This window comes from Chitinophagales bacterium (assembly GCA_019638515.1).
Taxonomy (GTDB): domain Bacteria; phylum Bacteroidota; class Bacteroidia; order Chitinophagales; family LD1; genus UBA7692.
Genome location: JAHBTS010000002.1, coordinates 519044 through 576714, shown reverse-complemented (window position 1 = coordinate 576714; position 57671 = coordinate 519044). Strand labels below are relative to the sequence as shown.

The window sequence follows — 57671 nt, the reverse complement described above, 5'->3', positions numbered from 1 at the left end:
GTATTGTAAACGAAGCAAAAGAACTATACGAGCGCGGCTACCGCGAAGTAACCCTGCTGGGGCAAAACGTAAACTCCTATAGATTTAGCGAAGACGAAAAACTGGTAGGAAAAAAATTGGTAGATGCCAAGTACGATGAGCGCGTAGTAAATTTTGCCAAGCTATTGGAATTGGTAGCTCAATTAGCACCGGACTTACGTATTCGCTACAGCACTTCGCACCCAAAAGATATGACAGATGATGTGTTGCACGTAATGGCAAAATATCCAAACATCTGCAAATACATTCACCTTCCGGTGCAAAGTGGCAGCAGTCGCGTATTAGATGCCATGAATAGAACCTACGATAGGAGTTGGTATTTAAACCGCATTGCCGCCATTCGCAATATACTGCCCGATGCCGCTATTTCAACCGATATTATAGCAGGTTTTTGCAGCGAAACCGAAGATGAACACCAAGAAACACTCAGCCTAATGGATGAAGTGAAATACGAAATGGCATATATGTTCTTTTACAGCGAGCGCCCGGGCACCGTGGCAGCCAAAAAATTTAAAGACGATATTCCTGAAGATGTTAAAAAACGAAGGTTGCAGGAAATTGTAGATATGCAAATGAAGCATTCGCTTATTCGAAATCAACAAGATGTTGGCAAAACCTACGAAGTGCTGGCAGAAGGGGTCTCGCACCGCAGTAGCGAGCACTTGTTTGGAAGAAATACGCAAAACAAAGTAGTGATATTTCCCAAAGGCAATATTCAAATTGGCACATACGTGCAAGTAAAAGTTACCGAATGCACAGCCGCCACGCTTAAAGGCGAAGTTGTTTCATAGTTTAATAAATCAAACCTACAGCAAATAAATGAGCAGCGAAGTTTACAAGCGCCCAAGCTGGGACGAATACTTTATGGAAGTAATGGATGCCATTAGCAAACGGGCAACCTGTGGCAGAGGGCGGAGCGGATGCGTAATTGCCAAAGAAAACCAATTGTTGGTTACAGGCTACGTAGGCTCTCCGGTAGGGCTGCCGCATTGCGATGAAGTAGGTCACCAAATGAAAAAAGTAGTACACGAAGATGGCAACACTACCGAGCATTGCGTGCGCACCGTACATGCCGAGCAAAATGCCATTTGCCAAGCTGCCAAAAGAGGTGTTTCTTTAGAAGGCTCTACACTATATTGCCGTATGACACCGTGCCGCACTTGCGCCATGCTCATAATCAACTGCGGAATAAAAAGAGTGGTTTGCCAACGGAAATACCACGCAGGTGGCGAGAGCGAAGCCATGTTTTTAGAGGCAGGAATAAAACTGGAATATTTTCACGAAGAAGTGCAGCAATACGAGAAGTAACTCAAGAAAAATAACGTGTACGCACATTTTATGCACAATAAAAAAGAAATTTTCATCCCACTTGTTTTATTGCCCTGCATACATGTATTTTCGCCCAGTCAAAAAAACTATTTTAAAAATCAAAAAACAATCAAACATGAAAAAAAGAATCACAGCCGTAATGTTGGCGAGTGGATTTTTTGCACTTGCGCTGGTAAGCTGCGGTGAAAAATTTACTCCGCTTTCTGAAGAGCAAATATCTGCACAAGTAGATTCTGCTTACAACGCTACTGCCGAAAGCAAAAAGGCAGAATTAAAAGCAGCTTGCGAAACCGATAAAGCAGCTAAAGTAGCAGCGAAACTTGCCGAATTGCAAAGCGCAGTACCTCAAGCACAATAATTTTTTAAGACCATTAAATTCAAGGAAGTAACAATGAAAAAGATATTCATGGTATTTGCAGCAAGTGCTACAGTAGCAGTTGCGTTGAACAGTTGCAATAATGCAGCAGAGGTTGCCAAGCAAACCGAAGAGCAAAATGCTAAAATCCAAAGTTTGGTAGATGAAAAATTTAAAGCATTAGAAGCTGAAGTAGCTGCTGAGTGCGATACAGAAGTAGCAGCTTTGGCACAAGCTCAGTTCGATTCTTTAGCAGCAGCAGCCACTCCGGTGAAAGGCGTGAAACCTGCAGCTAAAAAGCCGGTAGCAAAACCTACTCCAAAGAAAGAAGAGCCTAAAAAACCAGAAACTAAGTCTGATAAAATGGGCGGAACTTCTGCTCCAAGCAACGGAGGCGATAAATCCTCTAAAATGGGTGGCACTACCACTACTACTCCTGCAAATAATAAAGCATCAAAAATGGGTGGAAACTAATATAGGAATATACCTAAAAAGAAAAGGGTGCCGATTGGCACCCTTTTTTATTTTCTAACTATTTATTGGAATTATAGTGTCCAAGTTCCAGAATAGCTATCGGTAACTGTGTTGCCATTTCCGTCTTTACCGGTAATGGTGAAAGTAACTGCTACAGAAGTACCAGAAACTGTACCAGAACCTTCTATATTATAGCCATCGTTATCTGGATCTTGCTTTGCAATTGTAAATGTAGAGCCATCTACAGTTGCTTTTATATTAGAATTGTAGAAGCCGTTTGCAATTTTAGTAATAGCAACTTGCTGTACATCGCTGCTTACAGAAATAATAGTAGTAGAGTAACTGTATGCTGTGCCATTGTTTTTCTTTTCGCTTACCGATACGTTATTAGAAAGGAATTTAGCGCGAACTTCTGTTTTGCAGTCTGTACCTTCGTAACCCGGATCGCAAGTTTTAGTACAAGAATTGGTGAATAAAAGTGTAGCTGCTGTTGCTACCATCAAAAACGGTCTGAATAGTTTACTCATGGTTTTTTAAATTTTTGTTTGTTTATGAATGGTGCAAATGTACTTGAAAGGTTCAAAATTCAAAATATTGGGTGTGTGGAAAAAAACAAATGGATAGATTGCGTATATGCCTAAATGTAGTACATTTGTTTTTACATTCATTAACTAAAAATCCGAATTATGAAAAAATTATTATTTGGCTTTGGAGCAGTTGCTCTTTTGAGCGTAGGTATGTCTTCTTGCGCTAAGAAAGACTACACTTGCCAATGCACTACCACCGGGCAAGTGGCGAGAGTGATAATTCCAAATGCAACTAAAGAACAAGCAGAAACAATTTGTAAAGCAAATGAAACCTACCAACAGGGGCAAACTGCAGTATATACTTGCAAGTTAGACTAACTTTGAAGTAGCACATAAAAAAAGCCGCATGCAAGTGCGGCTTTTTTTATGCTTGTAGGTTTATGTATTATTTATTGCCTAACTGCAAGCGGCAAATATCTAAATCGCGTTTTGCCTGATCTAAATCACGTGTAAGTTTTTCAATATCGGCCTTGTAAGATTCTACATCTTTAGAGGCTCCACCCAAATCGCGCAGTTGCTTTTTCGATTTTTGAAGTTCTAAACAAAGCGCAATGATGTTGCTGTAAAATCCTCGTTTGGCAGTAGTATCGCTCAGGTTTTTTCCCATATCTACCAACGTGGAGCTAACAAACTGGTCGAAGTACACTACGTTTTCGCCAGGGGTGTTTATCTTATCGAGCAGTTGTTTTACGGTGTCTAGCTTTTGGTAAAATCCCACATCGGCACCCAATTGTGTTTCGTACTTTTCGTTTTGGGTACGCAATATTTCATTTTCTACATAAGGTACTTTGTAGTTAATAAAAACTGCTGCAATTGCCAATGCAATTACACCTAAAAATAGGGCTAAAAATTTCCAAAATGAACGTGCTCTTTCGTTTTTGTTTAATGCTTCCATGAGTTTTTTTTATGCTGTGCTAATCTGCAAGAAAACTTCTTTTTACTTTAGGTTTTACTTCGCTGCTTGTGTTTCCGGCAACGGGTTCTTCTTTCACAAATATGTTGGTTTCTTTCTTTTTTCCAATGTAGTCGAGCTTTGCCAATTTAGAAAATACAATAGAAAGTGTTTTGGCAAAATCGGTAATTTTTATGAGGCTGTTGTTTATATCGCTATGGTTGTAGGGTAGCTGCAGCAATTCTGCAACGGCACTATCGAATTGGCCTTGGGTTAAATCGCACCATTCGGTAATGTAGTTAACCATTTCTTCTTTTCCTGTGCTGCTGCGCGATTCTAAGAAACTGTAAATTACTCTTGCAAAACTGGAGTTGAGTTCATAAATAAAAAATGGCGAGCGGTATGGCATTTCCCATTTTAGGGCAGCAAAGCGATAATTGATAAACTGCTGCATTCTTTCAGATAAACCGAGCATAAGCAATGCCAAGTCGTTTTGCTGATTTTTTTGATGTACTTTTTGAATAATGCTTAAAGTGAGTTGCTCTATTTGCGCAAAAAATTTAAGTGTTTCGTCTAAAACATCGGCAAGGTCTGGATATGCCAATGCTGCGGTACATGGTGGAATAAATCCTGCATCTTCTTCGGCTTTTCCGTTTTTAATTACAATCTTAGAAACAGGCAGCAATACAGGGGCACTTTGGTGGGTAGATAGTATATCTTCGTGTACCAACTGTATGCTCAATGCGGTTGAAACAAATGGTTGGCGTGCGGGCATTTCTGCGGGATTGGGTACGCCATAAGGCGTTGGGTGAAAAGCATCGGCAACTATTACCACATAGTAATTGGCTGCTTTGGAAGCGGCTTCAATTTCTTTGCTAATACTTATTTGTTCTTTTAGCGGAAACTCGGGTGCAATATCAATGAGTGTTCCATTGGCGGTTACTGCATGGCAATAATTTACTGCAACATTGAGTGTGCCGTTGGTTTCTATGCTTACAGTGCTTTGGAGTGCCGTTGGCTTGCCGGCTTCGGGTAATAGCAATCCAAAGTTGATGGGTGAAACATTGCGGCTCGAAGCATCGCGTACTAAATCAATGGTGGCTAATTGGTCTTGGATAAAGTGCGTGCGGTTCACTTTCATTCCATCTATCCAATGTACAAAACGATGTTCTGTTTGTTTACTCATTTTCGGTTGTAGGTTTTAACTGTTCGTACACTCTAGTGCAAATTACAATATCGTCTTCTTTTAAAGTATTTTCCTGTATGGTTTGGTGTGGGTCTATAAATCGGTTTGGCTTCCACCAAGGATTTTTTACGTAAAATACCCAGCCGCTAGGTTGGCGGTGCGGGTCTAAATATTCGATAATGCTTTCGGGGTGGCGCTCGTTGTAATCGTTTATGAAAAAGAAAAAGAGTTGCCCAAACCCAAGCCGCTGCGGTGCTTTGGCTCTAAAGTTGGTGTACGAAGCATCTTTCATTCTTTTTTGAAATTGGAAGGCTAATACAATAGGCTGTGTCATATCAATATCGTCTGCATCGGGCATTTCATCTTCTACCGGATAAAACCAACGCTTGTAAATAAGCATAGGAATCATCATGGCAAAATCAAACAACTTCATAAACAAAAACGGAATTAGAAACGGAAGGGCTGCAAAGGTGAAAAGCAACCGATATGCTGGTGGTGCAGTAAACTGTATTACTAATGTAAATACCAATGCTGCCACCACAAACTGGCTGAGCGAAAAGAATAATTCTTTTTTAAATCCGGTGCGGCTGCTCCAAGGCTGGTGGAGGTAAATGCCAAGCGTGTGCCCTAAGCCTAAAAACAGAAACAAAAACTGTGCAATTGAAAATGCAAGGCGTGGTGTTTCTGCTACTAAAAAGCCTACGGTGCCCCACAACGCACTTATGAGTGCCACTAAAAGTGTGTGCACAATTAGGTGCTTCTTATATTTTGAAAGTTCATTTTTGCCAAAGTAAAAAAACAAGGCTCCGAAGGCAGCGCCCGCAGCCATAAATACAACATTCACAATAGCCGGTTTCCAATCTAACATATTCTGGTATAAGAAACGTAAAGTTAAGAGATACAAATAAAACCCAAACGGCAATTTTCGTTTTTTTCTCCTAAAGCGAAAGTTTTTTCGTCTTCGTTAGGAATAATTTCTTCTTCGATATCGGCTTCTACAGGTACAAAATAGCTGTGGAGCAGTTGCAGTGTTTGGTGTAGTGTGCCTTTTTGTAAGTAATCTGAAAGTGAAAATTTTTCGAGTGGCCCAATGGTAAAAGTAAGTGTGGGAAATGCAGATGGAGTGCTGTTTCCAATAACGGTGTTTTGCCCCAAAAATGAACTGTTTAATGTAAAAGGTTCTGCCACTTTTATGGCATTTTTGGGTAAGTACGATTTTTGTATGCGTACTTTTTCGCCTAAAATTATTTCGTAGCAGGCTTCGGTTAATTGTAAATTCCCGATAATTTTTTCGAGCATAGGCAATAGGTAAACCAGCAGGTTTAGTCCTTTTACATTGTGCGAATATTTTAAACCCCAAAAAGCAAAAAGCAAGTTACCTGCATCTTGTTTTTGCATGCTTTCGAGTATGCTCACTTCTTTATCTTCTAGCCCTAAACGCGAAAGAAAAACCTCGTGCTCCACGGGTAAAAAAAACTTACGCGAGTCGTCTTCTATCACTTTATTGTGGCGCGCTTGTTTTACCCATTCATCTACTTTGGTTTGGCGGCTAATGGAGTCGGTTTGCTGGTGAAAGAGGCCCTCGGGGAGGTAATCATATAGTCCGTTTCGGTTGAGTTCTACCGAAAGGAAATCTTCAATTTTAGAAGATTCATCGAAATAAACATGAGCAATATCTTTGCCGTTTGGGCGGTTAAAGGTGCTTTTGTTGCGCGTGATAAAGTGTTCGGAATTAAAGCCATTTCGCTCTAATACCGCAAAAATACTCTCGGCTTTTATATCGCCTTCAATTGCATCAAAATGATTTAGAATTTCTTCAAAATCCATTTACAGGTTTTGTTTCCGAAAGTAAAATTTTATTGGTTAGCCCCAAGGAAAACTTTTAAAAGTCATCTAATACTTTAAGCATATTTCCTTGTTGATATAGGTAAACGGTATTGGGCTTTTTGTTTTTGAAATTGATATAGGCAACATTGTCTTTTATGGTAGCGCTAAAATCGGCAGTTTCAAAGTTCTCGGCTCCTTGCCCATTGCGCCACCACCAACTGCCATCTTGTGTAAAGTACATTTTTAGTTCGTGCTCCGATATTTTTTCGATAGCCACACCTGCCAATGTGTTTGCCATATTAAACTTTAAAACTTCTACACACTTATCGGCAATATTTTTTCCGGTTCTAAGTTGTAAAGTGGCGGCAAAAGGTACCTCGCTCCGGCAGCGAAACATATAGGCTCCTTTATAGTTATCGGCAGCGGCAAGCAATACATAATTTTTGTTGGCAGCAGGTGTAAGCGATTGGTGGATGTGGGTAAGAATATTTTCGGCTGTGTGCCAACTTGCTAAAATCTGTTGCAGTCCGTTTAGTTGGAGTATAAACAAAACGGTGGCGGCAAGTAATCCGGCTTCTTTAAAAAAATACCATAGCAGGCTCACCCATAACAGGTAAAAGAAGGCAGAGGCTGCATAGCCAAGCCTATCGCCATGTATGGGCATCCAATCTAAAAAGTATAAGTTGAGTACCGGAGCAATAAGTAGGGCAAAAAAGGATGCAAGGCACACCAATAAACTGTGGAATGGCGATAGCTTTTTAAAAAATAGAAATATGGCTGCTGCACTGTATATAAAAAGTGAAGCATACGCTACGCTGCCCTTTTCGAGTAAGTGATAGAGCCATAGTTTATAGTCTTGTTTCCATAGCTGCGATAGAAATGCAAACTTAAACAGGTATTTATTAAAGGTACTTGCCAGCAGTACAGGATTAAAATTAAAATGCGTTTTAGCACCGTAGTGCCCCAGCCACATGCCCATTACCAATTGGTTGAGTAAAAGGTAAGCACCAATGGCAATTAAACTAGGAAGTACCAATACAGCTATGGGTTTTATGCTTGTAATACGCTGTTGTTGGTAATACATTTTCCAGCCTAGTATGCCAATTAAGAAGGGAAAGAACATAGCAATTTCATGCGTAAGCAGTGCTGTAATTAAAGTTAAAAAGTAGTATGCTATGTATTTGCGCTGCAAGGTTTTAAAGTAGCAAACGGCTGTTTGCAGCAGTAGTAGAATTTGGTTGGTTGCCAGTAAATAAATAAGCCCCACTTTCCATATCACCGTTTCGGTTGTGTAAGGCGATACTACAAAAAGCAAGGCGGCAATAAATGCAACTGTACCAATTGTAGGGAAATGGGTTTTGTCTATCAAAAGCTTTCCCAAAAGGTATATTTGAAAGGCAGCAGTGGCGTGTAAAAAGGTATATAAAATAAAATAGGGGAGTAGGTTGGTTTTAAACAGCGATATTACGATAAGGCTTACCAAATCGAAAAAATAGCGCACAGCAAGATCGTTGAAATTAACTGTAAATCCTTTCCAGCCCAATTGGGAAATAGTGTTGTACCATTCTACGCAATCGAATACCAAGCCGCTATTCCAAGCTCCAGAAAAAGCTAATAAACTCAGCAGCCACAGTACAACCCAAGTACCCCAAAAGTTAATGAATTTCACGGGTGCAAACCTGCATAAAATTTTGTTTTTACACAGTGTAGTTTATCGGTGTATGTATGGTGATGGGTATGCTTTGGTAACTTACAATAGCATTATTTGGTGCGATTTAAAAATAAGCTCGGGAGCAATATCGGGCAAGCAAACACCCAGCATAAAACCTCCGCCACCTGCACCGCAAATTTTTAAGTAAAAATGCTTGTTCTTTAAACCTTCGCGCCAAAGAGTGTGTAAGTTTTCGGGAATAAAATCGGGTAGTAAATTTATTTGGTGTTGCGATAAAATGCCAAATGATTTAAACAAGGTTGCCGAATCGTTTTTCATAAAAGAATCTATACACAGATTTACGTTGGGTACTAAGCATGTTTCAACCTGCTTGTTGAAGGCAGGATGCTCGATTTTTTTTAGAAACAAGTTTACGTAAGTAGCTGTATTGCGTGGTTTTCCTGTATTCAGCAAGAAAAATTTTAGGGGAATTTTTGAAAAATTGGGTACGGTTGCTTGTATAGTTTTATCTTTTGTAATGTAAACCGGTGTGTTTAAGAAACTCACCAAGGCATCTAATCCGGAACTTTTGCCGTGAAAATAGCTTTCTATATCTGCCAAAATTTCTTTGGTGGCACTAAAGTTGCTTCGGTTTATATCGGCACCATAATTGTGCAAAATGCCGGCAGCCAATGCACCGGAACTGCCCAACCCATAGCCTTGCGGAATGGTGGAATCGAAGTATAGCCCATTTTCAATATCGCTTAGCAGGCGGTTGGTATCTATGTGTTTAGATAGCTTAGGATGAAAAATAATATAGTTGGCGAGTAGCTCCAGCGATTGGTTGGATGCTGCGGTTTTGCCTACCAGTTGGTCTGTGGTTTTAAAGAAGCCTTCAAACAAATTGGTGGGAATGGCTAAGCCTGCCGAACCTTTGTTTACGGTGTGCTCGCCAAACAACAATAGTTTGGCAGGAAAGAAACGGTGAAACGAATCGGATTTCTTCTTTGGCATACAAATTTGAGCTGCAAGCATACGCTATAAAGTCTTTTCAGCCGAATTTATTTTGGGCTTTTAAGGTGTTTGCAAAGTAATATAGCGTTTGCTGTTTGTCAAATATAGGTGTTAGTATTTTGTTTCTTTTAGTTCTTCCCATTGTTGGTTGTTCATGGCATCGTCTAAGTTGGGATTATAGTCGTATTGGTTGGTGCTTATGTATTCTCCGTTGTTGTTCATCCAGTATTGATTATAGCCGCTTTGCACTTTATAGGTTTGCCCAGTGGCAGTGTTGGTTACTTTGGTTTTTTCTGTAATGGCATCAATAAATTGTTCGTGTTGGCGGTCGCTGCTGGCGTTGCGTTCGCGCCAACCGTTCATAATGGCATCGTTTATGGCATTGCTTTTATTTACAAAGGCACGCTGCTGCGCTTCGAATGCTGCTTGGTTCTGTGCCATGCGTTGATTGTGTGCTGCCCAACTTTGCCCTGCTTTTTGTGCTTCGCGTTGGTTGTATGCCGCAATGGGTTCTAAAGCATAACGCACATTTGCTAAGCTAAAGATTAGTTGTTTTTTGGCTGATTCGAAGTGGGTGGTTTTGGCTGTTAAACCCGATAGCCAATAGCTCCAGTTTTGCATTTGTGCACTGGTGCTTACCATTAGGTGCATGAGTAAGAAGTATGGCGTGCCATTGTCTTTTTTCCACTCGGTGCCTATTGCCATAACTTCATTTTGGCATGGCACGGCTTTGTAGAGTTGGTCGTTGTACCATTTATCGGCTTTGGTAATTTCCGGTACTTCGTAGTGCTTTACAAAACTATAGCCGTTGCGCATGCACCAAGGCACAATATCTTGTTGTATAAGTTGCTCCACACCGGGCATGGGGCGCATGGGTTGTCCGGCTTGGTAATAGCTTTGTTGTAATTGGGGTTCTGTAACGTATGTAAAGTTTTGAGGCGGGTAATCAATTATGCTAATTTGATTTGGTCCTGTAATGGAAGGTTCACCTTGTGCGTGTTTGGTGTGTATTTGCCATGTTTCGGGAAAAGGCATTTCAGCAACGGTATTTCCGGATTGGTCGCGAAAGGAAAACATCTTTAGCTTTTGCCAGTTTTGCTGATTGCTTGGAGTGCTATTTTCTTTGTATTCTTTACTACTGGTATTGTTTGCCAAACTATTTTGAGAAGAGCTATTGCCGCTGTGTTGGTTGCAGGCAGCGAGTGCTAAAATGGGCAGTAGAATTTTTAATCGCATCATGAGTAATTTGATTAGAGAAACGGAAGAATATAACGAAGGTAATACTACCGAGTTCATTCTCCTAAAATAGATAATTTGCTTGCTCGATACTTTAAAAGAGGCAATTACAGTAAAACACGGTGAAGCGGAATTTGTGTACGTTTGTTGCGCAATACAAACAGCACATGAAAATTGGAATTATACGCGAAGAAAAAAGCCCCAAAGATAACCGAGTGCCGCTTACGCCATCGCAATGCCGCATGCTGATGGAAGAGCATCCCGAATTGTGGATTGCCGTGCAACCCAGCGACCATCGCTGCTATACCAACGATGAGTACCGCTGGCAGGGTGTGCCCGTGCGCGAAGATTTAAGTGGATGCGATTATTTATTGGGTGTAAAAGAGATTCCGGTAGAATATATTTTGCCCGATAAAACATACCTTATTTTTTCGCACACTATTAAGAAACAGCCGCATAACAAGAAGTTGCTACAAGCCTTTATGAAGCAGCAATCTTCGCTTATAGATTACGAGTGTTTAAAGGATACTAAAGGTAAGCGTATTATAGCTTTTGGCCGCTGGGCCGGCATAGTGGGTGCTTACCATGCTTTGCGCATGGTAGGGTTGCGCTCGGGCGCTTTTACCATTAGGCAAATGAGTGAATGCCATAATTTTGCCGAAGCTCAAAAGGAACTTTCTAAAATGAAGTTGCCGCCTATAAATATTGTACTTACAGGCACAGGACGCGTAAGCGAAGGTGCCGCATTTTTATTGGAGCTTAGCGGTATAAAAAAAGTGGAACCTTCGGATTTGCTGCGAAGGGAGTTTAATGAGCCGGTGTATGCTCAGTTAGAAAGTAAACACCTTTTTTACCGCGATGGTTTGGATGAGTTTAACTCCGAAGACTATCATAAAAACCCGGAACTTTACCATAGCGCTTTTTATCCTTTTACAAAAGTTACCGACTTATTCATAAATGGCATTTATTGGGATAAACGCATTCCTGTGTTTTTTAGTAAAGAACAAATGAACGCAGCCGATTTTCGTATTGCTCAAATAGCCGATATTACTTGCGATATTGCGCCCGATGCTTCTGTGCCCAGCACATTGAGAGCTTCTACCATTGCAGAGCCGTACTACGGCTACCAGCCCGGCACCGCTAGCATTGCACCGCCATTTACAAAAGAAGTGATAGATGTTATGGCAATAGATAATTTACCGAATGAATTGCCGCGCGATGCTTCAGAAGATTTTGGCAATATGCTCATTAGCAGAATTATACCTAAGATTTTACAAGGAAACCATCCGGTAATTCACCATGCAACTATTGTGAATAAGGGAAAACTGAATGAGCCGTTTTTGTATCTTAAAGATTATGCCGACATGAATTAACAACACAGCCCCCAATTTTTTTCAAAATAGGTTCAAAGAAATGGTAGTGGAGGATGTTGGGAGGCTTTAGGGTTACAAACTTTTGCCTCTCAATAAACTCAAACTACGCTGTATATTTTCTAAGATACATCAATTGCGTAATCATCAATTCTAGCGAAGTGCTCTCTGTGTTTTTTTGTAAGGGCAATATTCAATTTATAGCGTATTACTACTTTTTTAAAATATGCTCCTATGGCTAATATTTTTTAAAAAAAATCTATTTTTACAAGAAATGAAAATATTGATGATGAAACTAACAAATTTACTATTAACCCTATTGGTAACCCAGGCAGTTTTTGCAACATGCAGAGTAGATACTGTAAACCAATACACCTTTATAACCGGAACCAATATAAAAGAACAATCCGGCAGGCAGATAAACAGCTATGATGCAAACAACAACCGAACTCAAGAGCTTTATCAAAAGTGGAACAGCAGTAGCAGCAGTTGGGTGAATGATTATAAATATGATTACAGCTATGATGGGAACAACAACCAAACTCAACTTCTTTATCAAACGTGGAATACTGGCAGCGGCAGTTGGGTGAATAGTAGTAAAAGAAATTACAGCTATGATGGGAACAGCAACCAAACACAATATATTTATCAAACGTGGAGCAGCAGCACTTGGGTGAATTATAATAAATATGATTACAGTTATGATGGGAACAACAACAAAACTCAAGAGGTTCAACAATCATGGAATACTGGCAGCAGCAGTTGGGTAAATGAGTCTAAATCTGATTACAGCTACAATGGAAACAACAACCTAATACAATATATTTATCAAACGTGGAACAGCGGCAGTTGGGTGAACCAAACTAAACTTAGTTACAGCTATGATGGGAACAACAACCAAATCCAATATATTACTCAAGCGTGGAACAGCGGCAGCAACACTTGGAAGAACAATAGTAAAGAAGATTACAGTTATGATGGGAACAACAACCGAATCCAATATATTTTGCAAACGTGGAACAGTGGCAGCAGCACTTGGGTGAATAGTAGTAAAAGAAATTACAGCTATGATGGGAACAACAACCGAACACAAGAGATTTATCAAGCATGGAACAGCAGCACCTGGGTGAATAGTAGTAAAAGAGATTACAGCTATGATGGGAACAACAAGCAAACTCAAGCGATTTATCAAACATGGAATAGTGGCAGCAGCAGTTGGGTAAATAATAGTAAAACAGATTTCAGTTATGATGCGAACAACAACCGAACTCAAGAGATTTCTCAAACATGGAATAGCGGCAGCAGCACTTGGGTGAATAGTAGTAAATATGATTACAGCTACAATGGAAACAACAAGCTAACACAAGAGATTTCTCAAACATGGAATAGTGGCAACAGCAGTTGGGTGAATAATTCAAAAAATACCTATGAGTATAATACACAGAGTGATTTAACTGCTAGCGATAGTTATTCCGATTGGAATGATGTAAGTTCATACTATGCTACTCACACTCGTAAAGAGTATAGCTGCACACAAATAACTTCAGGCATAAACGATATGGAAGCATTGGCATTTAAGCTTTATCCAAATCCGGTAGTAGATAACCGGTTTACTATACATGCAACGCAAAACGGTACATATTTTTTACACGATATGCAAGGCAGAACCATACAGCAAGGCACTTTAGTAATTGGAGAAAACAGCATTGCCACACCAAGCCTGCAAGCAGGTATCTATTTTGTAAACATCAACAGCAAAAGTTTTAAGCTGGTAGTAGAATAAAAAAAATACAAAGCAATTACATAAAACACCAACAACCGCTGTAAGAGAAAAGGTTTTCTAACAGCGGTTGTTTTTATTGGGTAATATCTGCCACATATTCAAAATCTACATAGAAAATAGGTTTAGTGCTTTTTACGCAGCCTCTCAATAAGTTTATTGCTCACATAGTGTAAGTGCAGCAGACAGATTCTTATACTCGGATAGATATAAATTAACAATTGAATGTGGAGGTTTTTCTAACAAAAGTTTTATTTGCATTAAGTTATTGCGATGAAAAAAATCAGTTACGCTATTTTGGGTTTATTATTTACGGTTCTTTTAAGCAACTGTAAGAAAGATAGAAGTTCTAATTGGGATACAGAACTGCTGGTGCCCATTGCTTCTTCGAGCCTTTCTATTGAAAATATTGTAAAGGATACCACACTGGTAAAAAAGCAAAGCGATAACTCGCTGTTGCTAACTTACAATAAACAGATTTACGAATTTAGTTTGGCAAAGCAAATAATAAACATTCCCGATACGTTTATCGGCACCACCTTCCGTTTAGATTCGCTGCGCCTGCCCAACCAATTGATTTTTTACAAAACCACATTGGGGCAAATGGCTAATCAGTTGAAAGCAAGCCCCGATGCCACTTCGCAGGCATTTGGCAATTTTATTATTAACTCGCATCAGCAGTATAGAATAATTCCGCCCATCAATGGCTTATCGGCCCCGCCTACCGTTTTTGATGCTTCGCTTATGTTTGATAATGCCAAACTAAAAACCGGTTCCATAGACATGATTGTAAGAAACTTTTACCCAATACCCATTTCGAGTGCCACTATAGAAGTAAAGGATTTAAAAACCAATACAGTAGTGCTTACCGAATATATTCCATACGTGGGTGCTAAAGACAGTATCTTTAAAACCATTGATATTTCGGGAAAATCTATGAGCAACAGCCTTTCGTTTGAATTGAAAGATTTGAATTCTCCCGGCAGTAACGGACAGCAAGTGTATATTGATACTACCGATTATTTAGAAGCCTATTTAAGAATGTACGATTTGCGTATAGAAGAAGCCACTGCCGTGTTTCCAACGCAAGATGTGGTTGCGCTTACCGAAGAAATTACCCAGAAAATGGGCGATCGCAGGCTTACTTACATTGATTGCCGCACAGGAAAACTTAAAATTTATGTAACCAGCACTGTACAAGAGCAATTGTATTTGGAATACACACTAGAAGGCGCTTTTGATAAATATGGAAAACCACTGAAAGAGTTTACAACCGTGCCACCAGCTCCTCCTGGGGGCTCTTCTACCATAGATAAAGAGTTTGATATTTCAGGATATTCAATTGATTTGAGTGGTAAAAATGGCGATAAGTTCAATACTTATACACAAACCATTAAAGCCAGAATAGACTCATCGGGCGAGCTTAGAACACTTTCCTTAAAAGACAGCCTTATTATTCGCTACGATTTAAAAAATATTGCACCTAACTACATAAAAGGTTACGCAGGGCGCGATACAATTATTGCCAACGATAGCACCGAGTTCGATTTCTTTAGTTCATTGTTTAAAAGCGGAACCATACAGTTGAAAGACGTAGATTTAAAACTAACGCTGGATAACGGAATGGGAATAGATGGAGAAGTAAAAATAAACAACCTTTCGGCATACAGCCCTATCAATGGTTCAAAAACCTTAACCGGCTCTGCCTTAGCTGCTCCGTTTAATGTGGGCAGGGCAACCGATTTTCCTTTTAAATCTACTGTTTCTACTTTTAGCATCAATAGCGGCAATTCCAATATCACCGATGTAATTGGCATATTGCCTAAGCGCCTTCATTACAATATGGAAGTGAAAACAAATCCGCAGGGCAACACCGGATTTTATCGCGATTTTGCATACTTAGAAAGTGCATTGAAAGTAAATTTGAATGCATCTATTCCACTTTCGTTTATTGCCAATAACCTTACTTTGTTAGATACAATTGATTTCGATTTAAGTAATACCAACTTAAAAGTAAATGGCATTACCGATGGCGTTATCAATATCATTACCCAAAACAAATACCCGATAGAAGCTAGCGTGAAGATTGTGGTAACCGATGAAAATTATGTAGTCGTAGATACGCTCATCACCAATATGCACGTGAGTGCAGCACCTACCGATGGCAACTGCAAGGCAACACAAGCCCAGCGCAATAAAACATCGGTGGAGGTAAATCAGGCAAGGTTAGATAATATAAAAAGAGGAAAGAAAGCCATTATACTTGCGGCATTTAATACCCCGCAAAACAATGCAGCTTGTAATGGGCAACCACTTCAAATTTACAGCGATTACAAGTTAGATGTTACTTTCACCGCCCGTTTTAATTACTCAGTAAGCACTAAAATAGAATAGACTCTCGTGAATAAATTTTGTTTTGTAGCCTTTGCCCTATTTGTTTTGTCGGCAAAAAGCCAAGATGGTGTTATGGTAGATTTAAAGCCCGATTCGGTTGCAGAATTACCAAAAACCAATCCATACTTATTAAACTATACACAGCCTGCCGATTTTTTAAATCCATTTTCATCGAATTGGGATTACGAAAAAACACCCAACAGATTTGAAATTACAGGAGGAATGGAAGGAAATTCCAATGGCTTGAACCAACTATTTGCTTGGAATCTATTAACCAACAGTGGATTTAGCAATAACCAAAAAGATAAAATTCGCAGCGGATTAAAATCAGAAAACGGCTATGACGATAATACCACTGCCGGTATCCGCTATAAATACTATTCTAAAAAGTTTGATGGCTTTTTTACCGCAGGTTACCACTTTAGAACCATGCGTGTAGGCTATTTTAAAAAAGAAGTGTTTGAATTGCTGATGTATGGCAATGCCATGTTTGAAAACAAAACCGTTGATATATCCGAAACTCGCTTTCAAAACACACTTTTTAATCAGTTTTCCTTAGGTTTTTTGAAGAATATTAAGCGCCCGTCTTATACAATTACTTTCGGTTTAAATGCTTCGTTTTTACATGGAATGAATAACCAATCGCTGTATGTAAATAGCGGTAAAGTATTTACTGCCGAAGATGGTGAGTATATAGATTTGGTGTATAATTTACGTTTCGACCAAAACCGAGGTGGCAATAAAAGAGAACGCGAAAAAGCCGATGTTGGCATTACAGGCGATTTCTTCTTACGCATGAACGTGCGCGATAAAGTTGCATTCACATTCAGTATAGTAGATATTGGAACAATAAATTGGAGAACACAACCGCTCAATTACTATGGCGGGCGCGATTCTATTCGCTTTAAAGGAATAGAGTTTGCAGATATTACCAACCTTACGAGTACCAATCTCGGCAATGTAAAAGTAGATAGTATTTTAAAGAGTTTTTTACCCGATAAGCACAGCGATAAATATCAAAGTTTCTTGCCCTTTACACTCAACTTTACAGTTTCTAAACCATTTTGGAAAAATAAAATTGTAGTAAACGCAGGCATACAATACAAACCATTGAATAAATATTATGTATATGGATTTCTTAAAACCAACTATTTCATAAAACCCGATTTAGTTACAAGCCTTACTTTGGGTTATGGAGGTTATTCCAAATTTAATATAGGTATAGAAGCAGTAAAGCATTGGAAACATTTTGATATTGCCGTGGGTACCAATAACTTAATAGGCACAGTGGCACCACTTGCTTACACAGGCACCAGCGCTTACATTCGCTTAGGCGTTAATTTTTAAAATAAATACTACCATGATAAGAAATGATTATACTATAGAAGAAGTTTCAGCCATTTACCATACACCTTTAATGGAATTGATGTATCGCGCATCGCAAGTACATCGCGAATATCAAGCTACGGGCGAAGTACAAGTGTGCACTTTGCTTTCGGTAAAAACAGGCGGCTGCTCCGAAGATTGTGCTTACTGCCCGCAAGCTGCCCGCTACGATACAGGAGTAGAATCTCACCGACTCATGAAGTTTGAAGAGGTGGTTGAAAAGGCATTAGAAGCTAAAAATGCAGGCAGTACCCGCTTTTGTATGGGAGCCGCATGGCGCAATGTACGCGATAATTCCGATTTCGATAAAGTATTAGATATGGTGAGGGGTGTAAACACACTCGGCATGGAAGTATGTTGCACGCTTGGCATGCTCACCGAAGAGCAAGCACAGAAATTGAAAGATGCCGGCCTTTATGCTTACAACCACAATTTAGATACCAGCGAAGAATACTATGGCGAAGTTATTTCTACCCGCACATACAGCGATCGCCTCGCTACATTAAACAACGTAGAGAAAGCAGGATTGAGCGTATGCTGTGGCGGCATTATTGGCTTGGGCGAAACCAACGAAGACCGCATAAAACTATTACACACACTTGCCACCCGCGAGCAGCATCCCGAAAGTGTTCCCGTAAATGCATTGGTAGCGGTAGAAGGCACACCGCTGCAAGGCAGTTCAAAAGTAAGTGTATGGGAAATGGTGCGCATGGTTGCTACGGCACGCATTCTTATGCCTAAAGCAATGGTGCGGTTAAGTGCCGGGCGCAACGATATGACCACCGAACAGCAGGCACTTTGCTTTATGGCTGGCGCTAACTCTATTTTTGCTGGCGATAAATTACTAACCACCGCCAATCCGGGTGTGGATAGCGATAAGCGCATGTTTGAAATTTTAGGACTAACCCAACGCGAGTCGTTTAAAGTAGAAAAAGAAGAGTTGGTATAATAAAAATGGGCGCGTAGCGTATCGCTTGCATATACTGGGTTTAATGTAATACCTTGTTTTTTTCGATAGGTGGCAGCGGTTGCCATTATCGAAGTACTTAGTTATTTTTCAATCTAAATATTTTATATGACCGAAGCTCAAGTATTAGCTGATACACTCGATAAAACAAGGGATCTTACCCGCTTCTATCTATCCAATTTAAAGGAAGTAAATCCCGAAGAACCCATTGTGGTAAATGGCGAAAACATAAATAGCCTTTATTGGATATGCGCCCATTTATTGTGGGCAGAAAACAATTTGGCAATTAGAATGTGCGGAGGAGAAAGTGTAGCACCCGAGTGGGCAGAAAACTTTGCCATTAAAAGCTCTGGAATACTGCCTGCCGATAAGCCCGATTTTAAAACCCTATTGCAAGAAATGAAAAGAGTGCACGAAGCCGCACTACAATATATACGCACACTTACCACCGAGCAACTAAATGAAGAAAATACAGCACAATTCCATTTTGGCGATGGCAATACTTCTAAGCGCTTAATGATTCAACATTGTATTCGCCACGAAGGAACACACCTCGGGCAGTTAAGTTTAATAGCCAGAATTTTAGGTAAAAAATTGATATAGTATGAACCCAACAATATGCCTGCTTTTAGCTGCAGCTTTATTGAATGCTTGTAACATGAAGAAAGAATACACACCCGAGCAAATTAAGGAAACATCGGCAGCCGTGAATGCTTTTTTAGATAAGAAATTTGATGAAGCAGTTGCTCGAAACCCTGAATTTGCAACCAACCTAGGCTTAAAAACAGGCTATGGCGAATGGAGCGATCGCAGCGATGCATTTTGGGATAATGAAGTAGCCATTATGCGCTCCAATATTGATTCGCTTAGTAAGTTCGATACGGCTGCATTAGATGCTTCTACAAAGCTAAGTGTGCAACTCTATAAAGAAGATTACAAATTGGCAGAAGAAGGTTTAAAGTGGCGTTTGCATGGTTACTGGATAAGCCAAATGAGTGGTGAGCACAATGATTTGCCTGCATTTTTAATAAACCAACATTCCATAGAAAGCAGCGAAGATGCACAAGCCTATATCAGCCGCCTCTCCAAAATAGAAGCTGTGTTAAACCAAGTAGTAAGCCAATTAAAAGTTCGTGAGGCCAATGGTGTTATTCCCCCACATTTTACTTTCAGTTACGTAACGGCCGATATTCAGGCATTTGTAGAAACCATCAACAAAGACCTGCCACACAATATTCTTTATGCAGATTTTAAAGAAAAACTTGCCAAAACAAACATAGATGCCGAGCAGCAAAAGGCACTACTACAGCAAGCAGCAAACGTACTTACCACTTCAGTAAAGAAAGGATACGAAAATATGCTTGCATACTGGCTTTCGATAGAGCCAAAGGCTAAAACCAATGGCAATAAAGGCGTTTGGAATTTGCCCGATGGCTTGGCATACTATAACTTCTGCCTAAAAAATACTACCACTACCAATTACACTGCCGAAGAGGTTTACCAAATTGGATTAAAAGAAGTGGCACGTATTCAAAACGAAATGCGAGCCATTATGAAGAACGTAAATTTCGGCAACGATTCGTTGCAGGCATTCTTTACATTCGTGCGCACTGCACCGCAGTTTAAATATGCCAACACTGCACAAGGGCGAAAGGAACTTTTAGACGAAAGCAACAGTTACTTAAACACTATAAAGGAAGTATATCTTAAACAGATGTTTGAGCATATTCCTAAAGCACCATTGGTGGTGCAGGAAGTAGAGGCATTTAGGCAAAAAAGTGCAGGTGGTGCATTTTACGAAAACCCATCTTTAGATGGTTCGCGCCCGGGTCGCTTTTATGTGAATACTTACAACATGAACGATGAACCACGCTACCAAATGGAAGCACTGTGCTACCACGAAGGCGTACCGGGACATCACATGCAAATTGCATTGGCGCAAGAGTTGCAGAATATTCCAAAGTTTAGGAAAATGGGCGGCAACACCGCTTATATAGAAGGTTGGGCGCTCTATGCAGAATTAGTGCCAAAAGAAATGGGTTTATACCAAGACCCGTATAGCGATTTCGGACGTTTAAGCATGGAGTTGTTCCGCGCAGCGCGCTTAGTGGTAGATGTGGGCATACACACCAAGCAATGGACGCGCGAGCAAGCTATTGCCTATTTTGTAGCCAACACAGCTAATGCGCAGGGAGATATTGAAAAAGAAATAGAGCGTTATTTTTTATGGCCGGGGCAAGCTACCGGCTATAAAATTGGAATGCTAAAAATCCTAGAACTGCGCGAGAAAGCAAAAACAGCATTGGGCAATAAGTTCAGTATCAAAAAATTTCATGATGTGGTATTGATGAACGGTGCTGTGCCAATGAATGTATTGGAAAACTTGGTAGATGCTATGATTGCAGCCGAAAGCAACCATAAAAAGTAAACACTGCTTATTATGCTTGATAGCGAGAATTAGAAAAGTGCTCGCTTACAATTCGCTCCACGAGTTCGGTAGTAAGGGGTTTGGGTAAAAATTCAATTATCTCGGGATATGTTTTTGAACGCTCAATATCATCGGGATAAATAGAAGAACTCAGCATGAAAATTTTGGTGTGTTCCCGTAGTGGAATAGGAAAGTTCCTGAAATGCGTAAGGAAATCCCAACCATCGGCACCGGGTAAATTTATATCAAGCAAAATTAAATCGGGAAAGTTGGCATTTACTTCTACTGCATGGTGAAGCGTGTTTAGTGCTTCGTTCACCAAATAAAAGGAATATACTGTTTGCGGTTTAATGCCGCAGTCTTCTAAAACCAACTTGCAAAGGTAGTTGTTAGCTTTATCGTCATCAATAATAAAAACTTGCTCCATAGCCATTCTATTTAGTTTATAGAAGAATTGTTTGCAATAAACACCGTAAACTTTGTGCCGTGGTTTATTTTACTTTCTACTTCCACCCAACCGCCTAATGCTTCTGCCTGCACTTTCACCAAATACAAGCCAATGCCTTTTCCTTCTACATGTGTGTGGAATCGTTTGTATAAGCCAAAGATATTGTCTTTATACTTATCGGCATCAAAGCCAATACCGTTGTCGCGCACCGAAAGGCAAACGTATTTATCAACTTGTTTACATTCAATTTCAATACTGCATTTTCTATCGGGATGCCTGTATTTTAGTGCATTAGAAACAAGGTTATATAAAATACTGTTGAGGTAGCTTTTTACGGTGTTGAATTCTTTTATACTGTTGAAGTTGGTAGAAATATCGGCTCCAACTTGCTGTATTTGGGTATTGATGGTTTTTATTACGGTTGAAAAAACATCTTGCAGGTTTACTAATTGGCGCTCTTCGTTAATGCCGGAGCGGAGTTGCAGAATCTGGCTTAAATCTTTAATTACAGTATCTAAGCCTTCGGCACTTTCCAATATGTTTTCTAAGATTTGGTCGTTGCGCTGGCTGGCAATTCCATTGCGGTACAATTTCGATAGACCAATTAAGTTTGCCACCGGAGAGCGCAAGTTGTGCGATACAATATAGTTGAACTGTTGTAGTTCTTTGTTTTGCTGCAGCAAGTCTTTTATGAGTTTTTTACGCTCCGATTCTTGTTGCCTCAATTGCGAGATGTCGTGTGCTGTTCCTACAAGTTTTATGGGTTTCCCTTCGGTGTTTCTAACAATATAAACTGTGGCTTCTATATGTAAAATTTCTCCGGTTTTAGAAAGGATACGGTATTCGCTTTGGTAGCTTATATCGCCATCTTTCATGGCAATTTCTGCTGTTTGCAAAATGTTATTGAAATCTTTTGGATGTATGCTTTGTTTAAAGTCTTCAAAATACACTTTATCCTTTTTTTCTATACCGAGTATTTCAATCATCATATCGCTGCAAACGGCATACTCGGTATTTAAATTCCATACCCAACTTCCTATTCTCCCAATTCTTTGAGCTTCTTCTAATTGGCGTTGTTTTTCTTCTAATTCTTTGGTGCGCTCGGCTACTTTTTGTTCTAGTAAACGGTTAAGGTGTTCTTGTTCTTTTTCGGTAGAAATACGGTCGGTAATATTTCGGTTAATGGCTCTGAAGCCAACAATATTCCCATCTTTATTGCGAATTACTTTTCCTCTGGCTTCTACTACAATAAGAGTTCCGTCTTTTCGTAAAACGTGGTGGGTTACGGGTGGGTAAGTATCGCTGTTGTGCGTGTGTTTTATAGCATGCCTAATTACATAGCTGGCTTCGTTGGGCGGCATAAATTCCGAAATTTTTCTACCCAATACATCTTCTTTGTTATAGCCTAAACTGTCTTTTATACTGGGGCTTACATATACAATGGTGCCGTCTTTTGATAACTCAAAAAAGTAATCTACAGCCACATCGGTCATATCGCGAAAGCGATTTTCGCTTAGCTCCAATGCCATTTGAGCATTTTCTAAATCGGTAACATCGGTAAAGGCTACTATAATACCTATAATTTCGTTGTTCTCATTTCTGTAGGGTGCCATTCGCTTCATGTAATGTTTACCCTTGGAGGTGGTAATTTTACCTTTGTAACCAATATTCTTTTCTAAAATCTTATTGGCATACTCGGTTACATCGCACTCTGTAAAATAACCTTGAACTTCGCTTATTTTCTTACCAATATCTTTTTGCGAGATATTGTAGAGTTCTAAAATACCATTTGAAAAAAAACGAATTTCTAATTGGCAGTTCAGTAAAATTGCCGATTGGCCGGCAGTATTTAAAATGGCATTCAGTTCATTTTTTAGCGTAACTAAATGGTTGGGCGAAAAGGTGGTGTTATTTTCTTCAAAAAGAAACATAGCCTAAAGATAAGTTTTGCACCGAAAGGAAAAAAGTGTGCACGAAGAAAAAACTTATTTCACAAGCATTACCATACCTTTTCTTTCGATGTTTACACCATCGGAAGCAATGAATTTTATGAGGTATGCATAAGCGCCCATTTGCACGTCTTTACCATTTTGTGTGCCGTCCCAACCGATATCGGGGGAGTTGCTTTCAAAAATTTGCGCGCCCCAGCGATTCCAAATAGTCATGCTGTAATTCGATGGCGAGCCAAAAATAATGGTTGGTTTAAAGATATTATTTACGCCATTGGGAGCAAAGGCATTTGGTATATAAATTATAGGGCGGTGGTCTATACAAAATACATTAGAGAAACTGCTGAGCGTATCTTGGTAAAGCCCAGGAATATCTATTTGGTAAACGGCTTCTATACGATAGCAGAATTGACCTTTTTCACTTAAAAATGCTTGTAGCGAATCTGCTGTTTCGTTTATTCCGGCAGGTAGGGTTTTAATAAGTTGAAAGTTACCGGAGCCAAAGTTTCGGTATAGTCGCCAGTAAAGAATATTGGTAAATTTTGCGGCAAAATCATTCCAGTTGAGTCCGCTCACATAGTAATCTAATAGTTCGCCATTTAAGTTTACGGTTTGTACCGAATCGGTAGATGGATATTTATTGTTACAGCTATCTATAGCAATTACTCTATAAAAAATAGAATTGGTTTGCGGCAAAGAGGCTGAGTCTATGTAAGTTTCAAATTGCGTGAGTGGAGAAGGAACGTTGTATTGTTCCAGCAAGTTAAACTGCGCTCCGTTATTGCTGCCATCTACTTGGTAAAAAAGCAGTTCGGAAGTACTATCTACCAGCCAAGTAACCGATACGGTATTGTCAATATTTACGCTGGCATTTACCGGATAAAGGTAATTGGGGCTTTGTACAATGGATGGCACAAAGCAGGCATAGTTTGAGTGCGAAACTATATTGGTATCGCCAGCGTTTACGGCCACAATGCTTATGCAGAGCGAATCGCCATCGTTGAAGTTGCTGAAAGAAAAAACTTGTGCTGCGGTATCTGTAGTGCCCACCACTTCAAACGGTTGAAGATTTTTGCTTACTAAAATTCGGTATTCTTTAATTCCGGCATTCCAATTTTCGTAGCGTGTCCATTTTAAGTTTATGCTGCGTTCGCATTGCGATGTTGCATAAGTAAGCAACATGGTGCGTTGCGGTTTAATATTGAATGAGCTTATTTTATTACAACTGTCGGCAGCGGCTATGGTATAAGCAATAGAAGAAATGGTGGGATCTACCGAAGCATCTGTAGCACTAATGGTAGCCCTTCCTAAAATAGTATCGAAAGGTTGTGCATTGCCGTTGGGTAATGCATAATACAGTATGTATTGGTTGGTTTGTGGCGAAATACTTTGCTGCCAGTTAATTACAACTTGGTTGGAGGGGGTAACATCTACGCTTACAATTTCGGGTGTGGCAGGTGGGGCGTTTTCTATGGTATCGGATTGTAGTGTTTGAAATCCGGGGCAATCGTAGTCGGCCTCCATATAATAAAACCATTTATTGCCTTGGCTGAGTCTTCCGGCATCTATATAGTTAGTTTGGTTTTCGTTGGTAATGGTAGTTACCAGCGTGTAAGTGCCGTTGAAAGTACTTGCAGCATAAATTTTATAGCCGTTGAAAGTGCCTCCGCATGGGTTGCCGGAATTGCTCCAATGCAACATTACATTTGAGTTGAGGGCATCGTTGTTTACACATTGCAACTTAGGCGCAGGAATAGCTTGCGCCCATGCTAATTGAGCGCAAAATACAACACACCATGCTATCCATATATTTTTCATAAAGGCGCGCAAAATAAATGATTATATTAAATGGAAGGAGGTTGCAATGGTAACGTGAATTTTTTCAGTTATTGCACAATTACATCCAGCAGAATTTCCACATCGGTTTCTCCATCAGATATATTGCCTGTTTTGGGTGTATCGCCTAAGTGTTTTAATGTAATACCGAGTGTGCCGCTTTGTGTTGACCCGGCTGTCCATTTAGAGGTAATGCCCACAGCTTTTCCGTCTTTATCTTTGTCTAAATCGGTAATAGAAAGCATGGAAGTAGGAGAGGGCGTAAAGAAAAATTGGTGTGCAGTGGCTTCGGCTTTTACTTCTTCGGTAAGGTCTTCTGCCGGGTTTTGAGTTTCGTCCAGCAGTTCTAATTCGCAGGTATATACTTCACCGGCTTTTAGCTTCAGCGAGTCTTTGGTAACGGTTTCGTTCACATTTTTATAGGTGAAAACTTGTGTGCCAAATTGCAGCGATGTAAGTTTTATATATACGGTTGTGATGCCTTCTTGCCCTTGTGAGTTTTTAGGTTTGCAGGATTGAATAAACAGCAGTAACACTGCTGTGAAGATTGTAATGCTTAGTGTGCGGATATTCATGTTATTGTTTTTTTATGGTTTGAAAAGTAAATGGAATGTGAACGCGCAATGCTATGTTTAGTCCTTGCGCATCACTAAAGTATCGAAAACGATTGAGGTAATCGCGATAAGAAGTGTTAAGTAAGTTGGTTGCAGCAAGGTGAATAGCAATTGGCTGTGGCATACGGGTATTTATTTCAAACCCTGCCTCGGCATTCAATAGCCAGTAAGCGGGTGGTGGCGGAGCAAAGTCTTGGTTGGGAGGCGCCAGTAATTGTTTCATTACATATAGTACTGATGTACCTATGTAGAGATTTGCTATTTTTTTTGAAGGTGAAAAAGAATAGCGCAATCCATTTTCGAAGCGCTGTGGCGGCATCCAAATAAGTCCTTCGTGTGCACTGCGGTTCCAGGCGCGCAGGAGCGATATTTTACTATTGATTTGAAAACCTTTAAAGGGCTTTATCTCTAGATCAATATCGCCTCCGGTGAGCGAAACATTGGCTTGTGTGTATTCAAATACAGGAAAAGTGCCCCGAATAGTTTCAATGGTTTGCAGCGAAGGCTTTATGTAAATAAACTGCTGAATGAAGTTTTGGTAAAATGCGGCATGAAGATTTATCCATGCCGATGAAAGTTCAAATGCCGATGCCATATTGATTGAAATTTCGGGCGTTAGTTTTCGGTTGCCTTTATCGTATGATGCTGCTCCGTGGTGCACGCCTGCTGCAAAAAGTTCTACCATATTAGGTGCACGCCATGCAGATGCTACTTGTACATTCCATTTTATTTTTTCGGTAAAGTGGTATTCTGCACCAATGCTTCCGGAGGGTACTGCATAGTTGAAACTTGGCTGCTCTTTGGGTAAATAGGCTTGCTGCCAACGGTAGTCGAACCGCAGGCCGGCTTCTATTTCTAATTGGCGGTATTGCCAGCGCTCTATCCAAAAAATTCCACCATTAAAATTCCAAAATGGCGGTATGATATTGCTGTATTTTTGGTTGTTGGTTTGCGTGGAAAAATTAATACCCAGCATGCCTGCAAATTGCTTTATCCGCTTGTGTTCCCATACTACATCGGTTGTAATGGTTTGTATGCCAAGCTCTGCTCCGGGTTTGGTTTCTAAGGTTGCATTGGAGTTGTAAGCGCGGTGTTTGTCAAATTCTCTGCGTAGGTTGTGCTGGTAAGCAAAGAGTATTTTAAGCTCTCCAAGTTCCGAAGTGTTTATACGTGCAGTAGCTTTCAGTAAGTTATGTACAACATGCTGGCGCGGCACACCAATTCTAAAAGAGAAAGTAGCACTATCGGTTGGATTTCCGTTGGCAATGGCTCGTTGTAAATCTGTGAGATTCCCAAAGTGCGAAGACGATAAAATACCGATATCTGTTTGAAAGCGAGAGTAAAAAATTTCAATGCCATATTGTTTTTTATTCCAGCCCACGGTTGTAGAGAAATTGCCTTCTTCTACACCTGTATTGCTGAGCCAATAGCGTGCTGTTTTTGCATTTCCGCCTCTGCGGTAGGTGCCTTGTACGCGCCATGCCAATGCAGAAATTTTTTGGTGATTTCCTTCTATGGTGCCGCTTATGCTTTGCTCTGCATTATTGCTTTGCAATACATAATGCAGTTCGCCATTTATGGCTGCTTGATTGGGCAAGGAGTTGGGCTCTAGGAGTATAACTCCGCCAATGGCATCGCTGCCATAGCGCACGGTATTGGCTCCTTTAATGATGGTTATTTTTTGAGCCATAAAGGGGTCTATTTCCGGTGCGTGTTCGTTGCCCCATTGTTGGGCTTCTTGCCGTATTCCGTTGTTTAAAAGCAGCACGCGCACTCCCTGCAAGCCATGTACAATTGGTTTTGAAATATTGGAGCCTGTGTTGAGCGATGCTACGCCAGGAATATTCTTGAGTGTTTCGCCCAGCGATAAGCCCCGCAATTTTTCTAAGTTTTTAGATTGTAGTTTTGTGGTGCTTACGGTTACTTGCTGGTCGTTTCGATGTTGTTCAATTACCACTTCGTCTAGTGCAGCTTCGGTATGGTGCATGGTTAAAGCAAGCACGGTATCTTTTGTAATATAAACTTCATACAACTCCGGTTCGCAGCCTACATGCGATATGTGTAAAGTGTATTTGCCTACACATAAGTTTCTGAATGTGAATTTTCCGTATTCATCTGCTAAGGTTTCTTGTTTAGTTTCTACAATATGAAGAGCTGCAAAGTCTAATGCTTTGCTGCTGTGGGCATCGTGTATTTTTCCTTTTAGCTGCAAGCGGCAGGCCGGTTTTTGTGCTGCGGTAAATAAGCTTGCAAACAAGCACCCAATGAGTGCTGAGTAAATCTTGTGCATTAAAAATAATTACATAAAAAACTGCGAAGCAACTAGGCGCAATAAACGTTAGTTACTTCAATTAAAAAGAGGTGGCAAGTGCCTGAGAGTGCAGTTATATGGCGGGTGGACCACGTAGCAAAAAGTATAGAATCTCTTTTGCAGATGGTGGTAGCAATAATGTTGCGGAGCTATCGCAAAAAGTTATTGGAAGTAGGGTTTCAACTTGTGCTGCAATGGCTTTGGTGGCAAAGGGGAGTGTGATTTTACAAAGAAAACAAATGTTGTGTGCATGTGTTTCGTGTAAGTGGTTGTTGCAATGGTGATGCTGTTCCGGTGCGTGATGTAAAAATAAGTGATGAATATCTTTTATGGTGGTAGCGTAGCAAACAACTGCCAGCATCAACATAGAAAGAAATTTTAACAGCACATTGCGCATGGGAGCGCTAATGTAAAACTTCGTTTGATGTTGGTAACGACTTTAACTTTTAGTTTACAAAACTATTGGAAGTGCAATAGTTTATCGGCAATAACTCTATCGTTGCTAAGACGAGGTACTTTGTTTTGCCCGCCTAATTTGCCTATGCTTTTCATATAATCGTTGAAGGCACCGGTTTTAAGAATGGAAAGTTTTAACTGTTGTAGCATATTGCCTATGCGCAGGTCGTAGTAATACACATTTTTTTGCTGCAGTATTTCATCTGCCGTGCGGGCAAAGGCTTCTACATCGGTTGGCGGTGTTTGGAATTCTATAAGCCATTCGTGGTAGCTTAATTCGCCCGGTGGATTTACCATAGGTGCTACGGTAAACTCGGTAACAGAACCACCGTGTTTTTTTATGGCTTCGTTGAGTGCAAATTCTACTTCCTCGGCAATTACATGTTCACCAAAGGCAGAGGTGAAATGTTTTACTCTTCCGGTTACAATAATTCTATATGGATTGGTAGAAACAAATTTTACGGTGTCGCCAATATCGTAAGCCCAAAGTCCTGCATTGGAAGATAGAATAAGGGCATAGTTTACACCAACTTGCACATCTTGCAGCATAATGCGCGGTGCATTTGGTTTGCCATAATCTTCAGTTTTAATAAACTCAAAAAATATGCCTGCATTTACATTGAGTAGTAAACCTTCGTGTAGCTGCGAGTCTTGGAATGCAATAAAGCCTTCGCTTGCCGGGTAAGTTTCTATAGACGGTATTTTTTTGCCTATAAGTTGCTCTATACGTGCGCGGTAAGGTTCGTAGTTTACGCCTCCGTAAACGAAGAGTTCAAAGTTTGGAAAAATGTCTTTTACAAATGCTTTGCCGCTGTGTTGCAGCAGGGTTTCAAAATACATAACTACCCAAGGTGGAATACCGCTAATAAGGCTCATGTTTTCCTGCATGGTTTCTTTGGCAATGGCTTCTACTTTTGTTTCCCAATCTTCTATACAATTGGTGCGGTACGAAGGCATTCTATTTTTATTGAGCCATTGCGGCACATGGTGATATACAATACCACTGAGCCTGCCGGAATTTATTTTTCCGTGGGTATCTAACTCAGGACTGCCTTGCAGGAATATCATTTTTTTATCGAAGAAAGTTGCCTTTCCGGTTTCGTACACATAGCAAAATAAAGCGTTGCGTGCGGCTCGAATTTGCTCGTTTATGCTCGCTTGGGTGAGTGGGATGTATTTAGTGCCAGAAGTGGTGCCGCTGCTTTTGCAGAAATAAAGTGGTTTACCTTGCCAGAGTACGTTGTCTTGTCCTTCGGCAATTTGTTCAATGTAGTGTTTTATGCCTTCATAGTCGCGAACGGGAATGGCACGTGTGAAATCGCCATAAGTTCTAATGGAGCTAAAATGGTGGGCTTTCCCAAAGTTGGTGTTGGCCGCTTGCTGCAATAGATTATGCATAATTTCTCTTTGCAACTGCACTGCATTTTTTTGTTCTTTATACAATGTAGGTACAGTGAGCGAAGCTGCCAATTTTACTGCTAAAGCTTTTAAACCCATGTGGTAAATATGGAGATTCTTTAGTTAGGTATCTAACTTCCAGTGCTCATAAATAAATGGAATGGCGTGGTGTGCTGTAAGATCGTGCTGTACAGGAACAATGCTTACAAAATCGTTTGCCAATGCCCATTCATCGGTATCGTGCCCTTTATCGTGGTTTACGAATTTTCCGGTAAGCCAGTAGTAGTTTCTGCCAAATGGGTCTTTGCGTTCGAGGTATTCTTCTTCCCATTTTGCCACAGCTTGCCTGCAAATGCGCATTCCTTTTATGAGTTCGAGTGGTAGTTTGGGAATGTTTACGTTTAGGAGTGTAGATTTTGGAATGCCGTTTTCTAATACTTGCTTGGCAATGATGTAAGCAAAATGTTTGGCTGCGGTAAAATCTGCTTCTATGGCAAAGTCTGATAGCGAAAAGCCTATGGAAGGAATACTTTCTAAACTGGCTTCTACAGCTGCGCTCATGGTGCCGCTGTAGATAATATTGATGGAGGAATTTGAACCGTGGTTAATACCGCTTACACACAAATCGGGTTTGCGGTGGAGCACAACATTGTGTGCCAGTTTTACGCAATCTACGGGCGTGCCGGAGCAGGCAAAAGATTTTATTGAACCAAAATCTTGGGTTTCTACCAATCGCAATGGCTTATTTATAGTAATGGCGTGCCCCATTCCCGATTGTGGCGAATCTGGTGCTACCACTACTACATCGCCTAAAGGCAACATGGCTTCTACCAGCGCTCTTATGCCCGGTGCGGTAATGCCGTCATCGTTGGTTACGAGTATTAGCGGTTTATTGCTCATGGCTAATCATTTAGTTTTAATACGGCAATAAATGCTTCTTGCGGAACCTCTACCTTGCCGAATTGGCGCATTTTCTTTTTACCTTTTTTCTGCTTTTCTAAGAGTTTGCGTTTACGCGATATATCACCACCGTAGCATTTGGCGGTTACGTCTTTTCTAAGTGCCGAAATGCTTTCGCGGGCAATAATTTTTGAGCCAATTGCTGCTTGAATTGGTATCATGAATTGTTGGCGCGGGATAATATCTTTTAATTTTTCGCACATTTTTCTGCCAAAGTCTTCTGCTTTGGTGCGGTGAATCATGGAGCTGAAAGCATCTACTTGTTCGGCATTGAGGAGAATATCCATTTTTACTAAATCGCCTTCGCGGTAGCCAATTTGGTGATAATCGAAAGAAGCATAACCGCGCGATATGGATTTTAAACGGTCGTAAAAATCGAATACGATTTCGGCAAGTGGCATTTCAAAACTAAGTTCAACTCTTTCGGGAGTTAGGTAGTGTTGGTTGATGAGTATGCCTCTTTTATCCATACATAGGTTCATAATAGAACCAATGTATTCCGGTTTTGTAATTACTTGTGCTTTTATGTAAGGCTCTTCTATACGTGCTATGCGCGATACATCGGGCATATCGGCAGGGTTGTTAATTACAAACTCATCGCCATTAGTCATATAAGCATTGTAGCTTACTTGAGGCACGGTGGTAATAATGGTCATGTCGAATTCGCGCTCTAAGCGTTCTTGCACAATTTCTAAGTGCAATAGTCCCAAAAAGCCGCAACGGAAACCAAAGCCGAGAGCAATGGATGTTTCGGGTTCAAATACTAAAGAGGCATCGTTTAGTTGCAGTTTTTCTAAGGAGTCGCGCAGGTCTTCGTAATCATCGTTATCCATTGGGTAAATGCCTGCAAATACCATTGGTTTTACGTCTTCAAAGCCTTGAATGGCTTTTTGGGTTGGGTTATTGGTAAGCGTAATGGTATCGCCTACTTTAATTTCTTTGGCATTTTTTATGCCTGTAATTACGTAGCCAACATCTCCGGTTTTCACTTCGCTACGCGCTTCTAAATCCATGCGCAGTATGCCAACTTCATCGGCATTGTACATGGCACCGGTGTTTACGAATTTAATTTTATCGTTCTTTTTTAAACTGCCGTCTATAATTCTGTAATAAGCAATTACACCTCTAAATGAATTGAATACGCTATCGAAAATAAGTGCGCGTAGTGTCCCTTCTTGGTTTCCATTAGGAGCGGGTATTTTATCTAAAATGGCATCGAAAATTTTATCTACGCCCTCTCCGGTTCTGCCGCTGGCACGTATTATATCTTCGCGTTTGCAGCCAATGAGGTCTATAACTTGATCTTCTACCTCTTCGGGCATGGCTCCGGGCATATCAATTTTATTGATAACGGGGATAATGGTTAAGCCTTGATCTACTGCCAAATAAAGGTTAGAAATAGTTTGGGCTTGAATACCTTGCGAAGCATCTACCAGCAGCAGTGCGCCTTCGCAGGCGGCAAGCGAGCGCGATACTTCGTAGCTAAAATCTACGTGCCCTGGCGTGTCTATTAGATTTAGCACATAGTGTTCGCCATTGCGGTGAAAATCCATTTGGATGGCGTGGCTTTTAATGGTAATGCCGCGTTCTCGCTCCAAGTCCATATTGTCGAGTACGGTATCCATCATTTCGCGCTCGCTCACCGTTTTGGTGGTTTCGATTAAGCGATCGGCAAGTGTGCTCTTACCGTGGTCTATATGTGCTATTATGCAAAAATTTCTAATGTTGTTCATGTATTGGTTGTTGCTTGGAGTGTGTTACAAGTTGTGTGTTTAGGTTAGTTTTGCCAATGCTGCTTTCATTCGGTTGCAGCATTCGGTTAGCTTTTCTTCGCTGGTGGCATAGGAGAGGCGAATACAGTTTTTATCGCCAAAGGCTTCTCCACTTACCAATGCTACATTGGCTTCTTTCAATAAGAACATAGATAAGTCTTCGGGCGATTGGATGGTTTCGCCTTGGTACGATTTTCCGAAGTAAGCACTTATGTCTGGAAAGAAATAAAAGGCTCCATCGGGTAAATTGAGCTTTAAACCTTCTACATCTTTTAAAAGATTGAAGACTAGTTCTCTTCTAGAAGCAAAGGCTTTGAGCATATCGTAAGTTGGCTGCAATGTGCCGGAAGCTGCTGCCTCTGCTGCTTTTTGGGCTATGGAGCAGGTGGCAGATGTAAACTGTCCTTGCATTTTATCGCAGGCTTTGGCTATCCAAAGTGGTGCAGCAATGTAGCCGAGGCGCCAACCGGTCATGGCGTAGCCTTTACTGAATCCGTTTACTACTATTACGCGGTCTTTTATGCTTTCAAAAGTTGCAATGCTGGCATGAGGTTTTCCGGAGTAGTTTATGAATTCATAAATTTCATCGGAAAGAATATACACTTGCGGATGACGCTCCAAAACGGCTGCCAGTGCTGCCAATTCTTCTTGTGTATATACGGTGCCGGTGGGGTTGCAAGGCGAAGAGTATATAATCATTTTGGTGCGGGGAGTAATTGCCGCTTCTAATTGCTGGGGTGTAATTTTAAAATTGGTATCGATAGAAGTGGGCATTTCTACGGCAACGCCTTCGGCTAATTGAGTAATAGCGGCATAGCTTACCCAGTAAGGTGCAGGAAGCAGCACTTCATCGCCCGGATTTACCAAGCACATTACCACATTGGCAATAGATTGTTTTGCTCCGGTAGAAACTACAATTTGCTCGGCTGTGTACTGTAAGTTATTGTCGCGCTGTAATTTTCCTGCAATTGCTTTGCGCAGTTCTGCATAACCGGCTACGGGTGTGTAGTGTGAAAAATTATCGTCAATTGCTTTTTTGGCGGCTTCTTTTATGTGTTCGGGTGTATCAAAATCGGGTTCGCCCAAGCTAAGATCTATAATGTCTTTCCCTTGTGCCTTAAGCTCTCGGCTTAGTTTTGCCATGCGGATGGTGGCAGATTCTTGAAGGTTTTCAATGCGTTCCGAAAGTTGCTGCGTGATGGTTGTTTCCATTCTTGTAATAGTTGAAAAAGTTTGAATGTGCTGTATTTCGGGTTGCGAAAATAGCCGATTCTGCAACTTTTTTTGAATTGGAAGCGATAATGTTTCGGAAAATTATTGCTTTGCTTTATTGTGCTATGGCTTATTTGTTTGTTTCTCCATCTATTGATGTAAGTACGCTATCTACGGGTTCCCAAAGTTCTATTTTATTGCCGTCTTCATCCAGTATATGAATAAATTTTCCATAGTCGTAGGTTTCTATACTATCGAGAATGGTTACACCGTTATTTTTTAAATTTTCTACCAAGCCTTCGAGGTTTTGAACACGGTAGTTTATCATGAATTCTTTTTTTGATGGGGCAAAGTATTGGCTTCCCGTTTTAAAAGGGCTCCATTGCAAATAGTTGATTTCATTCGGATTGTTGGCACTACGGGATTCGAAACTGGCGCCCCATTGGTTAGTTTCAATACCTAAATTCTTGGTGTACCATTCTTTTGTTTTTTCGGGATTATTTGCAAAAAAGAAGATGCCTCCAATACCCGTTACTTTTGGTGTAGTTTTTTTTGAAGACGCTGCTTTTCCGGTTTCGTTGTTTTTTTCTGCCATAGTATTCGATTTGTTTGTTTTTAAATTACAGTTTGTGAATGCTGTTAGCAGCATGCAAGCAATAATAAACCGTGTCATTTTATGATGATGTTTATCCTGCAATGTACGATAAGTATTTGTTTTTATGGAGTGTGTGTATGAGCAGCGTGGTTACACTCACGCAAAGCAATGTAAGCAGGGGAATGCTAAGGAGGGGATTGGTGAATTGCCAGTCTATGTTTTTTCTTTCTAAGATATTGAGTATGAGTACGTGAGCAAGGTAAATGCCATAGCTGTTTTCACCAATAAGTGCAATTGTTTTTTGCGAGAATGAAGCAGGAATAGTTAGGTTTTTGAAGAATAGAAATACTCCTATAGCAGAAAGCAAAACATTGAAGCTCAGATATTCATAATAAAAACCGCTGAAGGCGCCTTGCTTTACCGATAGAAAGTAAGTGCCCAAAACTGTAAATGCAAATCCTGCAATGTAAAGCAGTAGGGCAAACCAGCTGTTTATTTTCACATGCTTGTGCAAGAAATAACCTAAAACAAAATAGCCGATATAGCCTGTAAAAGTTGCTAATGGAATATCGGGAATATATTCCTTGGAGGTTGAGCATTGTATTAAAAGTGTTGTGAGCCACAGTATTAAAAAGTATATAAAATCGGTGGTGTTTGCCTGCTTTACCCACGGGCGCAATAGAGGTGTTACCAAGTAAATACCTATAATTTGAAACACAAACCAAAGGTGGTAACTATTGCCATGCAGTATGCCTAAAAGTGTGTCGTTGTAAAAATGGTAGAAGTTGGAAAATAGAGTAGGAAAGAAGGGCTTTCCTTCGGCATCGGTTTGTATGTAGAAGTTGTAGCAAGCATATACAATACACCAAAAGATGAAAGGCGGTAGCACTTTTAGGAATCTTTTGTGAAAGAAATTGGTTAATGAATAGTCTTTATCTAGCAGCAGCGCTCCGGAAAGCATAAAAAATATTGGCACAGAAAATCTAACAGCACTATCGTATAAATTTCCTATGTGCCAATTGGTAGAAGGGTGGGGGCTAAAATTATAGAGTATTGATGAAGCAACATGCAATAGAATAACGGCAATAGTTGCCAATGCGCGCAGGTTATTCAAATAGCTTGTGCTTGCCATGTGTGTAATAAGGTGCAATATAAAAATATACATTGCTTTCAATCTAGATTACCCATTGGTGAATATTAAGTTGCAGTGAGTGTGGTGGATAAGATGCCACTATTGTTTCAGTACGGCTCCATACATAAGGTGTTTGATATGTTTTATATGCCGATTCATAGCTATCCGAACTTTTTGGCAAATTAGTCAAAAAGGGTTCTGAAAGCATCGCCAGCATTGAGCGACAGTTGATTTTGGTTGGAAAATAAGTTTGGCGGTTTTAGCGTGATGGGCTTAGCTCCTTGACAAATTCTATTGCAGACATAATGTAAGGAAAGGTAATAAGGCAAGCAGATGCTTATTTTTTCGGTGAAGTTGGAGAAGGCGTGATTTGCCTTGCAGGTGTTTTTGCGCAGCAGTTCTAAGAGCAGGTAGCAAATCAGCGCGATGTATATTTGTGGTTTTACAGCATTGGGGCTGGTGCCTGTATAGGTTTTTACCTGCAAGTTTTGCTTGAGTGCTTTGAAGAACAACTAAATGTTCCATCTGCGTTTATAGAGTTGGCTGGCGGTGTTGGCACTCCATTCAAAATTATTGGTGATGAGTTCGATAGTTCGGTCGTTTTCGGCATCATACACCACCACTCGCCTCATGGCATATTGTTCTATGCCTGATTTTGCCGCTTGCGTTCCGGTGAGCATAATCTCTTGGTCGCACAGAATATCTTGCTCCCTATCTGCTGGTTGTTCGCGCTCTTTAACCCAAATTATGCATTAGGAGAAATAAATGCAATTCAAAAATAGGCTGTGTGCCCTGTCAGTATTGGGTTACGGAATTTTTATGTCGTATTTTTTCTAATGCTTAGCATTAGAAATTATTTAACTCAAGTAGTTGATTTTCATTGGATTGTAAGAGGTGCCATCTCTAATGCGTAATCTGGGATAAAAGAGAGTTGCTCTTTTCTTCAAGCAAGCAGCCCTATAATAAAGTGTTAAAGGTTTTTGCTGAATGGCCATTGGCTCATTGTAAGGCAGTTTTGTTTTGAAACCAAAAGTACCACTTTCTTACCAAAGTATTACAGCCGCATGATGGATGCCATACATTTGCCGCAAACAAATATTATCAGTATGAAAAAAGTCTTTTTTACCCTTTTAGCATTAAACGTATTGTTTCAAATATCGGCACAAAACTGGCTGCCTGTGGGTAGTGGAGTGGGCGACACCCGCGCGGTGAGAGCAATGATAAGTTTTAATGGAAACCTGATAGCCGGGGGCGATTTTCGTGCCATGGGCACCAATACCAAATGTAAGCGCATTGCACAATGGAATGGCACTGAATGGCAAAACATGGGTGCGGGTTTTAATGGTGAGGTGCGGGCGTTGGCGGTGTATAACAACGAACTTTATGCTGCTGGAAATTTCGACAAAGATTCATCGGGCAACATTTTGTATGTGGGCAATATTGCCAAATGGAGTGGCACTGCGTGGCTGAATGTGGCGGGTGCCGATGCAGCTTCCAGCGATATTCGCGCTATGCACGTTTACAAAGGCAAATTGCACATCACCAATATGCGCTATGACAATAGCACTTCATCGGTGCGCCCGGTAATTTCGGTGTTTAACGGCAGCAATTGGGCCGATTTGCCCGGTGAGTTTAAGGGACCGGTAAACTATGCCTACTTATATGCCATAGCAGAATACAAAAATAACTTAGTGGTGGCAGGGGTGTTTGATTCGGTGGGCAATGTGCCTGCCCATCGCGTGGCCATGTGGAACGATACGGTTTGGAAAAGCCTGAACCTGCCCGTGGGTGGCAGAGAGCAGTTTACCCCATCAGTAATTGGTCTTGGAGGAAGAGGCTACTCACTAAAGGAATATAAAGGCAAGCTGTTTATGGGGGGCATTTTCAATAGCTTTGTGCAAGCACCCGGTGATACCATTACACCGCCTTTGGTGTCTTGGAACGATACCGCATGGACGGCCTACCGCTTTGACCAAAACAGTGGCGCCACCGTTCACAGCATGCAAACGCTAAACGACACCTTTTATGTTATTGGAGAGTTTGCCTACTACAACAGCAATCAGGAAATTCAGGGTGTTTGTGCATCGTTGAATACCGCGCTTACGCCTCCCTTTAATGAGTTGAGGTTCTACAATCCGGCAACCACCAAGCTGGAGGGTTTTGCTTCCACCCTGCACAATGGAAGTTTGTTTGTGGGTGGCAGATTTAGCCATGCCGGCACCAACACCGTGAACAACATTGCGCAGTTTGACCCTACACCTGTTTCCACTTCCATCCAAAACGTTGCAGCCTACGCCTTAAAGGTGTATCCAAACCCTGCACAGCATTATTTTATGGTTGAAAGTGAGGGCGCGCAAAACATCCGGCTTTTTAATACCTTGGGTGAAGTAATGATGGCCAACAAGCTGCAAGAAAACAGCACCATATCTGTGGCTAATTTAGCAAGCGGGGTTTATTTCTATCATATAGAAATGAAGGATAAAAGTGTGTCAAAGGGAAAGATAATTGTAGAATAACAAACCACCACCACACAGCAACAAAAAAGGCGCAGCATCAAAGCCGCAATATATGTCGCGGAATCAGTTCAATAATTTGGCGCTGTAGTGGCTGGCGGTTATTTTTAGTCCTTCGGAAAAGTCCCATTGTTCAGAAAGTTGTTGCAAACTCAATTTACAACGGGCTTTTCTTTTTGAAAAACTTTCGGATAGTTATGAATAATAGTAACACCATTATAGGTTTCGATATGAATTGTAAGTTAGTAAAAGTGAAAGGGGGGGTATTCAAAAAGATTAAAATCAAATTTTAATGAATAGTAAATTTCACAACATCAAAAGACTCTCTGTTCTGATAACAGTATTGGTTTTGCTTACATTAAAATATGCTTCTGCGCAAAACTCCTTAACCGTTTACGAAGCAAAGGGCAAAATAGGCTTTAAAGACAGCAATGGGAAAGTGGTATTGTCAGCACAATATAATTCAACTAGTTGCGTGGCTCGTTGCAAATACAGGATCGTAACAACAGGCGATAAGAAGGGTAGTGATAAAAAATTTATTAATGAAAATTGGAGTGTAATAGACGAAAACGGGGCTTTAATTATTAAAGACTTTCCTCACATTTTGAGTGAATATGATTATGTTAATGACACAATTATTCTTCAGGTTGCAAGCTTGGATTATAAGAATAGAGGATTAATTTTTCTGAACGGCAAGGAACTTTTACCTATGAATTGCGAAAGAATCGGTCATCCGGATGATTCATATAATTACTTTTTCGATTACCGACTAATTCCTTACAAAATGAATGGTCTCTGGGGTGTGATTGATATCAGCGGAAAAGAGATATTGAAGCCGGATTACACCTCATTGGAATGCTTAACATCGCACCCCGACCGAAGATCCGTGATTACAAAAAACGGAAAGAAGGGAATTTTATACAGCTCGGGTTATGTTTTGTCTTCCATTTATGATGAAGTGATGGACTATAACATCAACACCGGGGATAAGACATTCATTGATAAGGCTGATGGAAAATTAGTGTTTGGAAAGAAGCCTATACCGCTTTCAGAAAGATACTTAGCAGTAAGATTAGACGGTAAATCTATAGTTGTTAATGGATTTGGAGAAGTTGTGCCTGAAGAAATCTTGAATAAGAAAATTGCTGACTATAAACCACCAACAAAATCGGAGCCAACCGAATTACAAAAAGAAGTTGCCAAAGTTGCCGCCAAATACAGCACAACCCCTGTAAAGCAAGAATACATAAATTGCTTTATGTGTGATGGCACCGGAAAGTCTAAAGAAAATCAGAGAACTTATAAAAGGTGCCCTACATGTGGTGGCTCAAAAAAATACACCCTATTCAATCGCCTTGTAAATTGTGGCATTTGTGATAAATACGGTAAAGTATTGGATAAAGAATGGTATCCGGCTTGCCACTTCTGCAAAGGCACCGGAAAAGTAAAGAATGATTAAGATAGCTAACAAAACACAAAGATGCGCATAGTAAATACCCTGTCATTGCTACTTATAACAGTAAGCACGGTTTCTGCCGGAAGCTCATTTTTCTTCACCGAAAACAAAGGCCAAATCCGTGATCAGCATTTTAAACCGCGCCCGGATGTGTTGTATGGCGGCTCGGCAAACGGTTTAGTCTATCACCTCAAAAAAGATGGATTGCACTATCAGTTGAGCAGGGTGGAAAGCTGGAAGGAAGAGAAAAACGCTATTCAATTAACAGAAAAGGAAAGCAGACAGATTCCTGATAAAATCGGCATTTACCGTGTAGATGTAAACTGGCTGAATGCCTCATCGGAAACCCGGCTTTATAGCGGTGAAGCGCTGCCGGGTTACGACCATTACTACAACGTGCCGACAGGCGCTGAGCCCGCATTGTTTGTAAAAAGTTACAAAACGGTAAACTACCACAACCTGTACGAAGGAGTAGACCTGAAATTTTATACCGATGAAAACTATCTGGAATATGATTTTATCGTGCGTCCCTTTGCCAATTACAAGCAGATTAAAATAGAGATTAAAGGAGCCGATCTAGAAGTGACGCCACAAAAAGAGTTGAAACTGATTACGCCCTTCGGCAACATCATAGAAGGCGCATTGAAAGTATATCAAGGCAACAAACAAATTGCTGCCGACTGGATAGTTGAGGGCAATGTGGTTTCCTTTCATATACCCCATTACGACCCGACCAAACCTTTGCGCATTGACCCGCCTGTTCGCATTTGGGGAACTTATATGGGCGGCTCAGATGTGGAATACGCTTATGGCTGTGCAGTAGACGACCAAAAGCGGTCGTTTATGTCGGGGTTTACTTATTCTAACAACAATATCGCCACTACTGGCGCACACCAAACCAGCTATGCCGGAATGAGAGACGCCTTCTTAAGCAGCTTTGCTGAATGGGGCACCCGCAGATGGTCTACATATCTGGGCGGCAGTTTAGATGATGTTGGGTATGCATGTGAAGCCACACCAAATGGAGAGGCTTATATAGGCGGCTTTGCACAGTCTACCTCAGGTATTTCTACCAATGGTGCTCACCAATCTTCACATGGCGATGCAGGAACATTTGTGGATGGTTTTGTGTCTAAGTTTGACACATCCGGTGTTATCCTGTGGAGTACTTATTTGGGTGGAAGCTGGCAGGATGAAATAAAAGCAATGGCGTTGGATACTGCCGGCAATCTGTTCATAACAGGTTACACGCAATCATCTGATAATATCAGCACACCGGGAACCTATAACCCCAATTATAGTGGAAGTAAAGATGTGTTCTTAGTAAAAATGTCGGCAGCAGGCTCGGTGCTGTGGGGCTCTTACTTTGGCGAGGCTAACGATGATGAAGCTACTGGTTGCGCGGTGCGCGATGGGAAAGTGGCTTTGACAGGCATTTCTAATTCAACAACCGGCATTGCTACACAGGGAGCGCATCAGACTTCACTTCAGGGACCCAGAGATATTTTTGTTGCGCTGTTCGATACCGATGGTCAACTCGATTGGGCAACCTACTACGGTGGCACACAAACAGAAGATGGCGGTGGAGTGGCTCTGGACTCTTTGGGAAATATCTATGCTTGCGGCACTACCTGGTCTTCAAGCGATATCAGCACAAGCGGGGCTTTTCAAGCCACCTTTGCGGGCGGAACTGTGGATGCTTTTCTGGTAAAATTCTCGCCTCAAGGCCAGCGCTTGTGGGGTACCTATTTAGGTGGACAAGGAAATGATGAAGCTTTGTATTGTCATGTTGACCCGTTTGGTGACATTTACTTTGGAGGAACTACCAGTTCTTCATCGGGCATTGCTTCGCCAGGCGCCTATAAAACCTTTAAGGGAACATCAAGTAATCCAACTGCTGGCGATGCCTTTCTGTCCAAATTCAGAACCAACGGCACGCGCATCTGGTCAACCTATTATGGTGGCGAAGGCGGTGAAGTGAGTTATGATGTAGCTACAGATACTGCCGGCAATATTTTCATAACCGGTTTTACCGGTTCAGACCAATTACTGGCTTCAGAAAATTTTTCTCATCAAAAATTACGTGGCGGGGTCAGCGATGCCTTTCTAATTCGCTTCAATAACAACAATATTACGCTGCCTGAAATACCTACTTCAGTTACATCTTTGGCTGAAAATAATTTTGTATTGTATCCAAACCCTGCTACCAATCAGCTTTGGCTGAAAACAGAAAATGTGGGTGATTTCACCTTGCGCATTTTTGATATGCAAGGTAAATTGACCGAACAACATCATTTTCCAAACACTCAAAAATTCAGCATTAATACAGAAAAACTAAGCAATGGGGTTTACTTGCTACAAGTAAGTAATAGCAATGCATCAACCACCAAACGTTTAATTATTCAACATTAAAGAATTTTCAACATGAATAAACTATTCAATGCACTCTTACTCGCAGCCGTTTTATACAGCTCAAATGCTACAACCCAAACCATGGCCGGTGGCGAGGCACACATGATGTTGCTATGTACAGATAATACTAAACTACGTTACAGCGGAGGCAATGCTGATAACCAGTTTATCCCTGTGAGTAGTTTTACAAATTATCCATTAAATCTTCCTCAGGGAGTAACCATAAAATCTATAGCCTCCGGTTGGAATCACATGTTGCTGTTACGCTCAGATGGAAAGGTGTGGAGCATGGGCGAAAACTTCTACGGGCAGCTGGGCGATGGCACCAAAACAGACCGAAATAATCCGGTAGAAGTAAAAAATGTGAGTAATGCCGTGAGTGTGGGTGCCGGTTCGGCCTGTTCTTATTTTGTGCTGGCAGATGGAACGGTAAAAGTAGTGGGCAACAATGGCTCAGGGCAGTTGGGCATTAATTCGCTTAATCCAACCAATACACAAAACACCACTAACATGAACAGCATGAATAATGCCGCAAAGGTAGCTGGTGGCTATACGCACGCCATACTGTTAGATAAAAGCGGAAATGTGTGGGCTATGGGCCAAGGGCAATATGGACAGTTGGGTGACAGTGCCTTTACAGTTTCTGTAAAACCCCGTTTAGTAGAGAGTGTGAGTAATGTAAAAGAGATTGCAGCAAATGGTTATCACTCCTTATTCCTGAAGAATGATGGCACCGTTTGGGCTGCAGGTCAAAACCAATATGGTCAGTTAGGCGACAGCACCAATACCAACCGAAAACACGCAGTACAGATTCCCGGCCTGACCAATGTGATTGACATAGCAGCCGGTGAATCACATTCTCTTTTTGTAAAAAGTGATGGTACGGTTTGGGCTTGTGGCATCAATAACTTCGGTCAGTTGGGTACAGGCGATTTTACCGATTATAATTATCCTGTACAGGTACCCGGCTTGTTCAACATCGTTGCTGTTGGCACCGGCTACAATCAGTCGTTCTTTTTGCAGAACTCAGGCATTCTGTATGGCTGTGGTTTTAACTCCAGTGGTCAAGTGGGTATCGGTTCGTATAATGATGCGCCATCGCCTGTGCAAATTCAAGGCTTGCAATGTATAGTGAGCACTTCGGTAGAAGAGGTAGCATCGGCAAATAACAGCTTCACTGTTTTTCCGGTACCGGCCACAGATGAGGTTCAATTACAATTTGAAAATCAGGGTTGGTACGCCATCACGTTAACAGATGTAACCGGAAAAATTCTGAAACAGGAGCAGCAGTTTATTGTATCACAAGAGCAAAAATCAATCAGCATAGATAGGCTGCATAGTGGCATTTATTTCATTACGGTCACCGATGAAAACAACAACAGTATAACCAGACGAATAATAAAATCGCAATAAAACAGACTACTGCGCAAAATGAATTGGAGCAAATATTTACAGCACCTTATGGTGCTTTTTATAGTTATACAGGTCATACCTTTTTCTGCTAAGGCAGAAGTATTTTTTCGTGAAAACAAAGGGCAGGTAAAAGACCAAAACTGGCAGCCTAGACCAGATGTTTTGTATAGCTACGATGAAGGAGATTTGCACGTTCACCTGAAAAAAGACGGGCTGCATTATCAATTGTTCAAGGTATTAAGCTGGAAAACGGAAGATGAATTTGGGTCAAAGCGCAAAATGATAGATAGCTTAGGTATTTACCGCATAGATGTGCAATGGCTCAATACCAATAAAAATGTTTCGATTGAAAGAGGAAACGCATTATCGGGCTACGAAAACTTTTACAACGTGCCCGATGGCATAGAGCCGGCTTTGCTGGTGAAGCGTTATGAAAATTTGGTTTATAAAAACATTTACAACGGCATTGACCTGCATTTTTTTGAAGGGCAGCATGGCGGTCTGGAGTACGACTATATTGTGCAGCCGGGTGCCAGTTATCAGGATATTCAATGGCAGGTGAAAGGTGCATCGTTGAGTGTAAATGCCCAAAAAGAGTTAGTACTGAAAACCCCATATGGAGATGTTGTAGAAGGCTCATTATTGGTGCTTCAGGGCGACCAAAAAATTGATGCAGAATGGCAGCTGGAAGGAAATGCTGTTAGCATTCGCATCACAGGAAATTACGATAAAACGCAACCACTAAGAATAGACCCACCGGTGCGTTTATGGGGCACTTATTATGCGGGCACCGGTCTTGATGCTCTGTTAAGTTGTGTTGAGGATGCAGCCGGAAATGTTTATACAGCCGGAGACGCCTCTGCCAACAATATGGCTACAAGTGGAGCACATCAAACGGTTTTTGCAGCCGGAAGTGCTGATGGATTGTTGGCAAAATTCAATACCAATGGACAAAGAATTTGGGCAACATATTATGGAGGTAGTTTAGTTGACAGAGGAAAATCCTGTGGTGTAGATGCATCGGGCAATGTATATCTAATGGGAGTTACCCAATCAGATAATGCTATTGCAAGTGCTGGTGCTTATCAGGCTACGAGAGGTGGGCTTACAGATGTATTTATTGCTAAATTCAATAACAGCGGGGTGCGGCAATGGGGTACTTACTATGGAGGCACAAATAACGATGATGGAAAGTCTGCGGTGGTAGACGCAACAGGCAATATTTATGTATGCGGAAATGCCTCTTACACATCTGCTGCTATAGCATCTGCAGGCGCACATCAAGTGGGCTTCGCAGGAGGTCTTGGACAAGATTGTTTTCTGGCAAAATTCAGCACTACCGGACAACGTGTTTGGGGAACTTATTATGGAGGCAATGCAGATGACCGTCCGGGTGGCTGTGCGGTAGATGCGCAGGGAAATGTGTACTTGTGTGGTGTTACCAGTTCCGGAAATGCTATCGCTACAGCAGGCACTCATCAAAACGTCCTGAATAATCAGGGCGATGCGTTCATTGTAAAATTCAATAGCAACGGAGTGCGTCAATGGGGCACTTACTATGGAGGCACACTGGAAGACCGTGGAATAAGTTGTGGTGCCGATGGCAACGGTAATGCTTATCTTTTAGGCAGAACAAACTCTACCTCCCTGATTGCCACCGTAGGCACACACCAATCCAATTTTGCAGGAGATTACGATGCTTTTGTTGTAAAATTAAACGGAGCCAATGGGCAACGTTTATGGAGCACCTATTATGGTGGAACAGGAAATGAAGAACCTGAATTTTTGCACACCAATGCTGCTGGCGATGTATTAGTATCAGGAGAAACAGTTTCCCCTACCCTCATAGCAACTACTACTGCGCACCAAACAGTATATGCCGGTAACAGCGATGCCTTCTTAGCACTTTTCAATACCAATGGATTACGCACCTGGGGCACCTATTATGGCGGAGCAAATTTTGACGAAGGTCGAGCTTGTCACATTGGCGGAAGCGGATTTTACTACATGTGCGGTCTTGCACAATCGCCTACGGGGATTGGTACACCAGGTACATATCAGCCTACCGGTTCGGGCAGTGGTTTTTTAGCCAAGTTTGAAGCCTGTGTGCCCCCTGCTGCACCTACAGCAAACGGCACTACTATTTGTGGAGGGCAAACCGCCACTTTAACTGCCACCGCACCAAGTGGAGTTACCTTTAACTGGTATGCTGCGTCAACCGGAGGGACTGCACTGGGCACCGGAACCAACTTTACAACACCAACCCTAAACGCTACCACAACCTACTATGTGGAGGCAGTAGCTACAGGTTGCCCGCCTTCAACACGCACGGCAGTTACCGTAACCGTAACGCCTGCACCCGCTGCTCCTATTGCCAACACACTTACACCCGGAGTATGTAAGGACAGTGTGGCTACGTTTCAGGTTACCTCAGCAGGAACCACTTTTAACTGGTATGCAACACAAACAAGCACCACGATACTGGGAACGGGAACCACTTATACCTCACCACCATTAACGGTAAACGCTTCCTATTTTGTAGAGCGTGTTGAAAACGGTTGCCCTTCGCAACGTACGCAAGTGTTTGTACAAGTCATCACCGCACCAGACCCTACACCTGCCAACACACAAATCTGCGCAGGAACAACCGCCAACATCAACTCCAACATCAGCAATGCTTTCACGGTGAATTGGTATGATGCACCCAGCGCTACCACGCCCATTTTCACCGGAAGCATATTCACTACTCCAACGCTCAACAGTAACACCACTTACTATGCGCAAACGTTTGTGAATGGTTGTCCATCGGTCCGTGTACCGGTTACCGTAACGGTGGTTACGCCACCTGCATCACCAACCGTAAGCGGCACCACTATTTGTGCCGGGCAAACCGCAACGCTCAACGCCACAGCACCATCGGGTGTAAGCTTTGCGTGGTTCACCGCAGCTACGGGTGGCACAGCAGTGTTTACCGGCAATCCTTTTACCACACCTGTCTTAAATAATAATACTATCTACTATGTAGAAGCGCAGGCAGGCAGTTGTGTTTCTTCTAGAACTGCCGTTACAGTTACTGTTACACCCATACCCACTGCTCCCATCGCCAGCACACTTACACCCGGAGTATGCAAAGACAGTGTCGCTACATTTCAGGTTACTTCGGCAGGAACCACTTTTAACTGGTATGCCACCGCCACGAGTACCACCATTCTTGGAACAGGAACAACATTTACCTCTCCGCCATTAACAGCAAGCACTTCCTATTTTGTAGAGCGTGTTGAAAATGGTTGCCCATCGCAACGCACGCAAGTGTTTGTACAAGTTATCACCGCACCGGACCCTACCCCTGCCAATACACAAATCTGTGCAGGAACAACCGCCAACATCAACTCCAACATCAGTAACGCCTTCACGGTGAATTGGTATGATGCACCCAGCGCTACCACGCCCATTTTCACCGGAAGCATATTCACCACACCAACACTAAACAGCAACACCACTTACTATGCGCAAACAGTTGTGAATGGCTGCCCATCGGCTCGTGTGCCGGTAACAGTAACGGTGGTTACACCACCTACAGCACCTACCGTAAGTGACACCACCATTTGTGCCGGGCAAACCGCAACGCTCAACGCCACAGCACCATCGGGTGTAAGCTTTGCATGGTTCACCGCAGCTACGGGTGGCACGGCTGTGTTTACCGGCAATCCGTTTACTACGCCTGTATTAAATAATAATATTACTTACTATGCGGAAGCACAAATCGGCTCGTGCAATTCCACTTCGCGCACCGCAGTTACAATAACCGTAAATCCTGCTCCGGTGGCAACGGCAAGCAGCAACAGCCCGGTTTGCGAAGGTGGAGATATTAATCTTTCTGCAAATACAACAGCCGGTGCTACCTATGTCTGGAGCGGCCCGAATGGTTTTACGTCTGCACAACAAAACCCTTCCTTAAACACAGTAAGTTTAAACTCAGCAGGCAGTTATTCAGTTACAGTTACTGCCAACGGTTGTAGTAGCACAAGCGCTGTAAATGTCATCGTCAATCCATTGCCGGTTGTCAATACAAGTTATAACGCACCGCTATGTGAAGGCAGCGATTTGAATTTGGCAGTCAGCGCCACAGCCAACGCCACCTATATCTGGAGCGGACCTAACGGATATTCATCCGCACAACAAAACCCTACGATTACGTCCGTTCAATTATCACAAGCCGGCAGTTATAATGTTACGGTTACATCTGCACAAGGCTGTTCTGCAACGGGCTCTGTGAATGTAATAGTGAATGCTTTGGTGAATTTGAATGTAACCGCTGCAGCCACTCCATCAACCCTTTGTGCCGGACAATCCTCAACGTTATCTGCTACAGGTGCCACCAACTTCAATTGGTCGAACGGATTAGGCACAGGCGCAACGCATAATGTGTCACCAACCGCAACTACTACGTATAGTGTTACGGCTACCGATGCCGCCACCGGTTGTTCGGCAGTGGCGAATACATCGGTTACGGTTAACCCATTACCCATTGTTTCCATTAATGCATCGCAAACTACCTTATGCGAAAACGGAACAGTAACACTTACCGCAAACGGTGCTGGCAACTACACATGGAACACACAGGAAACAACTGCAATTATTACAGTTTCACCTACGGCAACAACCTCCTATACTGTTACCGGTACCGATGCCAACGGATGCAGCAGCACCGCTACGCAAAGTATCAATGTGTTGAATTTCACCGGACCTCAGTTTGCCTTTGGCAATAACATCACACTTTGCTATGGCAGCAATGCGCCAACATTGCCGATCACCTCCACCAATGGTATCACAGGCATTTGGCAACCTTCTTTTATCAGCAACACCCAAAGCGACACCTACACTTTTACGCCCGATGGCGGGCAGTGCGCTGCCAATTATATTGTGAATGTTACAGTTCAGGAATTAAGCATTGAAGCCGGACCAGACACCATTGTTGAACTGGCTACCAACGTTCAACTTTTTGCTGATGTGGTTGGAAGCACAACTGGCAATTACCAGTGGTCGCCAGTTACCAACCTGAATTGTTCCAACTGCAACAATCCAAAGTTCTTCGCGCTGCGAAACACACTTTTCACCGTAACCTACACCGATGCCCAAACCGGATGCAGCATCAGTACAGAGGTGAACATTGAAGTGGACTATGACCCAAACACTATTTACTATGTACCTAATGTATTTTCGCCAAATGGTGATGGCAACAATGATTTTTTTGAAATCTATGGACAGAAGATTAAAGAGATTGACCTGAAGGTTTTCAACCGTTGGGGAGAGTTGGTTTACACAGAACTAAGTCTTTCTCCCAAATGGGATGGTTATTACCAAGGGGAACTACAACCTGCGGGTGTTTATGTCTATCATGTTTATGTTGTTTTCTTCAATGGCAGAACTGTACAAAACAAAGGCAGCCTGACACTTGTTCGATAGGTACAAGCCTATTCGAGGTGTAGGTATTTCTATCTATGAAATTGAAGTCTGCTACCTGTTTATTCAATTTCTCATAGCTATCCGAACTTTTTGGGTAAATTAGTCAAAAAGGGTTCTGAAAGCATCGCCAGCATTGAGCGACAGTTGATTTTGGTTGGAAAATAAGTTTGGCGGTTTTAGCGTGATGGGCTTAGCTCCTTGTCAAATTCTATTGCAGACATAATTTAAGGAAAGGTAATAAGGCAAGCAGATGCTTATTTTTTCGGTGAAGTTGGAGAAGGCGTGATTTGCCTTGCAGGTGTTTCTGCGCAGCAGTTCTAAGAGCAGGTAGCCAATCAGCGCGATGTATATTTGTGATTTCACGGCATTGGGGCTGTTGCTTGTAAAGGTTTTCACCTGCAAGTTTTGTTTGAGTGCTTTGAAGAACAACTCAATGTTCCATCTGTGTTTATAGAGTTGGCTGGCGGTTATTTTTAGTCCTTCGGAAAAGTCCCATTGTTCAGAAAGTTGTTGCAAACTCAATTTACAACGGGGTTTTCTTTTTGAAAAACTTTCGGATAGTTATGGTGCTGATTATTTTATTATTCATTCAGCGATAGTTTTTAGTACGCTGCCGTACATTTCTCTTTGTGGAGTGTAAAGATTTTCCGACTTTATGTTTACAGTAAACTAACCTGCTAAGCAGTGGGAATAGTAAACTTTGGGCTTATTTCTTGGCTGGGAATTATACTTCTATTTCACTCTTGTACTTACTATAACTAGAAGACTGTATGTGTGCGCTAATCTTAGTGTGGCTCGTAGCTCACAAATAAATGAATAAGCAGTGAGCGTGCCAAACGCATAGTTATTGGCAGCAGCAGCAATAGTATTATTGCCGCAACTGCAAAGGATGCTACCAACGATAGCTGTAAAACCAAATAGCAAGTGAGCAGTGTAGCCAGCTCGGTAAGCAATACTAAAGGATAGCTAAGCCACAATGCACCCAAATAAAAACCGGGTTCAATTTCAAATTTTTGTTGGCAAACGGCACAACTTTCGGGCATTGCCAACATGCCGGAAAATTTAAAATGATTGGCAAAGGTAAATAAGTTCCCTTTTCGGCACTTTGGGCATTTACATTGCAAAACACTTTTCCAAAAGGATGGTGCATGTTGTTTCATGCTCAAAGTCTTGTGATAAAACCTATAAAGATTTAGGCATAAGCATTTGCGCCCTTTTTCTTGGCAATTGCTCTGTCGTTTTCCTTCAATAATATTTTACGGAGGCGGATAGAAATTGGAGTAACTTCTACGTATTCATCCTCTTGAATATATTCCATAGACTCTTCTAAACTCATAATTACCGGAGGTGCCAATACAGCTTTATCGTCTGAACCGGAGGCGCGGAAGTTGGTGAGTTTTTTGGCTTCGGTAATGTTTAATACCAAATCGTTGTCCTTATTGTTTTCGCCCACTATTTGTCCTTCATATACTTCTACTCCGGCTTCAATAAAGAATGTGCCGCGGTCTTGGAATTTATCTATTGAGTAGGCAGTGGCTCTACCCATATCTTTGGCAATTAAAGTGCCGTTAATGCGGGATGCAATATCGCCTTTCCACGGTTGAAATTCTTTAAAGCGGTGCGCCATAATTGCTTCTCCTGCACTTACGTTTAGCACCAATGTGCGCAGCCCGATAATACCGCGCGATGGAATTTCAAATTCCATGTGCATGATATCGCCTTTGGGTTCCATAATGAGCAATGCTCCTTTGCGCATAGTTACCAGTTCAATACATTTTCCGCTGGTACTTTCGGGGCAATCGATGGTAAGTATTTCTACTGGTTCGCATTTTTTGCCGTCAATTTCTTTTACAATTACGCGTGGGTTGCCAATACACAATTCAAAGCCTTCGCGCCTCATGGTTTCTATCAATACACCTAAGTGCAAAATACCGCGGCCAAATACAATAAAGGCATCCCCATTGGGTGAATCTTCTACGCGTAGCGCAAGGTTTTTTTCTAGTTCTTTATCGAGCCTTTCGCGTATTTTTTGTGAAGTAACGTGCTTACCTTCTTTTCCAAAAAATGGAGAGTTATTTACGGTGAATACCATGCTCATGGTAGGCTCATCAATGCTAATAGGAGGCAGCGCTTCAGGATTTTCAAAATCGGCAATGGTATCGCCAATATCGAAACCTTCTATACCTACTACTGCGCAAATATCACCACATTGTACACTGTCGGTTTTCTTTTTGCCTAAACCGTCAAATACATATAATTCCTTTATGCGCGATTTTACCATGCCGCCTTTGCGTTTAATTAGTTGCACCGGTGTGCCGCTTTGCAAAGTGCCTCGTGTTACTCTGCCTACTGCAATTCTTCCGATATAACTGGAATAATCGAGCGAAGTTATTTGAAGTTGAATAGTTCCTTCCCTCATTTCGGGCGAAGGAATTTTTTCTATAATTAAATCTAAAAGGTAAGAAACATCATCCGATGGGTTCTTCCAGTCGGAACCCATCCAGCTGTTTTTGGCACTTCCGTATGCTGTTGGAAAATCGAGTTGATCTTCGTTTGCTCCTAGGTTAAACATAAGGTCGAATACCGATTCGTGTACTTCTTCGGGGCGGCAGTTGGGTTTATCTACTTTATTGATAACTACAATAGGTTTTTTGCCTAATGCAATAGCTTTGCTTAGTACATAGCGTGTTTGTGGCATAGGACCTTCAAAAGCATCTACCAAAAGCAATACGCCATCTGCCATATTTAGTACGCGCTCTACTTCTCCTCCAAAATCTGCGTGTCCGGGAGTGTCAATAATATTTATTTTGTAGCCTTTGTATTCCACTGCTACGTTTTTGGCAAGAATGGTAATACCACGCTCGCGCTCCAGATCATTATTGTCTAATATCAGCTCACCGCTTTGTTGGTTTTCTCTAAAGAGTTTGCATTGGTGTAGCAGTTTATCAACTAAAGTAGTTTTGCCGTGATCTACGTGGGCAATGATGGCTATGTTTTTAATTTTCATATACAAAATGGATGAAACGAAAAGCGGTAATTGTTGAGATGTTTAGAAAAGTGATAACTTAAAAATCGCTCTCGGTTTCGTTTTAAACGGGCGCGAAAGTAAAAATTTAATTTTGCAACCACTAAAATGGTTTATTCTAATTTGTAGAAAACTATCAGAATGCGGTAATTTTACCAAATTGGGTTTAGTCATTTTGTCAGTACAAGCAGGCATGGCATAATCTTTGCCGTCAGTAGGCAAAAAATATCAATTCATGGAAAAAGGTACAATTTCAGTTTCTACAGAAAACATATTTCCTATTATTAAGAAGTTCCTATACAGCGAACAAGAGATTTTTTTGCGCGAATTGGTGAGCAATGCCGTAGATGCCACTACTAAAGCCAAGAAATTGGCAAGCATGGGCGAAATAAAAAGCGAATTAGGCGAACTTTTTATTGAGCTTAAAATTGATAAGGAGGCTAAAACACTTACTATTAGCGATAAAGGAATTGGCATGACTGCCGATGAGGTAAAGCGCTACATCAACACCATTGCGCTCTCCAGTGCCGAAGAGTTTATTAAAAAGTTTGAAGGTGCCGATAAAGCAAGCATTATCGGGCATTTTGGTTTGGGTTTCTACTCTGCTTTTATGGTGGCCGATAAGGTTGAGATTTTTACCAAGAGCTACAAAGAAGAACCTGCCGCACATTGGAGCTGCACCGGAACTACCGAGTTTGAATTGGGCGAAACAGCGAAAGCAGCACGCGGAACCGATATTGTTTTACATATAAACGAAGATGCCAAAGAGTATTTGGAAGAAGCCAAAATCCGCCAGATGCTCGAAAAATACTGTCGTTTTCTACCTGTTGAAATTCGTTTTGGAACCAAAGAAGTTGCAAGCGAAGATGCCAAAGATGCCGATGGTAAGCCTTTAATGCAAACAGTTCCAAATGTTGTAAACAATGCCACTCCGGCTTATGTAAAAAGCCCTTCGGAGTTAAAGGACGAAGACTATACCAATTTCTACAACGAATTGTATCCGTTTAGCGAGCCGCCTTTGTTTTGGATTCATATCAATACCGATTTTCCTTTTAACCTTAAAGGAATTTTGTACTTCCCTAAGTTTAAACCCAATGTAGAATTAAACCGCAATAAAATTCACCTATACTGCAATCAGGTTTTTGTAACCGATTCGGTAGAGCAAATTGTGCCGGAATTTTTAACCTTACTGCAAGGTGTAATTGATTCTCCCGATATTCCGCTAAACGTTTCGCGCAGCTACTTACAGGGCGATCCAAACGTGAAAAAAATATCGCAACACATCGTAAAAAAAGTTGCCGATAAACTGTATGAAATATTTAAGCAAGACCGCCCTTCTTTCCAAACTAAATGGGAAAGCCTTGGCATATTTGCTAAGTACGGAATGCTGAGCGATGAAAAGTTCTATGAAACAGCGCAAAAGTTTTGCTTATACGAAAGTTCCGATAATGAATTTTTTGTGTTTGATGAATTGAAGGAGAAAACAAATACCACACAAAAAGATAAAAACGGTAAAATAGTGTGGCTATATACCACCGATAAAGAAGGGCAAGACAGTTACATACAAACCGCAAAAAAATACGGCTATGTTGTGTTGCAATTCGATGCACTTATAGATCAGCATTTTATTCAACAATTAGAGTACAAGCAAAGCGATGTAGTGTTTAAACGCGTAGATGCCGATACTATTGATAAACTGATAGAGAAGGAAAATGAGCAAGCATCGGTTTTAACCAAGGATGAAGAAGAAAAAGTGAAGCAGCTTTTTGCCGAAACCATTAATGATACTAAAGTAATAGTAGAAGTAAAAGCATTAGCTCCCGATGAAATGCCCGTGCAAATTACGCGCAGCGAGTTTATGCGCAGAATGGCAGAAATGAGCAAGCATGGTGGCGGGCAGTTTGCCTTTATGGGCGAAATGCCGGAGCAGTATAATTTGGTAGTAAACGCCAATCATGCTTCTATTCAAACCGTATTGAAGGCAGCCCAATCGCAAGAAAAGGTAAAGCAACTGTACGATTTGGCATTGCTGGCACAAGGTATGCTGAAAGGAAAAGCGCTCACCGATTTTATTCAACGCAGCGTTACCGAATTACAGTAAGTTGCACTCTAAAACTTTTTATTGTTAAAACTTTGTTTAGATTACTTCTAAACAAGATGTTTGCTTACGAAAATTAAAACAACAAATTTCCAAATACACACTTCATGCAACTTATGCAAGAAACACAAGAGCAGAATAAGAAATTCAGTTGGCTAAAGAAATTGGGCGCAGCAGGTTTCTTATTTTTTTTAGTGAAAGGAATTTTGTGGTTAATACTATTTGGCCTGGTAGCCTTTGGTTTTATGGATGAAGCAGCGGTAGAAAAGATAAAAAACTTAATACCGTTTTAGTAAGGCAAGAAACAATAAAAATTGTTTTGCGTTTTGGTAAAAACGTGTATTTTTCCCAAAACCTTTGTAGAATTTGAGAGTTGTTTTATTCATTTCATTCCTGCTGTTTACAGTTGCTGCACAAGCGCAAACCGAGCAAGAATATCCTGCATATTATTATCGTTCGTTAGGTATAGTAAATTACTACGAACGAAGTTTTTTAGCCGCAGCAAAAGCGCTCCAACATGCCTTGCAATTACAACCGGGCGATAAAGAAGCAAACGCCATGTTATCTTTGGTGTACGACTCTTTGGGGAGCAAAACCCTCTCGCAAAAAATGAAGGTGCGCACACAGGCATTGAACCTTTCTTTTGGAAAGCAAAAGGATTCAAAATTGCCCGGCATAAAAAACGATTTGCGCACTATTGGCAACGATTACTACAACCGCAGTGTGTACGATTCAGCCATAATGGCGTATAAGCTACACCTACAAACCAATAGCGATGATACGGCTGCGTTGTTTTACTTGGCAAATTCGTATTTCTTTTTGCGCAACTTCAACGATGCAGCGCAGCACTACGAGAAATTATTGGCAATAGATAAGCAGCGTGCCGATGTGTACAACTTAGCCGGAGTATGCTACCGCAACATGGATAACATTCTAAAAGCACGCGATTATTTTAAGCAATGTCTTATTAACGATAGCCTCTTTGCAGTTGCCTACTATAACTTGGGCAGCGCTCAATATGCTTTAGAAGATTTTAAGCAAGCCGAAATAAATTTAGATAAGGCGGCTACCATGCTTCCCAATAATCGCGAAGTGCTTACGCTCCTTGCCAAACTGTATATGGAAACGCGGCAAAAAGAAAATGCGTTGAATGCCTATGAACGTTTGTATTCCATAAATATGAGCAGTGAAATTGCGAATGTAATGTTGGGGCAACTCTATTTTGATGCTAAGGATTTTGAAAAATGTGTATTCCATTTAAACAATGCGCTGAGCACCGTAAAAACCAATGTAGAGTTGAAAAACCTTTTGGGTTTAGCTTACCTGCACTTAAAGAAAAACGATTTGGCATTTGAACTGCTAAAGCCAGCGGCAGATATACTTACCGATAAAAAAGAAACACAAATAGCCGCAGCCAAAGCAGCCAATAACTTGAAACACTATAAAGAAGCCGGAGAGTATGCAAATCGCGCATTGGCACTAGATAAAGATTGCCACCCTGCCATGCTGGAATTGGCTACGGCACTTAAAGGACTAAAGAAAAATAGTGCTGCCAAAAAAGTATTGAAGCAGGCAAAAAGGTAACTCCCAGTTGCGTTACTAAATTGCAGAAAGTGCTGCTTGCACTTTTGCCCATAAGAAATAACCGCCATTGAGGTTTACGGTTTTAAACCCATTGTTTTTAAGAATTTTATATGCCAAGTAACCACGCATACCTACTTGGCAATACACTACATACATGCGCTGCTTATCCATACTGCCGAGTTGCGCTCTTAGATTATCTACATTTATGTTGATGGCTCCTTCTATATGTCCTGCTGCAAATTCTTGTGGTGTACGCACATCTAATACAATGGCGTTGTGTTCTTGTACAAAGGCATGAAAATTATGGTAATGAACCATTTCTAAGTTGCCACTTAGCATATTTTCGGCTACGTAACCTGCAATGTTTACAGGATCTTTAGCCGAATTGAAAGGAGGTGCATATGCAACCTCTATTTCCGGTAAATCATAAATAGTGAGTTTGCCTTTTATGGCAGTGGCAATAATATCTATGCGTTTATCAATTCCTTTTTCGCCTACGGCTTGCGCTCCTAGAATAGCACCTTGGGTATCAAACAATAACTTTAGTAATAAGGTTTTTGCACCGGGATAGTAGCCTGCATGATGCCCACGGGTTACCATTGCAGTTTGGTAAGGAATGTGGTTTCGTTGTAAGAACTTTTCGTTCATGCCGGTAGAGGCTACCGTAAGTTCAAAGAATTTTAGAATAGATGAACCTAAAGTGCCACTATACTTTTGCGTATTGCCTAAAACAATATTATCGGCTACCAACCTGCCTTGCCTATTTGCCGGCCATGCGAGTGGAATTAGTACTTTTTTGCGATGAATAAAGTGTTCTACTTCAATGGCATCGCCTACTGCATAGATATCGGGATTAGAGGTTTGCAAGAAAGCATTTACCAATATGCCACCCGTTTCGCCAATGGTGAGTTGTGCGTTTTTGGCAAGTTGGTTTTCGGGCTTTACGCCAATAGCCAACACAACGGCATCGGTGTTTAATACATTCCCATTATTGAGGTAAACTTCAATTCCATTTTCGGTGTCGCGGAATTTTTGCACTCCGGTGTTTAAGAGCAGTTCAAGTCCTTTTTCTTTTGCTTTTGCATGTAAGAAGCTGGCAATATCAAAATCAACCGGAGCCATTACTTGGTTGCCGAGTTCAACAAGGGTTACGCTTTTACCTGCTTCAATTAAATTTTCAGCTACTTCTAATCCAATAAAGCCTCCGCCAACTACCACAAAGGACTGGGCACTTTTTGTTTGTGCCACTATTTTATCCATATCGGGAATGTTGCGGAGGGTGAAAATTCGTTGCGATTCAATTCCTTCAAATGGAGGTTTTATTGGCTCTGCTCCGGGCGAAAGCAGGAGTTTATCGTAGCTTTCGGTATAGCATTCGTTGGTTTCAAGATTTTTTACAGAAATGGTTTTGTTTTGGGGGTTGATGTTTAATACCTCGGAGTGGATTCTTACATCTAAATTATAGCGCTCTTTAAGGCTTTTGGGTGTTTGTAAAAGCAGTGCATCTCTTTTGGCAATAGTGCCGCCAATATGGTATGGTAAGCCACAATTGGCAAAGCTTACATAGGAACCTTTTTCAAAAATTATTACTTGGTTTTCTTCAGAGAGTCTTCTTAGTCTTGTTGCTGCGGTGGCGCCTCCGGCAACGCCTCCCACTATTATTATTTTCATGTTTTAAAGTATTTGCGTGCAAGGTGCTTATTCAGCTGCTGGAATTTGGTAACAGATGTTACATCTGGCAGAGTAGTTGCCGTTTTAGTAAGCTCTGTTGTTTTTACCTTCTACGTAGTTCATAAATGCTTTATTGGCTACTTTGTTGCCACCAGGTGTTGGATAGTTTCCTGTAAAGTACCAATCGCCTTTATTGTTTGGGCAGGCTTCGTGTAAGTTTTCAATAGATTGATAAATAACTTCCACATCGGCAAAAATTTGTTGTGGCTTCACAATCTCCGAAATTTTATTGCTTATTTCTTCGGCAGTGTAGAGGTCGTATAGTTTTTTTACGTGGTTTTCTACTTCGTGTGCCGATTTATCTTCATCGCGTTTGCAGTATTGGTAAATTTCGGTAAGGAGGTGTTCTTTGTTATCGTCTTTTAGTTTAGCAAT

At 41.3% G+C, this 57671-nt stretch carries 47 protein-coding genes (2 of these 47 running past the window's edge); 20 read left to right on the top strand and 27 right to left on the bottom strand.

Annotated features, from left to right (window positions below; all coding sequences use genetic code 11):
• The 4 genes from miaB to KF872_05690 all read left to right on the top strand — a co-directional run.
• Positions 1-830, top strand: the 3' portion of a protein-coding gene (gene miaB / locus KF872_05705; GenBank protein ID MBX2903035.1) for a tRNA (N6-isopentenyl adenosine(37)-C2)-methylthiotransferase MiaB. The gene continues 652 nt to the left of window position 1, outside the view; 830 of the gene's 1482 nt are visible here — the last part of the coding sequence; its start codon lies beyond the left edge, outside the window; it ends in the stop codon at positions 828-830.
• 28 nt (positions 831-858) lie between these two features.
• Positions 859-1347, top strand: coding sequence for a cytidine/deoxycytidylate deaminase family protein (locus KF872_05700; GenBank protein ID MBX2903034.1), 489 nt, complete (start codon positions 859-861; stop codon positions 1345-1347).
• Positions 1348-1483: 136 nt separating this feature from the next.
• Positions 1484-1726, top strand: coding sequence for a hypothetical protein (locus tag KF872_05695; protein ID MBX2903033.1), 243 nt, complete (start codon positions 1484-1486; stop codon positions 1724-1726).
• A 33-nt stretch (positions 1727-1759) separates the two neighbouring features.
• A complete protein-coding gene (locus tag KF872_05690) occupies positions 1760-2197 on the top strand; it encodes a hypothetical protein (protein MBX2903032.1) in 438 nt (145 codons plus the stop codon).
• Positions 2198-2268: 71 nt separating this feature from the next.
• Here KF872_05690 and KF872_05685 read toward each other — a convergent pair whose 3' ends face one another.
• Positions 2269-2724 (bottom strand): hypothetical protein, encoded by a 456-nt coding sequence (locus KF872_05685; GenBank protein MBX2903031.1) that lies wholly within the window; start codon positions 2722-2724, stop codon positions 2269-2271.
• A gap of 159 nt (positions 2725-2883) precedes the next feature.
• On the opposite strand from KF872_05685, the gene KF872_05680 reads away from it, so the two are divergent.
• On the top strand, positions 2884-3102 hold the full coding sequence (locus tag KF872_05680; protein MBX2903030.1) for a hypothetical protein: 219 nt from the start codon (positions 2884-2886) through the stop codon (positions 3100-3102).
• A gap of 67 nt (positions 3103-3169) precedes the next feature.
• On the opposite strand, the gene KF872_05675 is transcribed toward KF872_05680, so the two are convergent.
• The 7 genes from KF872_05675 to KF872_05645 all read right to left on the bottom strand — a co-directional run bounded on the left by KF872_05675 (position 3170) and on the right by KF872_05645 (position 10593).
• Positions 3170-3679 carry a hypothetical protein gene (locus KF872_05675; protein MBX2903029.1) on the bottom strand — a complete coding sequence of 170 codons (510 nt, stop codon included), beginning with the start codon at positions 3677-3679 and terminating at the stop codon, positions 3170-3172.
• 19 nt (positions 3680-3698) lie between these two features.
• On the bottom strand, positions 3699-4862 hold the full coding sequence (locus KF872_05670) for a hypothetical protein (GenBank protein MBX2903028.1): 1164 nt from the start codon (positions 4860-4862) through the stop codon (positions 3699-3701).
• On the bottom strand, positions 4855-5730 hold the full coding sequence (locus KF872_05665) for a hypothetical protein (protein MBX2903027.1): 876 nt from the start codon (positions 5728-5730) through the stop codon (positions 4855-4857). The genes KF872_05670 and KF872_05665 overlap by 8 nt, the downstream gene beginning before the upstream one ends.
• A 23-nt stretch (positions 5731-5753) precedes the next feature.
• Positions 5754-6689: a type VI secretion system baseplate subunit TssG gene (locus KF872_05660; GenBank protein ID MBX2903026.1), complete on the bottom strand. Its 936-nt coding sequence runs from the start codon at positions 6687-6689 to the stop codon at positions 5754-5756.
• A 55-nt stretch (positions 6690-6744) separates the two neighbouring features.
• Positions 6745-8358 carry a hypothetical protein gene (locus tag KF872_05655; GenBank protein MBX2903025.1) on the bottom strand — a complete coding sequence of 538 codons (1614 nt, stop codon included), beginning with the start codon at positions 8356-8358 and terminating at the stop codon, positions 6745-6747.
• Positions 8359-8439: 81 nt separating this feature from the next.
• Complete coding sequence (locus KF872_05650; GenBank protein MBX2903024.1) at positions 8440-9354, bottom strand: hypothetical protein; 915 nt, start codon at positions 9352-9354, stop codon at positions 8440-8442.
• Between the two features lie 111 nt (positions 9355-9465).
• Complete coding sequence (locus KF872_05645; GenBank protein MBX2903023.1) at positions 9466-10593, bottom strand: hypothetical protein; 1128 nt, start codon at positions 10591-10593, stop codon at positions 9466-9468.
• Between the two features lie 164 nt (positions 10594-10757).
• On the opposite strand from KF872_05645, the gene KF872_05640 reads away from it, so the two are divergent.
• From KF872_05640 to KF872_05610, 7 genes are all read left to right on the top strand, one after another.
• Positions 10758-11963 carry an alanine dehydrogenase gene (locus KF872_05640; protein MBX2903022.1) on the top strand — a complete coding sequence of 402 codons (1206 nt, stop codon included), beginning with the start codon at positions 10758-10760 and terminating at the stop codon, positions 11961-11963.
• Between the two features lie 283 nt (positions 11964-12246).
• Entirely contained in the window at positions 12247-13743 is a 1497-nt protein-coding gene (locus KF872_05635; GenBank protein ID MBX2903021.1) for a DUF3836 domain-containing protein, read from the top strand.
• A 270-nt stretch (positions 13744-14013) separates the two neighbouring features.
• Complete coding sequence (locus KF872_05630) at positions 14014-16134, top strand: hypothetical protein (GenBank protein ID MBX2903020.1); 2121 nt, start codon at positions 14014-14016, stop codon at positions 16132-16134.
• Positions 16135-16140: 6 nt separating this feature from the next.
• The gene (locus KF872_05625) at positions 16141-17481 is read left to right on the top strand and encodes a hypothetical protein (protein MBX2903019.1); all 1341 of its coding nucleotides are present in this window, start codon (positions 16141-16143) and stop codon (positions 17479-17481) included.
• Positions 17482-17494: 13 nt separating this feature from the next.
• Entirely contained in the window at positions 17495-18469 is a 975-nt protein-coding gene (bioB, locus tag KF872_05620) for a biotin synthase BioB (protein ID MBX2903018.1), read from the top strand.
• 126 nt (positions 18470-18595) lie between these two features.
• A complete protein-coding gene (locus tag KF872_05615; GenBank protein ID MBX2903017.1) occupies positions 18596-19090 on the top strand; it encodes a DinB family protein in 495 nt (164 codons plus the stop codon).
• Between the two features lies 1 nt (position 19091).
• Positions 19092-20915 carry a DUF885 domain-containing protein gene (locus KF872_05610; protein MBX2903016.1) on the top strand — a complete coding sequence of 608 codons (1824 nt, stop codon included), beginning with the start codon at positions 19092-19094 and terminating at the stop codon, positions 20913-20915.
• A gap of 10 nt (positions 20916-20925) precedes the next feature.
• Here KF872_05610 and KF872_05605 read toward each other — a convergent pair whose 3' ends face one another.
• From KF872_05605 to KF872_05540, 14 genes are all read right to left on the bottom strand, one after another.
• Positions 20926-21342: a response regulator gene (locus tag KF872_05605; GenBank protein MBX2903015.1), complete on the bottom strand. Its 417-nt coding sequence runs from the start codon at positions 21340-21342 to the stop codon at positions 20926-20928.
• An 11-nt stretch (positions 21343-21353) separates the two neighbouring features.
• On the bottom strand, positions 21354-23294 hold the full coding sequence (locus tag KF872_05600) for a PAS domain S-box protein (protein ID MBX2903014.1): 1941 nt from the start codon (positions 23292-23294) through the stop codon (positions 21354-21356).
• Between the two features lie 54 nt (positions 23295-23348).
• On the bottom strand, positions 23349-25130 hold the full coding sequence (locus KF872_05595; GenBank protein ID MBX2903013.1) for a gliding motility-associated C-terminal domain-containing protein: 1782 nt from the start codon (positions 25128-25130) through the stop codon (positions 23349-23351).
• Between the two features lie 68 nt (positions 25131-25198).
• Positions 25199-25723 carry a hypothetical protein gene (locus KF872_05590; protein MBX2903012.1) on the bottom strand — a complete coding sequence of 175 codons (525 nt, stop codon included), beginning with the start codon at positions 25721-25723 and terminating at the stop codon, positions 25199-25201.
• A gap of 1 nt (position 25724) precedes the next feature.
• Entirely contained in the window at positions 25725-28052 is a 2328-nt protein-coding gene (locus KF872_05585; GenBank protein MBX2903011.1) for a TonB-dependent receptor, read from the bottom strand.
• Between the two features lie 94 nt (positions 28053-28146).
• On the bottom strand, positions 28147-28470 hold the full coding sequence (locus KF872_05580; protein MBX2903010.1) for a hypothetical protein: 324 nt from the start codon (positions 28468-28470) through the stop codon (positions 28147-28149).
• A 62-nt stretch (positions 28471-28532) separates the two neighbouring features.
• Positions 28533-30026: a GH3 auxin-responsive promoter family protein gene (locus KF872_05575; GenBank protein MBX2903009.1), complete on the bottom strand. Its 1494-nt coding sequence runs from the start codon at positions 30024-30026 to the stop codon at positions 28533-28535.
• Positions 30027-30050: 24 nt separating this feature from the next.
• Complete coding sequence (gene surE, locus KF872_05570; protein MBX2903008.1) at positions 30051-30827, bottom strand: 5'/3'-nucleotidase SurE; 777 nt, start codon at positions 30825-30827, stop codon at positions 30051-30053.
• A 2-nt stretch (positions 30828-30829) separates the two neighbouring features.
• Complete coding sequence (gene lepA, locus KF872_05565; protein MBX2903007.1) at positions 30830-32620, bottom strand: translation elongation factor 4; 1791 nt, start codon at positions 32618-32620, stop codon at positions 30830-30832.
• Between the two features lie 39 nt (positions 32621-32659).
• A complete protein-coding gene (locus KF872_05560) occupies positions 32660-33802 on the bottom strand; it encodes a pyridoxal phosphate-dependent aminotransferase (protein MBX2903006.1) in 1143 nt (380 codons plus the stop codon).
• A gap of 199 nt (positions 33803-34001) precedes the next feature.
• Positions 34002-34199 (bottom strand): bleomycin resistance protein, encoded by a 198-nt coding sequence (locus KF872_05555; protein MBX2903005.1) that lies wholly within the window; start codon positions 34197-34199, stop codon positions 34002-34004.
• A 358-nt stretch (positions 34200-34557) separates the two neighbouring features.
• The gene (locus tag KF872_05550) at positions 34558-35598 is read right to left on the bottom strand and encodes an acyltransferase family protein (protein MBX2903004.1); all 1041 of its coding nucleotides are present in this window, start codon (positions 35596-35598) and stop codon (positions 34558-34560) included.
• A 182-nt stretch (positions 35599-35780) separates the two neighbouring features.
• The gene (locus KF872_05545) at positions 35781-36083 is read right to left on the bottom strand and encodes a hypothetical protein (GenBank protein MBX2903003.1); all 303 of its coding nucleotides are present in this window, start codon (positions 36081-36083) and stop codon (positions 35781-35783) included.
• Between the two features lie 27 nt (positions 36084-36110).
• On the bottom strand, positions 36111-36278 hold the full coding sequence (locus KF872_05540) for a hypothetical protein (protein MBX2903002.1): 168 nt from the start codon (positions 36276-36278) through the stop codon (positions 36111-36113).
• Positions 36279-36704: 426 nt separating this feature from the next.
• Between KF872_05540 and KF872_05535 the strand changes: the two genes are divergently transcribed.
• The 5 genes from KF872_05535 to KF872_05515 all read left to right on the top strand — a co-directional run bounded on the left by KF872_05535 (position 36705) and on the right by KF872_05515 (position 48858).
• Entirely contained in the window at positions 36705-38114 is a 1410-nt protein-coding gene (locus tag KF872_05535; GenBank protein ID MBX2903001.1) for a T9SS type A sorting domain-containing protein, read from the top strand.
• 289 nt (positions 38115-38403) lie between these two features.
• The gene (locus KF872_05530) at positions 38404-39570 is read left to right on the top strand and encodes a WG repeat-containing protein (GenBank protein MBX2903000.1); all 1167 of its coding nucleotides are present in this window, start codon (positions 38404-38406) and stop codon (positions 39568-39570) included.
• Positions 39571-39591: 21 nt separating this feature from the next.
• The gene (locus KF872_05525; GenBank protein MBX2902999.1) at positions 39592-41979 is read left to right on the top strand and encodes an SBBP repeat-containing protein; all 2388 of its coding nucleotides are present in this window, start codon (positions 39592-39594) and stop codon (positions 41977-41979) included.
• 12 nt (positions 41980-41991) lie between these two features.
• Positions 41992-43392, top strand: a complete 1401-nt coding sequence (locus KF872_05520) for a T9SS type A sorting domain-containing protein (GenBank protein ID MBX2902998.1) — start codon at positions 41992-41994, stop codon at positions 43390-43392.
• Between the two features lie 18 nt (positions 43393-43410).
• Entirely contained in the window at positions 43411-48858 is a 5448-nt protein-coding gene (locus tag KF872_05515; protein ID MBX2902997.1) for a gliding motility-associated C-terminal domain-containing protein, read from the top strand.
• A 201-nt stretch (positions 48859-49059) separates the two neighbouring features.
• On the opposite strand, the gene KF872_05510 is transcribed toward KF872_05515, so the two are convergent.
• The 3 genes from KF872_05510 to typA form a co-directional block, all read right to left on the bottom strand.
• Complete coding sequence (locus KF872_05510) at positions 49060-49374, bottom strand: transposase (GenBank protein ID MBX2902996.1); 315 nt, start codon at positions 49372-49374, stop codon at positions 49060-49062.
• A gap of 269 nt (positions 49375-49643) precedes the next feature.
• Positions 49644-50018: a DUF983 domain-containing protein gene (locus tag KF872_05505; GenBank protein ID MBX2902995.1), complete on the bottom strand. Its 375-nt coding sequence runs from the start codon at positions 50016-50018 to the stop codon at positions 49644-49646.
• A 32-nt stretch (positions 50019-50050) separates the two neighbouring features.
• Positions 50051-51871 carry a translational GTPase TypA gene (gene typA / locus KF872_05500; GenBank protein ID MBX2902994.1) on the bottom strand — a complete coding sequence of 607 codons (1821 nt, stop codon included), beginning with the start codon at positions 51869-51871 and terminating at the stop codon, positions 50051-50053.
• A 247-nt stretch (positions 51872-52118) separates the two neighbouring features.
• On the opposite strand from typA, the gene htpG reads away from it, so the two are divergent.
• From htpG to KF872_05485, 3 genes are all read left to right on the top strand, one after another.
• Complete coding sequence (gene htpG / locus KF872_05495; protein ID MBX2902993.1) at positions 52119-53984, top strand: molecular chaperone HtpG; 1866 nt, start codon at positions 52119-52121, stop codon at positions 53982-53984.
• A 104-nt stretch (positions 53985-54088) separates the two neighbouring features.
• The gene (locus tag KF872_05490) at positions 54089-54274 is read left to right on the top strand and encodes a hypothetical protein (protein ID MBX2902992.1); all 186 of its coding nucleotides are present in this window, start codon (positions 54089-54091) and stop codon (positions 54272-54274) included.
• 73 nt (positions 54275-54347) lie between these two features.
• Positions 54348-55565: a tetratricopeptide repeat protein gene (locus tag KF872_05485; GenBank protein MBX2902991.1), complete on the top strand. Its 1218-nt coding sequence runs from the start codon at positions 54348-54350 to the stop codon at positions 55563-55565.
• A 15-nt stretch (positions 55566-55580) separates the two neighbouring features.
• On the opposite strand, the gene KF872_05480 is transcribed toward KF872_05485, so the two are convergent.
• Positions 55581-57236: an FAD-dependent oxidoreductase gene (locus KF872_05480; protein ID MBX2902990.1), complete on the bottom strand. Its 1656-nt coding sequence runs from the start codon at positions 57234-57236 to the stop codon at positions 55581-55583.
• An 84-nt stretch (positions 57237-57320) separates the two neighbouring features.
• Positions 57321-57671, bottom strand: the end of a protein-coding gene (locus tag KF872_05475; protein MBX2902989.1) for an amidophosphoribosyltransferase. Its footprint extends 1548 nt past the window's final position; 351 of the gene's 1899 nt are visible here — the last part of the coding sequence; its start codon lies off the right edge, out of view — the gene reads right to left on this strand; its stop codon occupies positions 57321-57323.

Bases quoted from the DNA above. Each gene is read 5' to 3' on its own strand.
- KF872_05675 (MBX2903029.1), bottom strand. From the start codon at position 3,679: ATGGAAGCATTAAACAAAAACGAAAGAGCACGTTCATTTTGGAAATTT.
- KF872_05585 (MBX2903011.1), bottom strand. From the start codon at position 28,052: ATGCACAAGATTTACTCAGCACTCATTGGGTGCTTGTTTGCAAGCTTA.
- KF872_05615 (MBX2903017.1), top strand. From the start codon at position 18,596: ATGACCGAAGCTCAAGTATTAGCTGATACACTCGATAAAACAAGGGAT.
- KF872_05550 (MBX2903004.1), bottom strand. From the start codon at position 35,598: ATGGCAAGCACAAGCTATTTGAATAACCTGCGCGCATTGGCAACTATT.
- KF872_05515 (MBX2902997.1), top strand. From the start codon at position 43,411: ATGAATTGGAGCAAATATTTACAGCACCTTATGGTGCTTTTTATAGTT.
- KF872_05505 (MBX2902995.1), bottom strand. From the start codon at position 50,018: ATGAAACAACATGCACCATCCTTTTGGAAAAGTGTTTTGCAATGTAAA.
- KF872_05490 (MBX2902992.1), top strand. From the start codon at position 54,089: ATGCAACTTATGCAAGAAACACAAGAGCAGAATAAGAAATTCAGTTGG.
- KF872_05605 (MBX2903015.1), bottom strand. From the start codon at position 21,342: ATGGAGCAAGTTTTTATTATTGATGACGATAAAGCTAACAACTACCTT.
- KF872_05650 (MBX2903024.1), bottom strand. From the start codon at position 9,354: ATGCCAAAGAAGAAATCCGATTCGTTTCACCGTTTCTTTCCTGCCAAA.
- KF872_05535 (MBX2903001.1), top strand. From the start codon at position 36,705: ATGAAAAAAGTCTTTTTTACCCTTTTAGCATTAAACGTATTGTTTCAA.
- KF872_05580 (MBX2903010.1), bottom strand. From the start codon at position 28,470: ATGCGCAATGTGCTGTTAAAATTTCTTTCTATGTTGATGCTGGCAGTT.
- surE (MBX2903008.1), bottom strand. From the start codon at position 30,827: ATGAGCAATAAACCGCTAATACTCGTAACCAACGATGACGGCATTACC.
- KF872_05525 (MBX2902999.1), top strand. From the start codon at position 39,592: ATGCGCATAGTAAATACCCTGTCATTGCTACTTATAACAGTAAGCACG.
- KF872_05610 (MBX2903016.1), top strand. From the start codon at position 19,092: ATGAACCCAACAATATGCCTGCTTTTAGCTGCAGCTTTATTGAATGCT.
- KF872_05640 (MBX2903022.1), top strand. From the start codon at position 10,758: ATGAAAATTGGAATTATACGCGAAGAAAAAAGCCCCAAAGATAACCGA.
- KF872_05590 (MBX2903012.1), bottom strand. From the start codon at position 25,723: ATGAATATCCGCACACTAAGCATTACAATCTTCACAGCAGTGTTACTG.
- KF872_05480 (MBX2902990.1), bottom strand. From the start codon at position 57,236: ATGAAAATAATAATAGTGGGAGGCGTTGCCGGAGGCGCCACCGCAGCA.
- KF872_05690 (MBX2903032.1), top strand. From the start codon at position 1,760: ATGAAAAAGATATTCATGGTATTTGCAGCAAGTGCTACAGTAGCAGTT.
- KF872_05530 (MBX2903000.1), top strand. From the start codon at position 38,404: ATGAATAGTAAATTTCACAACATCAAAAGACTCTCTGTTCTGATAACA.
- htpG (MBX2902993.1), top strand. From the start codon at position 52,119: ATGGAAAAAGGTACAATTTCAGTTTCTACAGAAAACATATTTCCTATT.
- KF872_05685 (MBX2903031.1), bottom strand. From the start codon at position 2,724: ATGAGTAAACTATTCAGACCGTTTTTGATGGTAGCAACAGCAGCTACA.
- KF872_05670 (MBX2903028.1), bottom strand. From the start codon at position 4,862: ATGAGTAAACAAACAGAACATCGTTTTGTACATTGGATAGATGGAATG.
- KF872_05645 (MBX2903023.1), bottom strand. From the start codon at position 10,593: ATGATGCGATTAAAAATTCTACTGCCCATTTTAGCACTCGCTGCCTGC.
- KF872_05555 (MBX2903005.1), bottom strand. From the start codon at position 34,199: ATGATAAACTACCGTGTTCAAAACCTCGAAGGCTTGGTAGAAAATTTA.
- KF872_05630 (MBX2903020.1), top strand. From the start codon at position 14,014: ATGAAAAAAATCAGTTACGCTATTTTGGGTTTATTATTTACGGTTCTT.
- bioB (MBX2903018.1), top strand. From the start codon at position 17,495: ATGATAAGAAATGATTATACTATAGAAGAAGTTTCAGCCATTTACCAT.
- KF872_05600 (MBX2903014.1), bottom strand. From the start codon at position 23,294: ATGTTTCTTTTTGAAGAAAATAACACCACCTTTTCGCCCAACCATTTA.
- lepA (MBX2903007.1), bottom strand. From the start codon at position 32,620: ATGAACAACATTAGAAATTTTTGCATAATAGCACATATAGACCACGGT.
- KF872_05680 (MBX2903030.1), top strand. From the start codon at position 2,884: ATGAAAAAATTATTATTTGGCTTTGGAGCAGTTGCTCTTTTGAGCGTA.
- KF872_05595 (MBX2903013.1), bottom strand. From the start codon at position 25,130: ATGAAAAATATATGGATAGCATGGTGTGTTGTATTTTGCGCTCAATTA.
- KF872_05660 (MBX2903026.1), bottom strand. From the start codon at position 6,689: ATGGATTTTGAAGAAATTCTAAATCATTTTGATGCAATTGAAGGCGAT.
- KF872_05560 (MBX2903006.1), bottom strand. From the start codon at position 33,802: ATGGCAAAACTAAGCCGAGAGCTTAAGGCACAAGGGAAAGACATTATA.
- KF872_05700 (MBX2903034.1), top strand. From the start codon at position 859: ATGAGCAGCGAAGTTTACAAGCGCCCAAGCTGGGACGAATACTTTATG.
- KF872_05520 (MBX2902998.1), top strand. From the start codon at position 41,992: ATGAATAAACTATTCAATGCACTCTTACTCGCAGCCGTTTTATACAGC.
- KF872_05540 (MBX2903002.1), bottom strand. From the start codon at position 36,278: ATGCTCACCGGAACGCAAGCGGCAAAATCAGGCATAGAACAATATGCC.
- KF872_05695 (MBX2903033.1), top strand. From the start codon at position 1,484: ATGAAAAAAAGAATCACAGCCGTAATGTTGGCGAGTGGATTTTTTGCA.
- KF872_05635 (MBX2903021.1), top strand. From the start codon at position 12,247: ATGATGAAACTAACAAATTTACTATTAACCCTATTGGTAACCCAGGCA.
- KF872_05665 (MBX2903027.1), bottom strand. From the start codon at position 5,730: ATGTTAGATTGGAAACCGGCTATTGTGAATGTTGTATTTATGGCTGCG.
- KF872_05575 (MBX2903009.1), bottom strand. From the start codon at position 30,026: ATGGGTTTAAAAGCTTTAGCAGTAAAATTGGCAGCTTCGCTCACTGTA.